Source organism: Micromonospora sp. NPDC048898 (assembly GCF_043198035.1).
Classification (GTDB): domain Bacteria; phylum Actinomycetota; class Actinomycetes; order Mycobacteriales; family Micromonosporaceae; genus Micromonospora.
Genome location: NZ_JBICUF010000009.1, coordinates 265,464 through 318,866 on the forward strand (window position 1 = coordinate 265,464; position 53,403 = coordinate 318,866).

Genomic DNA, 53,403 nt, shown 5'->3' on the forward strand with positions numbered 1-53,403 from the left:
GCCGGCGGCGGTCGGGGTCTGCACGAACTGCGGGAGGAACGCGTACACGGAGAACATCGACGCGCCGTAGAGCAGGGCGACCAGGTTGGTGGTCCACACGCCGGGCAGGCGCATCATCCGCATGTCGATGAGTGGGTTGCTGGAGCGCAGTTCGGCGACCAGCCAGCCGACCAGCAGCACCACGGCGAGCGCCAGCAGGGCGAGCACCCGGGTGGAGGTCCAGCCCCAGGCCGCGCCCTGGCTGATCGGCAGCAGCAGCGCCACCAACCAGCCGGAGAGCAGCACTGTGGCGCGCCAGTCGATGCGCCCGGGGGTGCGGACCGGCGACTCGGGCACGAACAGGTAGGCGGCCACGGCGGTCAGCCCGACCACGACCATGGGGATCCAGAACAGCCAGCGGTAGTCCAGCGTGGTGACGATCGGGCCGGCCAGCACGATGCCCAGGCCACCGCCGACGGCGACGATCGCCGAGATGGCGGCCACGGCGGTGGAGACCCGCGCGGCCGGGAACTCGTCGCGGATGATGCCGAACGACAGCGGGAAGACCGCCCCGCCGATGCCCTGCACGACCCGGGCGAGGATGAGGACGCCGATGTTCGGCGCGATGGCGGCCAGCAGGCAGCCGAGCGCGAGCGCGGCGAGCGAGACGACGAGCGTCCGTTCCTTGCCGACCATGTCGCCGACCCGGCCGAGGATCGGCGTGAAGATCGACGCGGAGAGCAGGTAGGCGGTCAGGACCCAGGTCACGGTGTTCTGGGAGGTGTGCAGATCCTGCTGGATGGTCGGTAGCACGGGGGTGATCAGCGACTGGAGCATCGCGAAGAACCCGGCACCGGCCGCGAGCACGGTGAAGGTGAGCCGGCGCGAGCTGCGTCGGGAGGTTACTGCCACGAGAGAGGACTCCCCTGATGACGTACTGAGCCCGTCTGTGACGGGCCGGGCTGTCGGGTCCGGGCGATCGGGTGGCCAGGCGGCGATCGGGCGGGTACCGAGGTAAGCTAAGCGGAGGCAGGCCTCCGGGATTCCGGAGGGGTGCCTCCACTAAACTAGCGGAGGGTTACCTCCGGATGCAACCGGGGTGAGGTGACGCACGTCATGACCAGCGCGGGGCAGGCGCCCGAGGTCTTCGCCCAGCGGCCCAGGCGGGCCGACGCACGGCGTAACTACGACGCCCTGATCGGGGCGGCGCGCGAGGCGTTCGCCGAGAACGGCGCCGCCGCCTCCCTGGAGGACGTGGCCCGGCGGGCCGGGGTGGGCATCGGCACGCTCTACCGCAACTTCCCCAGCCGGCGGCACCTGTTCGAGGCCGTCTACGTCGAGGAGGTCCGGGCGCTGAGCCGCTCCGCCGAGGACCTGGCCGAGCTGCCCCCGTGGGACGCGCTCGTCGCCTGGCTGCACCGGTTCGTCGCGTACGTCGCCACCAAGCGGGCGCTCGCCGAGCAGCTGCTGCACGACTCGGAGATCTTCGCGAGCTGCCGGACGGAGATCTACGCCGCCGGTGAGCCGCTGATGCGCCGCGCCCAGGGTGCCGGCGCGGTCCGCGCCGACGTCAGCTTCGACGACGTGATCCGCCTGATCAGCGGCCTCACCATGGCCCAGTTCCCGTCACCGGAGCAACGCGACCGGGTGCTCGGCGTGGCCCTGGACGGCCTGCGCGCTCCGACCCGCTGACCCGCGTCAGCGGTCGACAAGCAGCAGCCACTCGTCGTCGAGCCGTTCCACCACGGTGCCCGCCGGCCAGCGGTGACCGAGATCGACCATCGCCCGGGCCTGATCGACCTGCGGTGGCCGGCTGAACTGTGCGTCGCGGAAGCTGGCCATGCGGTGGAACCGGGCCCGGCCGAAGTTCGCGGCGTCGGTGAAGCGGGCCCGGTCGAACAACGCCTCCGCGCCGAACAACGTCCAGCGGAACAGCGCCATGTGCCGAAAACGGACGGAGTGGAAGTTGGCCGAGCCACCGAACTCGGTGTGCTCCATCGACAGGGCGGCGTCGAAGACGGCCTCCCGGAACGTCGTGGCGTCCTCGAAGCGGGTCGCGTCGAAGCTGCTCGGCTCACCGAAGGTCACTCGGCGAAACGAGGTCAGGCCGGCGAAGCTGGATCGCCGGCAGGACAGTTCACCGGCGAACGTGGCCCCGTCGAAGCTGGCCAGACCGCCGACGCGCACGCCGTCCAGCAGGACCGCACCGTCGGCCGCGAGACCCTCGAAGCTCACGTCGCCGAAGGTGGCCGCCCCGAGCAGGAGCGGCCCCCGCGTCGTCGCACCCGCGAAGGTGGTCGTGCCGGTGAACGTCGCCCCCGTGAAGGTCGCGTCGACGAGCGTGCAGCCCGTGGCGTCGAAGTCGACGAGCGCCGCACCGGTCAGGTCGAGCGTCAGCTCCGGCCAGCGGTTCGCGTCGTCCGCGCGCAGGTGCCGGGTGAGCACACGCTGCGCGGTGCGCCGGACCTCCGTCTCGCGCGGCTCGCCGTCCGGCGCCGGCATTCGCAGGTACGCGCAGAGCACCGCCGCGATCGTCGCGCGCTGCCGCGGATTGTCCTGACCGAGGCGCTCCAGCGCGTGCAGGCCGCCGAGGCGTACCGCCGCGCTGTCGTTGCCGAGCAACTCGACCGCCCGGGTGTACAGCTCGGTCAGCCGGCGTTCCGCCGCGTCGTGCTCGGCGGCTGCGGACTGCCGGTCCTGGTGGCGCTGTGCGGCCTCGGCCACCGCCTCGGCGTGCGCCTGCACCCGGTCCCGGTGCGCCTGGTCCCGGGCGGCGACGCTCTCCTGGTGCCGCTGGGCACGCTCGGTGATCCACTGACGGCGGGCGGCCAGCAGCAGGGCCAGCCCTCCGCCGGTGCCGGCGACCACGGTCAGGCCGGTGCGGATCGCGTCGATGCGCAGTGTGGCGCGGGTGTCCGGCTGGCCGGCCCGGTCGGCCTCGGCGAGCAGCAGGCCCAGCACCAGCCAGCCCAGCGCGGCGGCGACCACCAGGCCGACGAGCACCAGCCACCACGGCATCACCCGCAACTGGCGCTCGGGAGGTTCCTCGGCGGCCACGGCCACAGCATGCCACTCGCGTGCCCGCGCCACGGTGAATGTCGGGTGGGCGACGTTCCTGGGAAAGGGGGTGTGCGCCATCGGACGCACTCGATAGCCTGCTGCCGCTGTCCAATCGCGACAGACGTGACGTCCCAGAGGAGCAGCGCGCATGACCGAGCCGCACACCGTGCCGCCGGAGGGCACCCCGCCGACCGTGCCGCAGCTCGACGTCCGGGCGGCCGAACCACCGACCGCCGAAGCCCCACCATCCACCGGCGGGTTCGCCGATCGGCCACCCGGCTATCCGAGTGCGCTGGTCTGGCTGCGCGCCGGGATCCTGCGGGACTGGCGCGGCGTGCTCGGCGCGTTCGTCGCCACCTGGTTCTACCTGCCGGTCGCGCTGCTCCTGGCGTTTTGGGGCGGTCTTGCCTTCGCCGTCACCGGGCTCTTCGCCGGCGGGATGGGCGCCGACGACCAGGTGCCCCAGGTGCTGCGCGACGCCCCGCTGATCGGCTCCCTGCTGGACGCGTTCCTGACCCGCTCCGGCGGGGTGCTCGGCGGTGTGGCCGGCTTCGTCGCCGGGTTCCTGATCGGTTTCCTCGCCGTGCTGGTGGTGCCCTGGCTGGGTGCCGACAACGGGGTGTTCACGGTGGTCACCGGTCTCGTTGGCACGGTCGCCGCGGCGGCGCTGATCGGGGTGCTCTACACCCTCTACCGGGTGCTGCTGGAACCACGTCTGCTGGTGGTCTCCGGTGCCCGCCAGCCCAGCCGCCGGGAGTCCGCGCGGCTGCGCCCCGTGCTGGACGAGTGCGCCCGGCGGCTCGGCCTGGACAGCGTGCCCCGGCTGCTGATGGAGGACGACCCGGTTCTGAGCAACGCCCGCACGTACGCCCGGCACGTGGTGGTCACCACCGCCGTGCTGACCGAGCCGGACGACGAGGTCGCCGCGCTGCTCAGCCACGAGCTGGTGCACTGGCGCACCGGAGACGAGATCACCAGCGCCTTCGTCCGTGGTGTGGGCCTGCCGCTGACCCTCGCGCACGCGCTGCCGACCTGGCTGATGCGAACGTTCCCGCACCCGGGCACCAACTTCGTGGTCTTCCTGTTCTTCTGGCCGGTGCTGCTCACCATGCGCTACGTGGTGCTGCCGCTGCACGCCCGCGACGTGCGGGCGGCCGAGTACCGGGCCGACCTCGGCGCTGTGCTCACCGGGCACGTCGACGGGATGCGACGCGTCCTGGAGCGGCGGCTGTCCTTCGAGACCGGCCGCAGCGGCTGGGACGAGGCGGTCTGCGCCACCCACCCGCCGCACGAGCTGCGGCTCGACGCGCTGGAGCGGGCGTCGGTGGCCGGTGTGCCCGCCGGAGCCGGTGTGCCCGCCGGAGCGGACGAGCCCGTCACCGCCGAGCGGCTGTTCGGCCACTCCGGCCCGGTCGGCACCCGTCGCACCTGGCTGCTGGTCGGCGCCCTCATGCTGGCGGCCTGCGTCGGCACCGGCGGGCTCGGCGTGGTGCAGTGGGCGTTCTTCCGCCCGCAGGCCGCGGTCGACGGCTATTTCTCCGCGCTCGCCGACCGCGACAGCGACGCCGCGCTCGGCTTCCTGACCGACCGGGGCAGCGACACCGACACCAAGCTGCTCGCCCAACTCCTGCGCGGCGAGGGTTACCAGCCACCGACCGACATCGACATCACCAAGCTGGACCGGGACGGCGACACCGCCACCGCCACCGTGGCGTACCGGCTGGGTGACGCGCGGGAGACCGCCACCCTCACCCTGCACCGCGAGGAGGAGACCACCGCCGGGCTGTTCCACGGCTGGCGGGTGAGCGGTGGGCCGACACCGCTCAACACCTTGATCGCCGACCCCGGGGTGCGGCTCAACGGGGTGGAGTTGCCGGTCGCCACCGAGGGCCCCCCGCTGGTGCTGCTGCCCGGCGTCTACACCGCGACCGGCCCGTCCAGCGCGCTCAGCGAGACGCCGGCGCAGACCGTGGTGGTCGGCCCGGGGGAGAGCGCCGCCGTGCTGCAACTGACCCCGGTGCTCAAGCCGGCGGCCGGCGAGGCCGTCGAGGCCCGCGTCCGCGCCTGGTTGGACGAGTGCGCCAAGCAGACGGTCGCCGCACCGCCGGGCTGCCCGTTCCGCTACTACGGCGGCTCCGCGCAGAAGGTGACCTGGAAGATCCTGGAATACCCGAAGATCACCGTCGAACTGACCGGCCCGGCCAGCGCACAGGTCACCACGCCGTCCGAGACCCGGGGCAGGGTGCAGGTCAGCGGCACCACCACGTACTTCGGCACCGCCTCGCCGTTCACCGACGAGGACACGTTGACCGTGACGGGCGTCGCCACCGCCGACGGGGACACCGTCGAATTCCGCCCCGCCACCAACTGACCGGGAGCAACCGTGACCGACAGTGACACCGCCGCGCGGCAGCCCGTCCGGCTGACCATCAGTCCGCGGCACCGGCAGGCGCCACCTGTCGCCCTGCTCGACTGGATCCACCGCAACCCGCAGTACCGACCGCTGGTCCGCCAGGGCGGCGGCGGGGGACGGGGAGGCTTCAGCGACGCGGTGATCATCGCGGTGCTGGCCCAGGCGCTGCTCCCCGGGTTGTTCAACCTGTTGCAGTCCTGGGTCGACCAGCAGCGCACCGAGGCCAGCATCCGGATCCAGGCCGGGGACACCGAGGTGGAGTTGCAGGTGAGTGGCCGCACCGATTCGGCTCGCCTGCTGGCCCAGGCGACCGAGGCGCTGCGGGCCGCCCGGGAGCCCGGCCCGGACGCCGCCGACTGACCGGCGGCGTCCGCACCGGCGGGTCAGCTCGCCTTGGCCAGCGACTCGAACTCGTCGTCGGTCAGCCGCACGTCGGCCGCGCCCACGTTCTCCTCCAGGTGCGCCACCGAGGACGTACCGGGGATCGGCAGCATCACCGGCGAGCGGCGCAGCAGCCAGGCCAGCGCGAGCTGCGCGGGCGACGCGCCGTGCGCGGTGGAGATCGCGTCCAACGGCCCGCCCGGGCGGGCCAGCTCGCCGGTGGCGATCGGGAACCACGGGATGAACGCGAGGTCGTTGCGCTCGCAGTACTCCAGCACGTCCTCCGCGCTGCGGTTGGCGAGGTTGTACAGGTTCTGTACGGAGGCGATCGTGGTGATCTTGCGGGACTCCTCGATCTGCGCGACGCTCACCTCGGACAGCCCGATGTGTCGGATCTTGCCCTCCTGTCGCAACAGCGCCAGCTCACCCAACTGGTCGGCAAGCGGCACCTTCGAGTCGATCCGGTGCAACTGGTACAGCGGAATCGTGTCCAGGCCGAGGTGGCGCAGGCTCAGCTCACACTGCTGACGCAGATACTCCGGGCGGCCCACCGCACGCCAGTCGCCCGGGCCGGAGCGGGTGAGCCCGGCCTTGGTCGCGATGACCAGGTCGTCGGCGTACGGGTGCAGGGCCTCGCGGATCAGCAGCTCCGAGACGAACGGCCCGTACGAGTCGGCGGTGTCGATGAACGTCACGCCCAGCTCCACGGCCCGGCGCAGCACCCGGACCGCCTCCGCCGGGTCCTTCGGGTCGCCCCAGACGCCCGGGCCGGTGATCTGCATCGCCCCGTAACCGAGCCGGTTGACGGTGACGTCCCCGCCGATCCGGTACGTGCCGGACGCCTTCGCGGGCTGCTCACTGATGTTTGTCGCCATGGCTAGATCATCCCCCGGAAGTCGACGGGCATGCCGCTCGTCGGCCGACTGTGTGCGTGGACACGCCCTGTGCGGTTCGAGGCGGATTGCCGGGAAGCACCCGGTACGACCGGGGTGTCCGTGCGACGCTGGCGGGGGCCGGTGCCGTCCGGCGCGACGGCGGAGGGAGCACCGATGGGAGTGCCGCAGGTCAACTTCGCGCTCGACACGTACGAGTGCATCGTGATCTATCCCGGCGCGGCCGGTCGGGCCCTGCCCGCCGAGACCGTGCAGCGGTTGCAGTCGGAGCACGCCGAGCACATGCAGGCGTTGCAGCGTGGCGGGATCATCCTGGTCGCCGGCTCGGTCGACGGGCCGGCCCGCGAGCCGGAACCGCCGATCGGCTTCGGACTGGCCCGTACCGGCAGCGTCGACGACGTCCGCAGCGTGCTGGAGGCCGACCCGGCGGTGCAGGCCGGGCTCTACCGGGTGGACGTGCTCACCTTCCTCTGCCCGGCCGGGTCCCTGGAGTTCCCACTGGTCAAGACCGAGAGCTGAGCTGTCGGTCAGTCGAGGCGCTGTCGTGATGGCGACGGCGCCCGGCGGCGTGCCGGTGCTACGGTCGCGCCCAGTGCGGGCCGCCGCCGGGGCGCACCCGGAAGCGTCAGGTCGGCCCGGTCGAGGAGTCGCCATGCTCTCCGCCGCCACCGCCGATGTCGCGACGGCCACCGCCCGCCTGCGGGCCCTGCTCGGTGACCGGCTGCACGAGCCGGGCGATCCCGCTTTCGTCGCCACCACAAGGCTCTGGAACGGCGCCGTGGACCGCGCGCCCGTCCTGGTCGCCAGCTGCCGGGACACCGACGAGGTGGCCGGCGCGGTACGCATCGCCGCCCGCTGCCACCTGCCCCTGTCGGTCCGCTCCGGCGGGCACGACTGGGCCGGCCGGGCACTGCGCGACGGCGGCCTGGTGCTCGACCTGACCGCGCTGCGTGCCGTCCGGGTCGACCCGGACGCGGCCACGGTGACCGTCGGCGGTGGTGCCACGACGGCCGAGCTGCTCGCCGCCACCCGGCCGTACGACCTGGTGGTGCCCACCGGCGTGGTCGGTGACGTGGGCGTGGCCGGGCTCACCCTCGCCGGCGGGTACGGCCCGCTGTGCGGCCGGTTCGGACTGACCCTGGACAACCTGCTCGGTGCGGAGGTGGTCCTCGCCGACGGCCGTCGGGTCACCGCCGATCCCCACCACGACGCCGAGCTGTACTGGGCGCTGCGCGGCGGCGGGGGCAACCTCGGCGTGGTCACCGAACTGCGCCTGCGCGCGCACCGGCTGCCCGGCGTGCTGGCCGGCATGATCATGTTCGCGCTGGCCGAGGCGCCCGCCGTGCTGCGCGGCTACGGCACGCTCATCGCCGAGGCCCCGGACGAGCTGACCGTGATGACCGGATTCCTGCCCGGCCCGGCCGGTGAGCCGATGGTCTTCGTCTGCCCGTTCTACAGCGGGCCGGACCTGGACGCCGGGCTGCCGTGGATGGACCGGCTGCGCGCGTTGGGCACCCCGCTCGTCGACCAGATCGCCCCGATGCCGTACGCGGACGCGCTGCGGATGTTCGACGGCGGGATGGTCGACGGCAACCACTACCTGCTGCGTACCCGCTGGCTGCCCGCGCTCACCGACGGCGTGGCGGACGCGCTCGTCGACGCGGCCCGGCAGGTCAGCTCGCCGTTCTCGGCGCTGGCCGTGCACCACTTCCACGGTGCGGCCACCCGGGTCCGGCTCGCCGACACGGCCTTCGGTCTGCGCCGCGACCACCTGCTGACCGAGATCATCGCGGTCTGGGCGCCCGGCGAGCAGGCCGGGCCGCACCGGAAGTGGGCCGAGCGCACCTCGACGGCGCTCGCCGGGCACGCCCTGCCCGGCGGCTATCCCAACCTGCTCGCCCCGGAGGAGACCGACCGGGTCCGGCTCGCCTACGGCGCGAACTGGGCGCGACTGCGCCGGGCCAAGCGCCGCTACGACCCCCGTGACCTGCTGACCGCGGTGCCCACCCTGCCCCCGTCGGTGCACCCACGGTGAACCTTCCTCGGGAGCACCCCGACAGCGCACACCGACGGAGGCGTACGATTCCCGGCGCGCGGTCGCCGTTGCCCGTCGCCACAACGTTCCCGGTGCGGTTCCGCCCGCCGGCCCGACGCGCACCGCGCGTCGTTCGACACATGTTCCGCTGCCTGCAATGGGTCGGCCCCGAGTCCGACCTGAAGGAGAGACTAGCCTGATGGGCGTGACACGCCGCGCGAAGATCGTCTGCACCCTTGGTCCCGCCACCTCGTCCCCGGAGCGCATCCGGGGTCTCGTCGAGGCCGGCATGAACGTGGCGAGGCTCAACTTCAGCCACGGCAGCCACGCCGACCACGAGTCGGTCTATCGACTCGTCCGGGAGGCGTCCGAGGCGGCAGGTAAGCCGGTGGCCGTCCTCGCCGACCTGCAGGGCCCCAAGATCCGGCTCGGTAAGTTCGCCGACGGCCCGCACGAGTGGCGCACCGGCGACTCGGTCGTGATCACCGGCGACGACATCCTGGGCACCAAGGAGCGGGTCTCCTGCACCTACGAGAAGCTGCCGCACGAGGTGAAGCCCGGTGACCGCCTGCTGATCGACGACGGTCGCGTCGCGGTGGAGGTCACCGACGTCACCGGCAACGACATCCGCTGCCTGGTCACCGAGGGTGGCCCGGTCTCCAACAACAAGGGCGTCTCGCTGCCCAACGTGGCGGTCAGCGTGCCCGCCATGTCCGAGAAGGACGCCGAGGACCTGCGCTTCTCGCTGGGTCTCGGCGTCGACCTGGTCGCGCTGTCCTTCGTCCGCTCGGCCGAGGACATCAAGCTCGTCCACAACATCATGGCCGAGGAGGGCGTCTTCCGCCCGGTGCTGGCCAAGGTCGAGAAGCCGGAGGCGGTGGAGCACCTCGAGGCCATCGTGCTGGCCTTCGACGGCGTCATGGTCGCCCGCGGTGACCTCGGTGTCGAGATGCCACTGGACCAGGTCCCCCTGGTGCAGAAGCGCGCCGTGCAGCTCTGCCGGGAAAATGCCAAGCCGGTCATCGTGGCCACCCAGATGCTCGACTCCATGATCGAAAACTCCCGGCCCACCCGGGCGGAGGCCTCCGACGTCGCCAACGCGGTGCTCGACGGCGCGGACGCGGTGATGCTCTCCGGCGAGACCAGCGTCGGCAAGTACCCGGTGCTGACCGTGAGCACCATGGCCAAGATCGTGACGACCACCGAGGCCGGCTCGATCGGCGTGCCGCGGTTGCAGCACGACCCGCGTACCCACGGCGGCGCGCTCACCGTCGCCGCCTCGTCGATCGCCCGGGCCATCAACGCCAAGGCCCTGGTCGCCTTCTCGCAGACCGGTGACACCGTCCGACGGCTGTCCCGCCTGCACTGCGACCTGCCGCTGCTGGCCTTCACGCCGGTCCCCGAGGTGCGCGACCAGCTCGCCCTCACCTGGGGCGTGGAGACCTTCCTGATGCCGTTCGTGCAGCACACCGACGACATGTTCCGCCAGGTCGACCAGGCGCTGCTCGGCCTCGACCGGGCCAACCCCGGCGACTACGTGGTGATCGTGGCGGGCAGCCCGCCCGGCACCCCCGGCTCGACCAACACGCTGCGCGTACACCAGCTCGGCTCGCTTGTCGACGCGGCGTCGGCGCGGGCGCTGCAGTGAGCGACGGTCGGGTCGCGGTCGGCCAGGCGGCTGTCGACCAGCTGCTGGAAGTGCTGGACCTCGACCCGACCGGGGAGATGGCCTTCCGGGGGATGAGCCCCCCGGTCGGCCCACAACGGGTGTACGGCGGCCAGGTCGCCGGTCAGGCGCTTGTCGCCGCCGGCCGCACCGTCGACCCGGAGCGGTTCGTGCACTCGCTGCACGGTTACTTCGTCCGCCCCGGCGACCCGGTCGAACCGATCGCCTTCCAGGTGGAGAACATCCGCGACGGCCGGTCCTTCTCGGTCCGCCGCGCGGTCGCGCTCCAACACGACAAGCCGATCTTCTTCATGTCGGCGTCGTTCCAACGGGCCGAGGAGGGTCTGGACCACCAGGCCCCGACTCCGCTGGACGTGCCGCCGCCGCAGGACGTCCCGACGATGAGCGACAGGCTCTCCCGATACCCGGAGCGGCTCGGCATGTGGGGTCAGATCCCGCGGCCGATCGACGTGCGCTACGTCGGCGAGCCCGGCTGGGTCCGTCCCGGCGACCGGCCGGCCGACCCGCACCAGCGCGTCTGGATGCGTATCGACGGCAAACTGCCCGACGATCCGCTGCTGCACGCCTGCGCGCTCACCTACGCCTCGGACCTCACCCTGCTGGACTCGGTGCTCTCCGTGCACGGCGAGGTGTGGGGGCCGGGCGGGCTGGTCGGCGCGAGCCTCGACCACGCGCTGTGGTTCCACCGGCCGTTCCGCGCCGACGAGTGGTTCCTCTACGACTGTCTGAGCCCGTCGGCGTCCGGCGCGCGTGGGCTGGCCACCGGCCGGATGTTCACCACGGACGGCCAGCAGATCGCCAGCGCCGTCCAGGAGGGTCTCCTGCGCCGCGTCGGCGCCTGACGCTCTCGACACGTCCCCGCCAGGACCTGGCGGGGATGGCCTCGGTCAGGCCTGGTGGATCGCCTCGCCCGCGATCTCGATCTGCACCGTCTTGCCGACCAGGACCCCGCCGCTCTCCAGCATGACATTCCAGAGCAGGCCATAATCCTCGCGGTTGATCTCGGCCGTCGCGCTGAACCCGAAGATGTTCTGCCCGTACGGATCACGACGGGCGCCGCCGAAATTCACCTCCAGGTCGACAGCCCGGGTGATTCCTTTCACGGTCAACTCACCGGTCAGCACGAATCGACCCGGCGCGCCGTCGGACTGCGGCGGAACAATCGGACTCCGGCCACGTCCACCGAGCCGATGGCTGCGCAGCCGGGCCCATTGAAAGATGGGGTCCTCGTTGCCCTGCCACCTGATGCCGGTGCTTCGATATTCGAGCGCGGGATAGCGTTCCACATCGAGGAAGTCGGCACTCTTCAGATGCGTGTCCCGGTCGCTGCTGCCGGTGGTGATGCTGGCCGACGCGATGGTCGCCGTCACCGAGGAGAGCAGCGGGTCCTCCGCCACGAAGATCTGTGCCGTGGCCTCGGCGAACTCGCCGCGCACCGGGCTCACCATCATGTGCCGGGACAGGAAACCGATCCGCTTGTGCGCCTGATCGAGAAGATAGGTGCCGGCGACCGGGATGGTCATGCCATCCCAGGTGCGTGTGGCGATATCGGTCATCGTGTTGCCTTCCCCCGATGTTTGTCGATCTGCGGACCGGCACCGCCGCAACGGTCTGGCGGTCGTACCCCCCGCCCAGCATAAGGACGCTCCATACCGGCATTTCGGCCCCCACCTTACGGTGGATCATGGCGTGCTTTGACTGGTCCTCGACGACAGTCGGAACGGGCGTGAATGACGCGAATTCCATCGATGCGTGTCCGATCGGCCGAGGGTCGCCCGCCCGGCCGGTTGACCGGGGGCTAACCTTGCCGGCATGCGCCTCTCCGCCCGGGTCGACTACGCCCTCCGCGCGGCCGCCGAGCTTGCCGCGACGGCCAGTGGTCCTGGGCGCGGCCGGCCCGTCACGGCCGACCAGATCGCCCGTGCCCAGGAAATCCCGCCGAAGTTCCTGGAGAGCATCCTGCTGCAACTGCGCCGGGGCGGCATCGTGCACGCCCAGCGCGGCCCGGAGGGCGGCTACTGGCTGGCCCGCCCCGCCGCGGAGATCTCGCTCGCCGAGGTGATCCGGGTGATCGACGGGCCGCTGGCCCACGTCCGCGGGCAACGCCCCGAGCAGCTCGGCTACCACGGCCCGGCCCGCGCGCTCCAGGAGGTCTGGATCGCACTGCGGGCCAGCGAACGGGAGATCCTGGAACTGGTAAGCGTCGCCGACGTGGCCGCGGGCACCCTGCCCCCGCGTATCACCGAACTGGTCGCCGACCCGCGCGCCTGGATCTGAGCACCGGCCCCGTCCCGGGCCCCGCGCCACCCGCCCCTCGCGCCCGCCACGCCGATCCTCCACTCGCGGTGGTTGCCGGTCGGCATCGACAGCGGTGCGTCGCACGGTGGGCGTCCCATCCACCGATCAGAGGCTTGACCCCGGCCGCCCCGTGCCGCATTGTCGACCAAGTCGATAGGAGATACCGAAAAGTCAGGGGGCGCTCGTGCGCAAGCTGCTGGTACTCGCTCTGGTCGGGCTCGTCGCGCAGCTGATCGACGGCTCGCTCGGCATGGCGTACGGGCTGACCTCGTCCACTCTGCTGCTGGTCGCCGGGGTCGCCCCGGCCGCCGCCTCGGCCTCGGTGCACCTGGCCGAGATCGGCACCACCCTCGCCGCCGGGGTCGCGCACTGGCGCTTCGGCAACGTCGACTGGCGGGTGGTGACCCGCATCGCCCTGCCCGGCGCCATCGGTGCCTTCGCCGGTGCCACCCTGCTCAGCTCGATCTCCACCGAGGTGGCCGCGCCGTGGATGGCCGGCATCCTCTTCACCCTCGGCGCGTACCTGCTGGTCCGCTTCGCCCGACCGCTGCGCACCGATCGGGTCGGCGGGCGACTGCGCGGACGTTTCCTCGGCCCCCTGGGCCTGGTCGCCGGCTTCGTCGACGCCACCGGTGGCGGCGGGTGGGGTCCGGTGGCCACCCCGGCGCTGCTGGTCTCCGGCCGCATGGAGCCCCGCAAGGTGATCGGCTCGGTGGACACCGCCGAGTTCGTCGTGGCCGGTGCGGCGAGTGTCGGCTTCCTGATCGGGCTGGGCTCCGAAGGGTTCCTGCTCCCCACCGTCGCCGCGCTGCTGATCGGCGGGCTCATCGCCGCCCCGCTGGCCGCCTGGCTGGTGCGCATCGTGCCCGCCCAACTGCTCGGTGCGGCGATCGGCGGCGTGATCGTGCTGACCAACGCCCGCACGCTGATCCGCTCCGCCGACCTCGACGGCCCGGTCCGCCCGGTCGTGTACGTCCTGCTGGCCGCCGGCTGGCTGGCCGCCCTGGTGCTGGCCGTGCGGGCACTCCGCCGCACCCGACGCGCCCGCGCCGAAGCCGCGAGCGCTCCCTCCGCCGCGACCGTTCCCGCCGAGCTGCCCGACGTTGCTACCACCGGTGCGGTAGCGGCCGATCTGGCCGCCACGGGTACGCCCACGCCACGCTGAACCCCGTTCCGCTTCCGGCCTTGCCCCGTGGTCCGGCCTTGCCCCGACGGTGAGGTACCACAACTCCATGATCGACGGCGGGTGCTGTGCGGGGGTGGGGTGCGCGGTGGGACCCGGTTGGCGCCGCGACTGTCAGGGTTGGGTCACCAAGATCGTGCACTATCCAGGATGTAGTGGCCTTCTCGACGCTTCGTGGCCACTACATCCTGGATCGAGCGTGACCTTGGCGCCGCGTGCGCCCCACACCCCGCCCCCGGTCTTTCGGTGATGGTGTTCGTCGTCAAGATCCGCGCAAGATCGGGGATATTGCTGTCTCCCGCGGTGTCTGAGGCAGCAACATCCCCGAAGTTGCGACGATCTTGGCGCGGGGCGCGGGGCGCGGGGCGCGAGTAAAGGGCGCGCGTGGCGACGGGCGACGGGGCGACAGAAGTCAGGGGGAACGCAGGTTGTCGGCCGTCTCGGCGAGCAGTGTCCAGGCCTCGTCGACGTGCGCCTCGGTGGTCTGGGGCGAGCCGACCGCCAGCCGTAGCGTGTAGCGGCCGGCGACGCGGGTGTGCGTCAGGTGCACCCGTCCGGTGGCGTTGACCGCGGCCAGCAGTGCCGCGTTGGCGTTGTCGTCGGCGCGCAGTCGGAAGCAGACGAGCGAGAAGGGGTGCGCCGCCGTCACCTCGAACCGGTCGTCGGCGCGGACCCGCTGGGCGAACCGGTCGGCAAGCGCCACGCCGGAGCGGATGTGTGCCCGCAGCCCTTCGGCGCCGTACCAGCGGATGACGAACCACAGTTTCAGGGCGCGGAACCGTCGGCCCAGCGGCACCTGCCAGTCCCGGTAGTCGATCACCGCGCCGGACTCGGAGGCCGCGTTGCGCAGGAACTCCGGCAGTACGGTCAGCGCGTCGACCAGCTCGGCGCGGTCGGCCACCCAGAACGCGTCGCAGTCGAACCCGGTGAGCAGCCACTTGTGCGGGTCGAAGCAGTACGAGTCGGCGTACTCCAGGCCGGCGTGCGACCACCGCAGTTCGGGACAGACGGCGGCGGCGCCCGCGTACGCGGCGTCCACGTGCAGCCAGATCCCGTACTCGGCGCAGATGGCACCGATCTCCGGCAGCGGGTCGATGGCGGTGGTGGAGGTGGTGCCGATTGTCGCCACCACGATGGCGGGTACGTCCCCGGCGGCCAGGTCGGCCTCGATCGCCGCGCGGAGCGCGCCCGGCAGCAGTGCCTGGCTGTCCGGGTCGACGTCGATCGGCCGGATGCCGTCGGTGCCCAGTCCGGCGATCCGGGCGGCCTTCTCGATGGAGGAGTGCCCGTGTACGGAGGTGTACGCGCGGTAGCGCCGGTCGATGCCGGTGTCGCGCCAGCGGCCTCCGCTGGCCCGGTGCAGCGCGGCGAGGGTGGCCACCAGCGTCGCCGAGGACGCCGAGTCCTGGATGACCCCACCGCCGGTGCCGGTGGAGCGGAACCGGTGCGGCAGGTCCATCAGTTGGGCCAGCCAGTCCATGAGCACCGTCTCCACCTCGGTGCAGGCGGGGCTGGTGGCCCAGAGCATGCCCTGGACACCGAGCCCGGAGCTGACCAGGTCACCGAGCACGCTCGGGCCCGATGTGTTGGCGGGGAAGTAGCCGTAGAAGCCCGGGTGCTGCCAGTGGGTCAGCCCCGGCAGGACGATCGAGTCCAGGTCGGCGAGGACCGCCTCGACCGGTTCGCCGCCGGCGGTGGGTGGTGCGGTGGGGAGGGCGGCGGCCACCGTGCCGGGCGGGTCGGCCGAGGTGACCGGTCGTTGCGCCAGCGTCGTCCAGTAGTCGGCGATCCAGTCGACGACCGCGTGGCCGGCGCGACGGAACTCGGCGGGGTCCATGTGCGGAGTGCTCACCCGTACGAGTTGATCAGCCCTCGATGGCGGAGGCAAGGCGGGCCGGAGCGGCAGCCAGCAACGGTCATCGATGTTGCACGGCGGAAAGCGCTTGCCCTACGATGCGCGGTGAGTCGGATCCGCGAGTTCCAGGGCGTTCACCCCCGATCAGATCGCCGTCCGCCGCCGTAGCGGCGCGACGGGTCCACCGCGCGTCCCGGGCCGGGCGGGTGGGCCGCCGCGATCATCCGCGGATCCTCGGAGGCAGTCCATGCACCCGTCCAGACATCGGCTGATCCTGCTCGCCGGCACGACGGCGGCCGCCGTCGTGGCCGGCACCCTCGGCACGGTGGTCGCCTCGGCCGCCGCCGTCGGCTGCCGGGTCGACTATCAGATCACCAACCAGTGGCAGGGCGGCTTCGGCGCCAACGTCACAGTCACCAACCTCGGCGACCCGGTCAACGGGTGGGCCCTCACCTGGTCGTACGCGGCCGGACAGCAGGTCACCCAGGCGTGGAACGCCGTCGTCACCCAGGCCGGTGCCCAGGTCACCGCCCGCAACGTCGACCACAACGCCGGCATCGCCGCCAACGGCACCGCCGCGTTCGGCTTCAACGGTTCGTGGACCGGCAGCAATCCGGTGCCGGCCAGCTTCGCGCTCAACGGCACCACCTGCACCGGCACCCCGGCCACCGACGGGCCGACCACCCCGCCACCCACCACGGCACCACCCACGACGCCGCCTCCGACCACCCCGCCTCCGACCACCACACCGCCGGCCGGGGCGAAACAGCTGGAGAACCTGGACCGGGGGCTGATCAGCGTCCGTTCCGGCAGCGGCAACCTGGTGTCCTGGCGACTGCTCGGCACCGAGACCTCCGGGGTGGCGTTCAACCTGTACCGGGGGTCGACCAGGGTCAACGCCAGCCCGATCACCGGGGCCACCACCTATCTGGACAGCGGCGCGGCGGCCGGCTCGGCGTACACCGTGCGGGCCGTGGTCGGCGGCGCCGAGCAGGCGGCGTCGGCACCGGCGCTGCAGTTCGCCAACGGCTACCTGGACGTGCCGTTGCAGGTCCCAGCCGGCGGCACCACCCCCAGCGGGGAGAACTACACCTACAGCGCCAACGACGCCTCGGTCGGGGACCTCAACGGCGACGGCACCTACGAGATCGTGCTCAAGTGGGACCCGTCGAACGCCAAGGACAACTCCCAGTCCGGCTACACCGGCAACGTCTACGTCGACGCGTACACCCTGACCGGCAGCCGGCTGTGGCGGATCGACCTGGGCCGCAACATCCGGGCCGGCGCCCACTACACCCAGTTCCAGGTGTACGACTACGACGGTGACGGCCGCGCGGAGGTGGCCATGAAGACCGCCGACGGCACCCGTTCCGGCACCGGCCAGCTCATCGGCTCGTCGTCGGCGGACCACCGCAACTCCAGCGGCTACGTGCTGGCCGGTCCGGAGTACCTGACCATGTTCAACGGCCAGACCGGCGCGGTGCTCTCCACCGTCAGCTACGACCCGCCGCGCGGCACCGTGTCGTCCTGGGGCGACTCGTACGGCAACCGGGTGGACCGGTTCCTCGCCGGCACCGCGTACCTGGACGGGCAACGCCCGTCGCTGGTCATGGCCCGGGGCTACTACACCCGCGCGGTCATCGCCGCGTGGGACTTCCGCAACGGCACGCTGACCAGGCGCTGGACGTTCGACTCGAACTCCTCCGGCAACGGCGCAGCCGCCGGCCAGGGCAACCACCAGCTCTCCGTCGCCGACGTCGACGCCGACGGCCGTCAGGAGATCGTCTACGGCGCCGCCACCATCGACGACAACGGCCGGCTGCTCTACTCGACCGGCAACGGGCACGGCGACGCCATGCACGTCGGTGACCTCGACCCGGGCCGCGCCGGCCTGGAGGTCTTCAAGGTCGACGAGGACGCCAGCAAGCCCAGCTCCTGGTTCGCCGACGCGCGTACCGGTCAGATCCTCTGGTCCACGCCGGCCTCCGGCGACAACGGCCGGGGCGTCTCCGCGGACATCTGGGCCGGCAGCCCCGGCGCGGAGTCGTGGTCGTCAGCGGTTGCCGGCCTGGCCAACACCAGAGGTCAGAACATCGGCCGCAAGCCGTCGTCGGCGAACTTCCTCGCCTGGTGGGACGGTGATCCGGTACGCGAACTGCTCGACGGCACGAAGATCGACAAGTACGGCACCGGTGGCGAGACCCGACTGCTCGACGGCAGCGGGGTGGCGTCCAACAACGGCACCAAGTCCACACCGGCGCTCTCCGGTGACATCCTCGGCGACTGGCGGGAGGAGGTGATCTGGCGAACCAGCGACAGCCGGGCCCTGCGCATCTACAGCACGCCCACGCCGACCAGCACCCGGATCCACACCCTGATGCACGACCCGCAGTATCGGGTGGCGATCGCGTGGCAGAACACCGCCTACAACCAGCCGCCACACCCGGGGTTCTTCATCGGCGACCAGATGGCCAGCCCACCCACCCCGAACATCTACCTACGTTGATTTGACCCCTGGCGGTCCCGAACGGGGTCGCCTAGGGTGGCAGGCACCGGGCCGCAGCCGCGGAATCCGCTCAGCTCCGGCCCGGTGCGCCACACCGCGGCATTCCCGACCCGTCCCGACCGGGGATGCCGTACCACCACCGGAACCAACATTAGGCAGCGTCGGGGTCGGCGGGGTGACGCTGACGTGAAGATCGTGTTTCATGCGTCCCGGTGCAGACCGCCCGCCACCTGCTCGGCGATCAACTCGTACGACCGCACCCGGTCGGCGACGTCGTACACCAGGGTGGTCAGCATCAGCTCGTCCGCGCCGGTGCGTTCCACCAGCTCGGTGAGCTGCCGGCGCACCGTCTCCGGCGAACCCATCGCCTGACCGTCGCGGCGCTGCAGGATGAACTCCCGCTCGATCTCGGAGTACGGGTAGGCGGCCGCCTCGTCCGGCGTCGACAACGGCTCCGGCCGGCCGGAGCGCAACTTCAGAAACGACAGCGCGCTCGGCCCCGCCAGCCACTCGGCCCGCTCGTCGGTCTCCGCGCACACCGCGTTGACCGCCACCATCGCGTACGGCTCGTCCAGCCACTGCGACGGCCGGAAGTGCTGCCGGTACAGGGCCAGCGCCGGCAGGGTGTTCGCCGAGCTGAAGTGGTGCGCGAAGGAGAACGGCAGACCCAGCAGGCCGGCGAGCTGGGCGCTGAAACCGCTGGAACCCAGCAGCCACACGGCCGGCTGCTCACCGCGACCCGGCGTGGCGATGATCTGCCCCGGCTTCTCGCCGCTGAAGTAGTTCATCAGGTCGGCCAGCTCGCGCGGGAAACCCTCCGCGGACAGGCCCTCCATGGTGCGCCGCAACGCCAGCGCGGTCACCTGGTCGGTGCCCGGCGCCCGGCCGATGCCCAGGTCGATCCGACCGGGGTGCAGCGCCTCCAGGGTGCCGAACTGCTCGGCCACCACCAGCGGCGCGTGGTTGGGCAGCATCACTCCGCCCGACCCGAGGCGGATCGTCGACGTGTTCGCCGCCAGGTGCGCCAGCAGCACCGCGGGGGCGGAGCTGGCGATCGCCGGCATGTTGTGGTGCTCGGCCACCCAGAACCGGTGGTAGCCCAACTCCTCGGTACGACGGGCCAACTCGGTGGTCGCCGCCAGGGCCGCGCCAGCGGTGGTGCCCCTGGCGACCGGGGCAAGATCAAGAACAGACAACGGTACGGTGATCACACGCAGTGCCAACTCCCCGGCCCGCCCGTTCATTCCACCGCCGCTCACCCCATCCCACGTGCCTGTTCGAAGATCAGACTGGTCTGGGTGTGCTGCACCACCGGGTCGACCGCCAGGTGGTCCAGCACGAAGTCGCGCAACGCGTCACCGGACGCCGCCCGCACGTGCAGCACGTAATCCTCCGCACCCGCCACGTGGAACACCGACACCACCCCCGGCAGCCGCACCGACCGGGCCCGGAAGGCGTCCACGGCCGCCCGCTCGTGCGCGGTCAACCGCACCGACACCAACGCCTGCAACGGCAGACCGAGCGCGGCCGGGTCCACCTCGGCGTGGAAACCGCGGATCGCGCCCCGGTCCCGCAGCGCCCGCGTCCGGGTCAGGCACGTCGACGGCGCCACCCCCACCCGCTCGGCGAGGGCATTGTTGGGCAGACGCCCATCCGCGGCCAGCTCGGCCAGGATCGCGCGGTCCACCTCGTCCAGGGCCGGATACGGCCGCACATCGTTCGGCACAGGAGGCATCCAGCCATCCTCGCCCGAATCCACGGACGAAACCAGGGTGCTCACCAGAATCATCTGCCGACCCATTGCCTCCGAACAGGTGGATGTTCGACGCTACCCGCCATGACAACGATGGACACCCGGGCCGTACACGCCGGTCGCGACGACCTGCGCACCCTCGGCGTGCACGTACCACCCATCGACCTGTCCACCACCAACCCACTGCCCTCGGTCGACGACGGCGGCGCCGCGTACGAACAACTCGCCACCGGCGGCACCCTCCCCACCGAGGGTGGCGCCGTCTACCAACGGCTCTGGAACCCCACAGTCGCCCGCTTCGAAACCGCCCTCGCCGAGCTGGAAGGCACCGCCCAGGCCGTCGCCTTCGCCAGCGGCATGGCCGCCCTCACCGCCACCCTGCTCGCCGCCGCCCGCGACGACCGCCGGCACGTCGTCGCCGTCCGACCCCTCTACGGCGGAACCGACCACGTCCTCGCCACCGGCCTGCTCGGCACCACCGTCACCTGGGCCCGCCCCGACGAGGTCGCCGCCGCCATCCGCCCCGACACCGCACTCGTCATCGCCGAGACACCCGCCAACCCCACCCTCGACCTGGTCGACATCGCCGCCCTCGCCACCGCGGCCGGCGACATCCCGCTGCTCGTCGACAACACCGTCGCCACCCCCGTCCTGCAACAACCCGCCCGACACGGCGCCACCCTCGTCCTGCACAGCGCCACCAAGAGCATCGGTGGGCACGGCGACGTGCTGGCCGGCGTCGTCGCCTGCGACGACGACTGGGCCGTGCGACTACGCCAGGTCCGCGCCGTCACCGGCGCGATCCTGCACCCGCTCGGCGGCTACCTGCTGCACCGCGGCCTGCAAACCCTGCCGCTGCGCGTGCGCGCCCAGCAGGCCACCGCCGAGAAACTCGCCGGCTGGCTCGCCGGCCACCCCGCCGTACACCGGGTGCACCACCCCTCGACGCACGACCCGGCGGCGCTCGTCGGCCGCCAGCTGGCCGGACCCGGCAGCCTGCTCGCCTTCGAGGTACGCGGCGGCGCACCGGCCGCGGCCGCCGTCGCCGGCGCCTGCCAGCTCATCACCCACGCGGTGTCCCTCGGCGGCGTCGACACCCTGATCCAGCACCCCGCCTCGCTCACCCACCGCCCCGTCGAGGGCGACGCGAAACCCGCGGCCGGCCTGCTGCGCCTCTCGGTCGGTCTGGAAGACCCCGAGGACCTACGAGCCGACCTCGCCGCCGCTCTCGACACGATCGCTTGATCAGCGCAGCTCGCGGTTGCCCAACACCCGGGTCGGCGAGCCCTCCCGGGTCACCCGCAGCATCGCCCGACCGATCCCGTCGGTGGTGGTGACCTGGTGCGGAAACAGCCGACGCAGCACCGGAAACAGCGGACGCGTGACCGCGTACCCCAGCCGGTACCACCGTGTCCTCGACACCGCCCCGTACGTCGGCTGGATGAAACCCGGTCGCGCCGCGTAGCCGTTGGGCAGCAGCTCGATGATCGCGTTCTCGGCGCGACCCTTGACCCGCGCCCACATCACCCGGCCCCGACCCGACGAGTCGGTCCCCTGACCCGAAACGTAGACGAACGTGACCTGCGGGCTCACCTCCGCCAACAGCCGCGCCGCCGCGAGCGGATAGTCGTAGCTGACCCGCGTGTACGCCGTCTCGTCCAGACCCAACGAGGAGACCCCCAGGCAGTAGAAACAGGCGTCCACACCGGTCAGGTCGGCCCGCACCGGGTCCAACTCGCCCACGTCCGCGACGGTCAGCTCCCGCAGCTTCGGATCCTGCCGACCGGTCGCCCGGCGGCCCACCGTCACCACCTCCCGCACGTCGTCGGCGAGCAGGCACTCCCGCAACACGCCCTGGCCGACCATACCGGTCGCGCCGAAGACAACAACCCGCATCAGTTCCCACCCCTGTCGTCGCCGCTGTCACCGACCATCCGCCCGCGTGCCAGCCAGACTGCCACGGTGGGCGTGATCCGCGCGGCGCCAGGTCAGGACTTGGGGCCGACGTGCCGGTCCAGCGTCGCGACCGCGGCGCGTCGCGCCACCGAGAGCGAGTTGCGCCGGTTCATCCGCCAGGCGACGCCCAGCAGGTCGAGACTCCACTGACAGAGCGCCATGATGTCGGTCGACTCGTTGACGAACATGTAGCGCGGGTAGACGTACGCCTTGCCCCGCACTGTGACCCGGTTGGCGACGCGGCAGCCGTCGGAGTGGAACAGGCCCCGCAGGAAGTCACCGGGGTGTCGTTCGAGGATCGGTCTTTGCCAGTCGGCGAGGACGATCGGTCGCTCGTGCTTCTTGGCGGGACCGTGCTGCGGGAGCAGGCAGGGCCAGTGGAGGCCGTAACTCTGCACGCCCACGCAACCCTGCTTCTGGACCCGTTGCACCTTCGAGGCCAACACGGCTCGCATGGCCACATCGCACGCCTCGATCAGCCCGGGCCAGGCATTGGAACAGTAGATGCGCAACACCGGAACACGCGCCGCCGTCACCAGGTGGCCGTCGCCCAGGTAGAGACCGAGCAGGTAGGCGTAGGCCGCGGGGTCGGTCGGATTGTCGACATCCGGCCGACATCGGAAGCAGCGCAGCTCCGTGCCGCGCCGCACCGGTTCGGGTCGATCGACGCACCAGTGCCAGACCGTGGTGTAGGGCAGCGAGAGGCTGCGGGCGACTGCGTGGATGGTGTGTCCGTGAGCGCGGAGAGCGCGGGCCTGTGCCCGCATCTGCGGTGGGTGCACACCCACATCATCGAACAGGCGTATGACAGAGTGCCGGGAGCGGGATTCGAACCCGCAAGCCCTTTCGGGCAGAAGTGTTTGAGACTTCCGTGTATGCCGTTCCACCATCCCGGCGGGTGGCGCTTACTGTACCCGACTACTCTCATGCGGGAGCATGGGTGGTAGCCGTGCAGTGATCGATGGTGGGAGTGGCTGGTGGCTGAGACGCCGACGGATGCCGAGCGCAGGCGCGTACTGATCGCCGAGGATGAGGCGCTGATCCGGCTGGACCTCGCCGAGATGCTTGTCGAAGAGGGTTACGAGGTGGTGGGGGAGGCCGGTGACGGTGAGACAGCCGTCCGCCTCGCCGAGGAGTTGAAGCCCGACCTGGTCATCCTCGACATCAAGATGCCGATCATGGATGGGCTGGCCGCCGCCGAGCGGATCGCCGGTGCCCGGATCGCCCCGGTGATCATCCTGACCGCGTTCAGCCAGCGTGACCTGGTGGAGCGGGCGCGGGCGGCGGGCGCGATGGCGTACCTCGTGAAGCCTTTCCAGAAGAGCGACCTGGTCCCGGCGGTGGAGATCGCGCTGTCGCGCTACTCGGAGGTCGCGGCCCTGGAGGCGGAGGTCGCGAGCCTGACCGACCGCCTGGAGATCCGCAAGGCGGTGGAGCGCGCGAAGGGTGCGCTGATGACGACGTACGGGATGACCGAGCCGCAGGCGTTCAAGTGGATCCAGCGCACGGCGATGGACCACCGGATGACCATGAAGGAGGTTGCCGAGCGGATCCTCGCGGAGACCGCCGGCGGCGAGGTGCCCCAGCAACCGACTGTCTGAGCCCCCGATCCGTGTGATCCGGGCCACCGCGCGCGAGCGCCGGTGGTTAGCATCGACGGGTGTCCGTCCGACGGGTGATCGCGGTGTTCGGCCTCTTCGCGCTGCTGCTTGCCGGCTGCGACGGGCCGAGGGAGCCGGGCCGCGCCGGTTCGACGCCGGCCGCCGCGCCGGCGCTGCGGCCGGGTTGGCAACCCCTGGCGCTGCCGCCGCCGCCGGGCGGTGCGGGCCGCCTTCTGGTGCGCGACGCGACGGCGTGTGCGGGTCGGTGGTTCCTGGTCGGTGGCGTGCTCGACGCGCAGGGCGGCACCCGTCCGGCGGCCTGGACCAGCGTGGACGGTGCGACGTGGACGGTCCAACCGGTGCGTGCCGATTCCTTCTACGGTCGGCAGAACGTGTTCCTGTCGGTGGCCTGCCGTGACGGTAGGGCGGCGTTGATCGGCGCCAAGGTCGGCGGTGCGCACGGCTATCCGCGGGTGAGCACGTGGCGGCAGGTGGCCGATGGCGCGCTGGTCGAGGTGCAGGCGAAGTTCGAGACGTACGGCGGGCCGACGGCGGTGAACGTGTCCCGGCTGACGGCGGGTGCGCCGGGCTGGTTGATCGTGGGTAACCGTTCGGCGGGCGCGGCCTCCTGGGTGTCGGCACCGGACGCGGCGGAGTTCGCGCTCGTCGAGGGTGCACCGGAGTTGGCCAGTGACCCGGCGGGGGTGACCTGGGCGTTCGACGCGGTGGCGACGCCGCCGGGTTGGCTGGCGGTGGGTGGTTTGCTGCCGGCTGGCCGGATCGACCGTGACCCGGCGGTGTGGTCGTCGCCGGACGGGCGCTCGTGGCGGCGCACGGTGTTGCCGGGCGGTTCGGAGTACGAGGAGTTGCAGCGGGTGACGCTTGTCGGCGGGGTGCCGGTGGCGGTCGGGCTGCGCGGGGCGACGTTCGGCGCGTGGCGGCAGGAGGCCGGGGGCTGGGTGGCCGGTGGGACGTTCGGGCGGTGGGCCGGGGCCGGGGTGCAGGCGGTGGCGTCGCTGGTGTCGTCCGGGGAACGCCTGTTCGCCGCGGTGACCGATGGCGCACGGCACTCGGTGTGGGTGTCGACGGATCTGGGTGGGTCGTGGCGGGAGGTCGCGATGCCGCTGGATGTGTCGGCGGGCGTCGATCGGGACGTGACGCTGGTGGCGGTGGGCGACAGGTGGTGGTTGGCGGCGGACGACGGCTCGCGGGCCGGGCTGTGGTGGGCGTCCGGTCCGGGAGTCTGAAAGCCGACGCTTCGCCCTCCGCTGTGCCTCGTCTGGCTGTTTTCGCTGTTCAGCGTGGTCTCTGTCGGGTTGTGGTGGCCTCCGTGAGCGTGACCGGAGGCTGCCCCGACCCGGGCCTAAGGACCAACTGGCGGATTCGCCTGTTACGGGCATCGACATGATTGCCCACGTCTTCGTAACGGTTTCGCAGACCCCGCCTTCAGGCCTTCCGGGACGGTATGTCGTGTCGGTACGCTCCGCCATCACGAGCCGTAACGCAGGGGGAGTCCCTGCGGGGTGGGTGGAATTGCGGTCTGCTGCTGTCGCCGTCGCAACGGGTCAGTCGCGTCCGCATCTGGAGGAGGTCAGTAGCCGTGAGGCGAAGCTATGTACGGGCGCTGGGTACCGTTGCGCTCGCCGCGACCCTGGTGGTCGCGGCTGGTTGCCAGGATTCCGGTGGTGGCGACGATAAGGCCGCGTCCGGTAGTTGCGGTGGCAAGATCGCGATCTTCGGCGCGTTCACGGGTGACAACGCGGGTCTGGTGATCCCGTCGCTCAACGGCGCGGAGCTCGCCCTGGAGCAGTTCAACGCGGCCAACCCGAACTGCAAGGTCACCATGCAGCGGTTCGACACCCAGGGTGACCCTGCGGTGGCGACCCCGTTCGCGAACCAGATCGCGGGGGACAACTCGTTCCTCGGTGTCATCGGTGGTCACTTCTCCGGTGAGTCGGACGCGACGATGCCGATCTACCAGGCCGCTGGCCTGGCGATGGTCAGCCCGTCGGCGACCCGGACGGACCTGACCCAGAAGGGCAACAAGTCCTTCTACCGTGTGGTCGGCAACGACGGCACGCAGGCCAGCGCGGTGGCGAGCTACCTGAAGACGCAGAACGCGCAGAAGGTCTTCCTCGTCGATGACGCCAGCGCGTACGGCGCGGGCATCACCGAGGAGCTGGGCAAGCAGCTCGGCCCGCTGGCCGTGAACAAGGACAAGATCCAGGAGCGGCAGGCGCAGTTCGACGCCACCATCTCCAAGATCAAGGCCGCGCAGGCGGACTTCGTCTTCTACGGCGGTTACACCCGTGAGGCCGCTCCGCTGGTGAAGCAGATGCGTGCCGCCGGTGTCCAGGCCAAGTTCGTCGGCCCGGACGGTCTGTACGACCCGGCGTTCCCGGCGGGTGCCTCCGGCGGTGCCGAGGGCGCGATCATCACCTGCCCGTGCCTCCCGGCTGACAAGGCCGGCGGCACCTTCTCGGGCGACTACCAGAAGAAGTACGGCATCCCGCCGGGCTCCTACGGTGCCGAGGGCTTCGACGGCGCGACGATCTTCCTGGACGCCTTCAAGGCTGGCAAGAAGACCCGGGCCGAGATCCTGGAGTTCGTCAAGGCGTACGACAAGCAGGGCGTGTCGAAGTACATCAAGTTCGACGCCAACGGTGACGTGGACAAGGCGAAGGTCGTCATCTGGGCCTACCAGATCAAGGGCACTGCCATCGAGGCGCTGCAGGAGCTCAAGCTCAGCTGACGCCCACGCAATGGAGTGCGGCCGGGGTGTTTCACCCCGGCCGCACTCGATTCAAGGAGACCCCCGGTGCATTTCGATGAACTGATCGGCCATCTCGGCCAGCACACGGTCGACGGCCTGTCCAAGGGCGCCATCTACGCCCTGATCGCCCTTGGCTACACCCTCGTCTACGGCGTCCTTCGTCTGATCAACTTTGCGCACTCCGAGGTGTTCATGGTCGGTACCTTCGCGGTGCTGATCCTGTGGACCCAGCTCGGGGTGCAAAATAACCCGCCTATCGGCCAGGCGATCCTGTTCCTGGTGCTCGGTCTGATCGTCGCGGCGGTCGCCTCGGGCGGCACCGCTCTCGCGCTCGAACGGATCGCGTACCGGCCGTTGCGGCGCAAGAACGCGCCGCCGCTGATCTTCCTGATCACCGCGATCGGTCTGTCGCTGGTCTTCGTGGAACTCTTCGGGCAGGTGCTGCCGAAGCTGCTCGGCAGCGCGTTGCCGGAGGCGTTCGGTCGGCCTCGGCAGATCGTCGGTATGCCGACGATCATCCAGCAGGAGACCCTGTTCACCATCGGCAACACGGCCATCACGAACATCCAGCTGATCGTCTTCGTCGCGGCGGTGGCGATGATGGCCCTGCTGGACTGGTTCATCAACCGCACCCGCTACGGCCGGGGTGTGCGAGCGGTGGCCCAGAACCCGGAGACCGCCGCGCTGATGGGCGTCAACCAGGAACGCGTGATCATGCTGATCTTCGTGCTGGGTGGCATCATGGCCGGCGCCGCCGCGCTGTTGTGGAGCATGCGGTTCGGCTTCACGCAGAACAGCATCGGCTTCGTGCTGGGTCTGAAGGCGTTCACCGCCGCGGTGCTCGGCGGCATCGGCAACCTGCGCGGCGCGCTGCTGGGTGGCCTCTTCCTCGGCATCGTCGAGGTGTACGGCGCCACGCTCTTCGCGTCCAACTGGGAGGACGTCATCGCCTTCGTGGTCCTGATCGTGGTGCTGATGTTCCGGCCCACCGGCCTGTTGGGTGAGTCGCTCGGGAGGGCCCGCGCATGATCGACAAGATTCGCTCCGCAGACCGTCGCCGGGTCGGCGTGCTGACCTCGGTCGGCGACCGCTGGCGGGCGCTGCCGAAGTGGCAGCAGGCAATCGGCCTGGCCGCCTTCGTGGCGATCCTCTACTACCTGCCGCTGCTCGGCGTCCCGGGTCTGACCTGGTTGCGTACCGACTCGATCGAGGGCGGCAACAACTGGGCGGGCGTGCTCTTCGTCTGCGCCATCTACGTGCTCGTCGCGATCGGGCTGAACGTGGTGGTCGGCCTCGCCGGCCTGCTCGACCTGGGCTACATCGGCTTCTTCGCCATCGGGGCGTACAGCGTGGCGCTGTTCGGTTCGGTGAACTCGCCGGTGGTCAAGTGGATCCAGCAGGAGTTCAACCTGCCGCCGACCTGGGCGGTGACCTGGGCGATCTGCCTGTTCATCGCGATCGTGCTGACGATGATCTCCGGGGTGCTGCTGGGCTGGCCGACGCTGCGGTTGCGTGGTGACTACCTGGCCATCGTGACGCTGGGCTTCGGCGAGATCATCCGGATCGTGGCCCGCAACGCCACCGGGCTGACCAACGGCCCGGTCGGTATCTCGGCCATCCCCGGTCCGGAGGGTGCGCCGTCGGCGGACAACAAGGTCTTCGGTCTGATCGACGCGAAGCCCTGGTACTGGTTGGCGATCACCTTCGTGCTGGTCATGGTGTTCCTGGTTCGTCGGCTGGAGCACAGCAGGGTCGGCCGGGCGTGGTTGGCCGTCCGCGAGGACGAGGACGCCGCCGCGGTGATGGGTGTGTACCCGTTCAAGTTCAAGCTCTGGGCGTTCGCCATCGGTGCGGCGCTCGGCGGCCTGTCCGGCTTCCTGTTCGGCAGCCGGAACGCGTTCATCGACCCGACCCAGTTCAACGCGAACCTGTCCATCCTGTTCGTCGCCATGGTCGTGGTCGGTGGTTCCGGCAACATGATCGGCGTCTCGCTCGGCGCGGTGCTGCTGGCGTACCTGCCGGAGCGGTTCCGCGACTTCGCCGACTACCGGTGGCTGGTCTTCGGCCTGGCCATGGTCCTGGTGATGATCCTGCGTCCGCAGGGCCTGGTCCCGAGTCGGCGGCGTGCCCGCGAGTTGAAAGACCGCGCGGCAGAGGCAGAGGAGGTGCCCGCTCGTGTCTGATCCGACCACCAGCACCGCGACGCCGAAGATCCCGACTCAGGCGGGGCCTCGGTCGGTGCTGCTCGAAGTCGACGACGTCACGCTCCGCTTCGGCGGCGTGGTCGCCCTCGACAAGATCAATTTCCAGATCTACGAGGGCGAGATCCTCGGCCTCATCGGGCCGAACGGCGCCGGCAAGACCACCAGCTTCAACGTGATGACCGGGGTCTACAAGCCGACCTCGGGGGCGGTCCGGTTCCGCGGTCAGCGCGTGACCGGCCGCAAACCGCACCAGATCAGCCAGTTGGGCATCTCCCGGACGTTCCAGAACATCCGGCTCTTCCCGGAGATGACCGCCCTCGAGAACGTGATGGTCGGCACCGACTCCCGGCACAAGACGAGCGTGCCCGGGGCGCTGTTCCGGCTCTACCGGGTGCGTCCGAAGCCGGAGGAGTTGCCGCAGGTCACCGCCGCGTCCGGGATCGTCCGGAGCTGGCAGCAGGTGCGCCTGTCGGCGGCGAAGATCTTCGGTCTGTCCCGGCACGTCCTGGAGGAGCGGGCGGCCGAGGCCAAGGCGCTCGAGTTGTTGCGTTTCGTCGGGATCGCCGATCGGGCCAACGACGAGGCGCGCAACCTGCCGTACGGCTACCAGCGCCGCCTGGAGATCGCCCGCGCGTTGGCCACCGAGCCGAAGCTGATCTGCCTGGACGAGCCGGCCGCCGGCTTCAACCCGGCGGAGAAGGAGGAGCTCCTCACCCTGATTCGCCAGATCCGTGACATGGGCCTGACCGTCCTGCTCATCGAGCACGACATGCGGCTGGTCATGGGTGTGACCGACCGGATCGTGGTGCTGGAGTTCGGCCGCAAGATCGCCGAGGGTGCGCCCGCGGAGGTCAGCCGCGATCCGAAGGTGATCGCCGCGTACCTGGGGGAGCCCGCCGATGACGCTGCTTGAGCTGGAGAACGTCGCCGTCGCGTACGGCCGGATCGAGGCGCTGCACGGGATCAACCTCACCGTCAACGAGGGTGAGGTGGTGGCCCTGATCGGCGCGAACGGCGCCGGGAAGACCACCACCATGCGGGCCATCTCCGGGACCAGGTCACTGGCCGAGGGGAAGATCACGTTCAACGGCGAGGACATCAGCAAGCTCCGGGCCGACCTGCGGGTGGTCCGGGGGCTGTGTCAGTCGCCCGAGGGACGGCAGATCTTCCCGGGTATGACGGTCATGGAGAACCTGGACATGGGGGCGTACACCCGGCGGGACTCCGCCGGCATCGCCGCCGACCTGGACCGGGTGTTGACCCTCTTCCCGCGGCTGGCCGAGCGGCGCAAGCAGGCCGGTGGCACCCTCTCCGGCGGTGAGCAGCAGATGCTCGCGGTCGGGCGGGCGCTGATGAGCCGACCGAAGCTGCTGCTGCTCGACGAGCCGTCGATGGGTCTGGCCCCGTTGGTGATCCGGCAGATCTTCGACATCATCACGGAGATCAACCAGCAGGGCATGACGATCCTGCTCGTGGAACAGAACGCCCAGCAGGCGTTGTCGCGGGCACACCGCGGCTACGTGCTGGAGACCGGTCAGATCGTGAAGGAGGGGTCCGGTCAGGACCTGCTGCACGATCCGTCGGTCAAGGAGGCGTACCTCGGCGTGGCCTGAGCCATCCGAGCGGCGGCCGGTCGTCCCCTGCGGGGGGTGGCCGGCCGTCGGCGTTCGGGCCGGCGGCCGTCTTCGCGTCGGGTCACCCGTTTTCGCATCGGGTCACCCGGTGCCGCCGGCCAGGGATGTCGGTGTGACGGGCTAGAGTCGCTGCCGTGACAGCTACGACGCCGCGCCTGCTCCTCGTCGACGGACATTCCCTGGCATACCGGGCTTTCTTCGCCCTGCCTGTGGAAAACTTCTCCACCACGACGGGTCAGCCGACCAACGCGGTGTACGGCTTCACCTCGATGCTGATCAACGTGCTGCGTGACGAGCAGCCCACCCACATCGTCGTGGCCTTCGACGTCTCCCGCCGGTCCTTCCGCACCGAAAAGTACGCGGAGTACAAGGCCGGCCGCAGCGAGACCCCGACCGACTTCAAGGGCCAGGTCAGCCTGGTCAAGGAGGTCCTGGCCGCGCTCCAGATCCCGGTGGTGGAGATGGAGGGCTACGAGGCCGACGACGTCATCGCCACGCTCGCCTGCCAGGCCCGCGACCAGGGCATGTCGGTGCTCATCAGCAGCGGCGACCGCGACGCGTTCCAGCTGGTCGACGACCAGATCACCGTCCTCTACCCGCGCAAGGGCGTCTCCGACCTGGCCCGGATGGACCCGGCGGCGATCGAGGCGAAGTACGGCGTCGGCCCCCAGCAGTACCGGGACCTCGCCGCGCTGGTCGGCGAGACCAGTGACAACCTGCCCGGCATCCCCGGCGTCGGCCCGAAGACCGCGGCCAAATGGATCACCACGTACGGCGGGGTGGAGGGCGTGATCGCCCGCGCCGACGAGATCAAGGGCAAGGCCGGCGACAGTCTGCGGGAGCGGCTCGCCGACGTGATCCGCAACTACGAGATCAACAGGCTCGTCTCCGACCTGGAGCTGCCGCTGCGCCCGGAGGACACCCGCTGGGCCGGCTGGGACCGGGAGGCGGTGCACCAGGTCTTCGACACCCTGGAGTTCCGCATCCTGCGCGACCGTCTCTACCAATACCTGGAGGCGGTCGAGCCGGAGGCCGAGTCCGGCTTCGACCTCACCGGCGAGGTGCTCACCGAGCCGGGCGCGCTCGCGGGGTGGCTGACCGCGCACGCCCCGACCGGCACCCCGGTCGGGTTGGCGGTCAAGCTCGACACCGGTCCCAACCGCCGGCACACCGCCGCCATCCTCGGGTTGGCGCTGGCCACCGCCGGCGGTGCGGCGGCCTGGGTCGACCCCACGCGGCTCGACGCCACCGACGAGGGCGCCCTGGCCGGCTGGTTGGCCGACGCGCAGCGACCCAAGGTGCTGCACGACAGCAAACCGGCCGTGCTGGCCTGCGCCGCGCACGGCTGGCAGCTCGCCGGCATCGTCCGCGACACCCAGATCGCCGCGTACCTGGCCCGCCCCGACCAGCGGTCCTACGACCTGACCGACCTGGCGCTGCGCTACCTGCACCGGGAGCTGCGGGTGGACGTCCCGGAGTCCGGTCAGCTCACCCTCGACGGGCTCGGCGACGAGGGCGTGGCCGAGCAGAACCTGATGCTCCAGGCCCGGGCCACCCTCGACCTGGCCGACGCGATCGACGCCGAGCTGTCCCGCGACGGCGAGCAGTCCGCCCGCCTGATGGCCGGCGTGGAGCTGCCGCTGATGCGGGTGCTGGCCGGCATGGAGAGCACCGGCATCGCCGCCGACACGCACTACCTGTCCGAGTTGGAGGCGCACTTCGCCGCGGAGGTGAAGGCCGCCGCGCAGGGCGCGTACGAGGCGGTGGGTCGGGAGTTCAACCTCGGCTCGCCCAAGCAGTTGCAGGAGATCCTCTTCACCGAGCTGGGCCTGCCCAAGACCAAGAAGATCAAGACGGGCTACACCACCGACGCCGACGCCCTGCAGTGGCTCTATGCGCAGCAGCCGCACCCGGTGCTGGCCCACCTGCTGCGCCACCGGGACGTGGCCAAGCTCAAGTCGACAGTCGACGGGCTACTCAAGTCGGTCTCCGACGACGGCCGGATCCACACCACCTTCAACCAGACGGTGGCGGCCACCGGTCGGCTCTCCTCCACCGAGCCCAACCTGCAGAACATCCCGATCCGCACCGAGGAGGGCCGGCGGATCCGGCGCGCCTTCGTGGTGGGTGAGGGGTACGAGTGCCTGCTCACCGCCGACTACAGCCAGATCGAGATGCGCATCATGGCGCACCTGTCCTCGGACGACGCGCTGATCGAGGCGTTCAACTCCGGCGCCGACTTCCACGCCGCCACCGCCTCGTCGGTCTTCGGGGTGCCACTGGAGGAGGTCAGCGCCGACCAGCGCCGCAAGATCAAGGCCATGAACTACGGCCTGGCGTACGGACTGAGCGCGTTCGGCCTGTCCCAGCAGCTCAACATCAGCACCGAAGAGGCGCGCGGGCTGATGGAAAACTACTTCGCCGGCTTCGGCGGGGTGCGCGACTACCTGCACCAGGTCGTCGCCAAGGCCCGCCAGGACGGCTACACCTCCACCATCCTGGGTCGCCGTCGCTACCTGCCCGACCTGGTCAGCGACAACCGGCAACGCCGCGACATCGCCGAACGGATGGCCCTCAACGCCCCGATCCAGGGCTCCGCCGCCGACATCATCAAGGTGGCGATGCTGCACGTCGACACCGCGCTGGGCGAGGCCGGGCTGCGCTCGCGGATGCTGTTGCAGGTGCACGACGAGCTGGTCTTCGAGGTCGCCCCCAGTGAGCGGGAGGCGCTGGAGGCACTGGTCCGGCGGGAGATGGGCGAGGCGTACCCGCTGTCGGTGCCGTTGTCGGTGTCGGTCGGCGACGGGCTCGACTGGAACAGCGCTGATCACTGATTGTTGGTTGCGGTGTGGGGGTTCCGGGGCAGCCCGACCCACTCCGGGCGGTCAGGCTTGATCCCTGCGTGGGTCGGGCTGCCCCGGAACCCCTGACCGGGTCGCCCTGGTCGCGGCCCGCCCGGCGGGCACCGAACTGTCCGGCGCTGGCCCGGCCTACGTCGTACCAAGATCTGCGCAACTTCGGGAAAAGTGCTGGGTCGTGTCGTTGTGAGGCACCAACTTCACCGAAGTTGCGCGGATCTTGCGCGAAGCACCGGCTACTTCGTCGGGTCGTGGCCCCAGTTCATGAGGGACCAGCGCCACCTCGTGTCGCGAACGTTGCCGGAGGGGCGCTGCGCCATGTGCCGGCGTACGTACCCGACGACCTTGCGCATGTGTTTGTAGTCGCCCTCGGACAGATCGCCACGTTTGCGCCGGAGCAGGTTGATGATCTTCCGGCCGGATTCGTGTCCGACGGACTCGCCGCCACCGGAGCGACCGCCCTTGTGCCAGCCAACCTGCTTCGACTCGTCGGTCTCCAGCCAGGTGGACAGCTCGCCGGGCTTCATGTTCACCGCCTCGGTGAACTCCCGGTAGGTGTCCCGGCCCTGGTCGTCAGCCTTGCTCATGACGCAGCGCCTCGGGTCGGTGGGCCACGTCGCGGCCCGTTCCGTCACTGCGAACCCGGTACTGCGGGTCGTCGGGGGCCGCGTTCACGGCCCGTCCGCGGATCCGCGTCCGCTCGGTGATCGTCTCCTGCACCACGCCGTACGCGCGGCTGCCGTGGGCCGACCAGGAAACCTGGTCGCCCGCGCGGAATCGCTGTTCGGCCATGCTCCTCGGCTACCCGACAGCGGTGCGGCGAAACGGCAGGTCCGGGGACGCGCTACGGGGTGATCTCGGCGATCGGCAGCTTGATGTCGAACGGCTCGACCAGCTCGATCACGTCGGCGCCGTCGGCGACCAGCTCGTACTGTCGCTCACCGCCGGGGCCCACCCGGTCGCCGATCCGGTACGCGTAGACGTGCACCGGATCCTGCTCGATGCGCCAGTAGAACGGGATGCCGGCGGCGGCGTACTCGCCGGGCTTCGCGAACCTGTCGATCCGTCGCGTCCCGGGCGAGACGATCTCCACGGCGAGGAGCACGTCCGCCGGACGGAGCAAGGACCGGTCGGACGGCACCTCGGCTCGGCACAGCAGGACGTCCGGTTGTCGGCTGGTGTTGAAGCTGAGCCCGACTCCGACGGCCTGAGCGATGCGAAGGTGAGCCGGCACACGCGAGTGCAGCCACATGCGCAGGAGAAATGAGATGTCTTGATGGCCCAGGGTGGGGGAGGGTGTCACCTGGATAACTCCGTCGACGAGTTCGACGCGGGGGGCGTCGTCCGGCAGGGTGAGCAGGTCCTCCAGCGTGTAGTCGGCACGCTGCTGCCGCATCGGGTCCGGACACCAGGGGCCAGGTGATGTCGGGATGGGCTCGGCGCTCATGGGACGAGCCTACCGGCGATCGATGCGACGCAGGGCGGACTACGGGTGCGACGCGCTCACTCCGCGGGCTTCTCGGTGACGAAGATGGCGGTGCCGGGGAAGAGCCGACCGCGCAACGGGCTCCACTGCCCCCAGATGCCCTCGTGCCCCTGCGGCCATTCCGGCTCCACCAGGTCCAGCAGCCGGAAGCCGGCACCGACCAGCTCCCGGATCCGGTCGCCGAGGGTGCGGTGCTGCTCGACGTACGTGGCGACGCCGGCCTCGTCCTGCTCGACGTAGGGGGAGCGGTCGAAGTACGAGTGCACGGCGGTGAGCCCGCCCTCGCCGGGGTCGTCGAGAAAGATCCACCGCATCGGGTGGGTCACCGAGAACACCCACCGGCCGCCGGGGCGCAGCACCCGGTGCACCTCGGCGAGCAGCGCCGCCGAGTCGTCCACGAACGGAATCGCGCCGAAGGCGGTGCAGGCGAGGTCGAACGACCGGTCGGCGAACGGCAGGGCGAGCGCGTCGGCCTGCACCAGCGGTACGCGTACCCCGGTGCGGTCGGCGGCCTTGGCGGCGTGCCGCAACATGCCGGCGGACAGGTCGAAGGCGACCGGCCGGGCACCCTGGGTGGCCAACCAGCGGGCGGCGGAGGCCGCGCCGCAGCCGACCTCCAGCACCTGGCGACCGGGTAGGTCGCCGAGCAGCCGGGCATCGGCCTCGCGCAGGCCCTCCGGGCACCAGACGAAGTCCACGTCGCCGAGGAACGCGCCGTGCTCAGCCTGGTAGTCGTCGGCGTCGGTGTCCCACCAGCGGCGGTTGGCCCGCCGGGCCTCGGCGTCACCCACCCGGCGCCGGGTGACCCGGCTGTCGTCATCCACGCGCTCACGCTAGGCCCCATCCGCCAGGTTGGGTGCGGCGGCGCGTCCACGATCCGCGCGGCTTCGCGCGTGCCGCTGCCTGATCGACTCGGTTTCGGTGACGTCGCGGTGTCCAGCCGGGTGGGACACGCCGATTCTCAGGAAACCGAGTCGATCAGGCGGGGCGGAGGGCGACGCTGGGGCTACTGTGACGCACGAGACAGCAGAGGTGCTTTCCGGGCGATTGTTCGTCTTTCGCAGGTCGTCACACGGAGAGAAGCCGGGAGGGCTTGCACGCTGTGGTAATGCGCACGGTAGGCTAGACGATGCGCTCGCGGATCGCGTTGCCTCGGCAGGGAGCAGGTGCGCGGTCGACGGAGCCACATCATGATCTCACTAGGCGATCGTTCGGTGTGCCCGGCGACGGATCCGCTGGCGCGAACAGGTCACTGCGACACCAGCCTGCTGTGACAACCCACCGACCGGAGCAACCGCCCACATGACGAGCAGCATCGAGGCCCCCTCGAGCGCCACCCGGGTCACCCACGACGATCTCGGTTCCGAGGAGGCATTCCTCGCCGCGATCGACGAGACCATCAAGTACTTCAACGACGGCGACATTGTCGAAGGCACCGTCGTCAAGGTCGATCGGGACGAGGTCCTGCTCGACATCGGCTACAAGACCGAGGGCGTCATCCCCTCTCGTGAGTTGTCGATCAAGCACGACGTGGACCCCGCCGAGGTTGTGACGGTTGGCGACCACATCGAGGCCCTTGTCCTCCAGAAGGAGGACAAGGAGGGTCGTCTGATCCTCTCCAAGAAGCGGGCACAGTACGAGCGGGCCTGGGGCACGATCGAGAAGATCAAGGACGAGGACGGCGTCGTTCGCGGTTCGGTCATCGAGGTGGTCAAGGGCGGCCTCATCCTCGACATCGGGCTGCGCGGCTTCCTGCCCGCGTCCCTGGTCGAGATGCGTCGTGTGCGTGACCTGCAGCCGTACGTCGGGCGGGAGCTCGAAGCCAAGATCATCGAGCTGGACAAGAACCGCAACAACGTGGTTCTGTCCCGCCGGGCCTGGCTGGAGCAGACGCAGTCCGAGGTGCGCACCGAGTTCCTCAACAAGCTGCAGAAGGGCCAGGTCCGCAAGGGCGTCGTGTCCTCGATCGTCAACTTCGGCGCGTTCGTGGACCTCGGCGGCGTCGACGGTCTGGTGCACGTCTCCGAGCTGTCCTGGAAGCACATCGACCACCCGTCCGAGGTCGTCGAGGTGGGCCAGGAGGTCGAGGTCGAGGTCCTGGACGTCGACCTGGACCGCGAGCGGGTCTCGTTGTCGCTGAAGGCGACCCAGGAGGACCCGTGGCGGCAGTTCGCCCGCACCCACGCGATCCAGCAGATCGTGCCGGGTAAGGTCACCAAGCTGGTTCCGTTCGGTGCGTTCGTCCGCGTGGACGACGGCATCGAGGGCCTGGTCCACATCTCCGAGCTGGCCGAGCGCCACGTGGAGATCCCGGAGCAGGTCGTCCAGGTCGGTTCCGAGGTCATGGTCAAGGTCATCGACATCGACCTGGAGCGCCGCCGGATCTCGCTGTCGCTCAAGCAGGCCAACGAGGGCTTCGTCGAGGGCGAGGAGCACTTCGACCCGACCCTCTACGGCATGGCCGCGACGTACGACACCGAGGGCAACTACATCTACCCCGAGGGCTTCGACCCGGAGACGGGCGAGTGGCTCGAGGGGTACGACAAGCAGCGCGAGACCTGGGAGAACCAGTACGCCGAGGCTCGTCAGCGCTGGGAGGCCCACACCAAGCAGGTGCAGACCTCTCGGGCCGCCGACGCCGAGGCCGCTGCCAACCCGACTCCGGTCGTCCCGGCCGCTGCCGGCACCGGTGGCGGTGGCACCACCTCTTCGTCCAGCCCGGCGCCGAGCCGGCAGGCCGAGGAGCCGGCCGGCACGCTGGCCACCGACGAGGCGCTCGCCGCTCTGCGGGAGAAGCTCGCCGGCGGCAAGTGACCCGCTGAACGTCTGAACGACGACGGGCCCCGCCCCCGCGCGATCTCCGGATCGCCGGGGGCGGGGCCTTCGCCGTACCCGGACGTGCCGGGCGATGGTGTCCTCCGGGGCTGGCGCTTGTCGACAAGATCGTGCTCGATCCAGGATGTAGGGGCCTCCCGGACCTTGCATACCACTACATCCTGGATCGAGCACGATCTTCCGGGCCGGGCCGGGCCGGGGGCCGGGCCGGGGGCCGGGGGCCGGGGTCCGGGGGCGGATCGGAAGGTGAGTGGGGTGGGACCTCGCCGAGCCGGCGGTGGGTTTGGCGGCGGGGCTCGTGATCCGGTTGACTGGTCGGGTGCTGAGAGTGGGGTTGACCGGCGGGATCGGGTCGGGCAAGAGCGCGGTGGCGGCACGGCTCGTCGAGCGGGGCGCGGTGCTCATCGACGCCGACCAGGTGGCCCGCGAGGTCGTCGCCCCCGGCAGCGCTGGGCTGGCCGAGATCGTTGCCGCCTTCTCCGACACGGTGCTGGATGCCGATGGCGCCCTGGACCGTGCCGCGCTGGGCACGGTGGTGTTCGCCGACGAGACCGCCCGCCGTCGGCTGGAGTCGATCACCCACCCCCGGGTGCGGGCCCGCACCGCGGAGTTGGCCGCCGCGGCACCACCCGACGCGATCGTCGTCAACGACGTACCGCTGCTGGTGGAGGTGGGTCTCGCGCCCACGTACCACCTGGTGGTCGTGGTGCAGACGGCCGTGACGACCCGACTGGAACGGCTGGTGCGCGACCGGGGGATGGGTCGCGCGGAGGCCGAGCGGCGGATCGCCGCCCAGACCGACGACGCGCGTCGCCGCGCGGCCGCCGACGTGGTGCTCGGCAACGACGGGAGCCTGGCGGCGTTGCACGACGCCGTCGACGCGCTCTGGTCGCAGCGGCTGCTGCCCTACGAGGACAACCTGCGTCAGCGGCGGGTGGTCCCGCCGGGTGGCGGCGACCCGGTGGAGTCCGACGCGAGCTGGCCCGAGCAGTACGCACGGCTGGCCGCCCGAATCCGGCACACGCTGGCCTCGGACGCCCTGCGGATCGACCACATCGGCTCGACCGCGGTGCCCGGCCTCACCGCCCAGGACGTCATCGACGTGCAGGTGGCCGTGCCCAGCCTCGTCGACGCCGACGGGGCGCTGGCTGACCGGCTGGCGAACGCCGGGTTCCCGCGGGTGCCGGGGCAGTGGTGGGACGATCCGCGCCCGGCCGGCCGTGGTCGGTGGGAGAAGCGCCTGCACGGCAGCGCGGACCCGGCTCGTCCGGTGCGCCTGCACGTGCGGTTGGAGGGGTCGCCGGGCTGGCGGTACGCGTTGCTGATGCGCGACCACCTGCGGGCCGACCCGGATCACCGGGCCGCGTACCTGCAGCTCAAGCGGGAGCTGGTCGATGCGGCTCCAGCCGCCAGCGACTCCGGCACGGCGCGCGACCCGTGGTTCGACGAGGAGTACCTGCGGGCCGAGCAGTGGGCCGCGCAGACCGGCTGGCGGCCCTGAGGGTCACGGGTCAGCGGGGCCGAGGGGCGGGGGGCCGAGGCTTGGCAGCCGGTCGGGGCACCGGTGCCAGTCGCGGCACCACGGCGCGGTGGAGATCCAGTTGGGCCCATGCGTTGCCGTGGGTGCGCAGCTCCAGCCGCCGCAGCGACCCGTCGCGGTCGATCCAGTAGCGCAGCCGTGCGGCCGCCGGGCCCACCTCGACGACGTCCACGGTCCGTCCGGCGGTGACGTCCTCGCGTACCCGCACGGCCGCGCCGCGTGGCCCGACCGACCCGGCCGCCACCGCGGCGTCGACGAGCAGGCTCACGTCGTCCCCGGCGGATCGGGAGACCCGCCACGCTCCGGCCGGGGGCGGCAGGGGTGGCCGGCCCGGCGCCTCCGCCGTGCCGCCGCCAGCGGCAGCCGCCGGCAGGTCCGCCCGGGCCTGACCAGCGGTGTCGCGGCGCAGCAGGGTCCGCCGGTCCGGAACGGCCAGGTCGGCAACCGTGAGGTACGCGGTACGCGCGGTCCAGCTCAACCAGCCGGCGCCCCGCAGGTTGGTGTCGGTGCCCGTCGGCGCGGTCAGCGTGACCGCCGCGCCGCCCTGGGCGCGTAACCGGGCCGGCAGCCGATCCAGTCGACGCTGCTCGGCGTCGGTCAGTGCGCGGGGCAGGCCGGGCCGGCCGCCGAGGGCGTCCACCGGCCGGAGTGTCGGGCGGTCCGCCCGGTGCAGGGTCACCGTGACCGGCCCGACGCCGGGCAGCCGGGTGACGAGCTTGTGCAGTCGAGCGTCCTGGTCGAGCCAGTACCGGGTCTGCCCGTCCGGCCCGGCGCCCGTCGGCTCGACCTGCGGCGTGGGCGTCGCGGTGCTGCCCGCGGGTGGTGTCCTGGCGAGCAGCGGTGCCTGGAGGACGTCCACCGGGCCGGCCGCCACGGTGTCCCGGGCGATCCAGCGCGCCGCGCCCGGCACCGTCGGGGTCGCGTCCGGGCGGTCGGCGGCCAGGCCGAGGAGCAGGTCGAGCACCACTGCGAGGCTCACCCCGGACGGCAGGCGGTGCAGCCGCCAACGGTCTGCCGGCGGCACCAACGGAGGTGCGGCGGGGGTGGGCACCGCCGCCGCGTCGGGCCGGATCACCAGCACCGGGCCGGCCCTCTGCACCAGCCCGCGCTCAGCACCCGCGCCGGGCCCGCCCACGTCGAGGTAGAGCAGCGACCGCGACCAGTCCACCCAGCCGACCAGCTCGATCCGGGCCGCGTCGACGCCGGCGGTGACGCGGACCCCGGCGCGCAGGTCCCGCAGGTTGGTGACCCGCACGGCGGCCAGCCGCTCACCCTCCGCGTGCGTCAGTGGCCGGGCGGGCTCGGGCGGGTCCGGCGCCCAGCTCAACAGCCCGAACACCAACGCCGTCGCGGATGTCACAGCGGTCAGAGCGAGCACGAACAGCACGGTACGTCTGCGGCGGCTGGCCGAGGCCGGACCGGCGGTGTCGGCGGCTGGGTCGGTCGTGTCGTCGGCGCGGCTGGTCACCGGGGTCCTGCCGGCGCCCCTGCCGGCGCCCCTGCCGGCGCCCCTGCCGGCGCCCCGGCCGGTGGCCGTTCGGCGGTCGGCGGCGGACTGAGCGGTGGTGGGCTCGGTGGCGGCGGGCTGAGCGGTGGTGGGCCCGGTAGTGGCGGACCGGGTGGTGGGCTCGGCGGCGGCGGACTGGGTGGTGGGTTTGGTGGTGGCGGACCGGGTGGTGGTGGCGGACCGGGTGGTGGCTCGGGTGGTGGGTTTGGTGGCGCTGCGCTGGGGAGCGGCGGGTCGGCCGGTAGCGGGCTGGGATGTGGCGGCAGGCGGGTCGGTGGCGGGCCGGTCGTTGTCGGTCGGTCCGGTGGTGGTGGGCTGGTCGGTTTCGGTGGGTCGCCCGCTGCCTTTGGGCCTTCCGGTGCCGGTGGGTCGTTCGGTGTCGGGCTGTGTGGTGTCGGTGGACCGTTCGGTGTCGGTCGGGCTGGCGGTGGACCCGCTGCGGCTCCCGGTGGGCCGGTTGGCCGCGTTGGCGTCGGCCGAGCTGGTGCGGTGCCGGCCGGCGCGGCGCCGGCCGGCGGCCGGGGTGCCGGGCTTACCCGCCGCGGAAGCGCTCCGCCGGTGGGTGCTGTCCGGCTGGGGCGTGCCCGTGGGGGTGGTGGTGTCGGGCGGCGGGGTCGCAGAGGTGTCCACGGGAGGTGAAACGGGCGGGAGGCGCCGGGGTGACGAGCAGGGGCGCTCGCGGCGGCCGGTCTGCGCCTCGAGCGCGACCACACGGGTGCGCACGCCGGACGAGCCGGGTGCAGCGACCGCAGTGCCGGGGGTGGCCGGCCATGATGTTGGCCTGGCCACCGGCCCGGTCGGCCGCCGCGAGCGGCCTACATGGAGAGGGTAGTCCGGGTGACATCGGCCACACAATGGGAATATTGAAGCTGATCACGTACCTGGCGTGACGGCCTTTCCTGTCGGACCTCCGGCGTACCGTTGACGGCATGGCGCTCGACATTCCCCGGCTCGACAGCCGCTTCCAGGTCGTCAGTGAGTTTCAGCCGGCCGGTGACCAACCGGCAGCCATCGATGATCTTGCGCGCCGGGTTCGGCGTGGCGACCGCAACACGGTGCTGCTCGGCGCGACCGGCACCGGCAAGAGCGCCACCACGGCGTGGCTGATCGAGCGGTTGCAGCGCCCGACCCTGGTGCTCGCCCCGAACAAGACGCTCTGCGCCCAGCTGGCCAAGGAGTTCAGCGAGCTGCTGCCGCACAATGCGGTCGAATACTTCGTCTCGTACTACGACTACTACCAGCCCGAGGCGTACATCCCGCAGACCGACACCTACATCGAGAAGGACTCCTCGATCAACGAGGAGGTGGAGCGGTTGCGGCACTCGGCGACGATGTCGCTGCTCACCCGCCGCGACGTGATCGTGGTGGCGACCGTCTCGGCGATCTACGGCCTCGGCACCCCGGAGGAATACCTGGACCGGGCGGTGAAGGTGCAGACCGGCCAGGAGCTCGACCGTGACCAGTTGCTCCGCCGGCTTGTCGACATCCAGTACACCCGCAACGACATGGCCTTCCAGCGCGGCACGTTCCGGGTCCGCGGCGACACGCTGGAGATCATTCCGGCGTACGAGGAGTTGGCGGTCCGCATCGAGCTGTTCGGCGACGAGGTGGAGAAGCTCTACTACCTCAACCCGTTGACAGGTGACGTGGTCCGCGAGGTGGACCAGCTGGTGATCTTCCCGGCGACGCACTACGCGGCCGGTCCGGAGCGGATGGAGCGGGCGATCCGCGACATCGAGGTGGAGCTGGCCGAGCGCCTCGCCGAGTTGGAGCGGCAGGGCAAACTGCTGGAGGCGCAGCGGCTGCGCATGCGCACCACCTACGACATCGAGATGATGCGGCAGGTGGGCTTCTGCTCCGGCATCGAGAACTACTCGATGCACATGGACGGGCGGCTGCCCGGCAGCCCGCCGCACTGCCTGCTCGACTACTTCCCGGACGACTTCCTCACCGTGGTCGACGAGTCACACGTGACCATCCCGCAGATCGGCGGCATGTACGAGGGTGACGCGTCCCGCAAGCGGATGCTCATCGACCACGGTTTCCGGCTGCCCAGCGCGGCCGACAACCGGCCGCTGCGCTTCGACGAGTTCCTGGAGCGGGTCGGCCAGATGGTCTACCTGTCCGCCACTCCCGGCACGTGGGAGATGGAGCAGGCGCAGGGCGAGTTCGTCGAGCAGGTCATCCGGCCCACCGGTCTGGTCGACCCGCAGGTCGTGATCAAGCCGACCAAGGGTCAGATCGACGACCTGATGCACGAGATCAAGCTGCGGACCGACCGGGACGAGCGGGTGTTGGTCACCACGCTGACCAAGAAGATGGCCGAGGACCTGTCCGACTACCTCCTGGAAAATGGCATCCGGGTGCGTTACCTGCACTCGGAGGTCGACACGTTGCGCCGGGTGGAGCTGCTGCGCGAGCTGCGCAAGGGCGACTACGACGTGTTGGTCGGCATCAACCTGCTCCGCGAAGGTCTGGACCTGCCCGAGGTGTCGCTGGTGGCGATCCTCGATGCCGACAAGGAGGGCTTCCTGCGCAGTGGCCGGTCACTGATCCAGACCATCGGGCGGGCCGCCCGTAACGTCTCCGGTCAGGTGCACATGTACGCCGACAAGATCACTCCGTCGATGGCGGCGGCGATCGACGAGACCGATCGGCGTCGGGCCAAGCAGATCGCGCACAACGAGGCGCACGGGATCAGCCCGGAGCCGTTGCGTAAGAAGATCCACGACATCCTGGACGACATCTACCGCGAGGCGGAGGACACCGAAAACTCCCGGGTCGGCGGCGCGGTGCGCCAGCTCTCCCGAGGCAAGGCACCGGTCAAGGAGACCCGCAGCCGGAGCCGGGGCGCCACCACCACCTCGCGGGAGGGGATGGCCCGTGCCGACCTCGCCCAGCTCATTCAGGAGCTCAACGACCAGATGCTGGCCGCAGCCCGCGAGTTGCAGTTCGAGCTGGCGGCCCGGATCCGCGACGAGGTCTCCGACCTGAAGAAGGAGCTGCGCGGCATGGACGCCGCCGGCGTGAAGTGACGACCAGCCGCCGGGCGTGACCAGCGAGCCGCTGGGTCGCCGCCGGCGTACGGAGGGCGGGCGCGGGTGACGGCGGTGGCACCGGTGGGGGAGATGGTCCTCGGGCTACCCGAGGTCAGCCTGCGTCCGTTCGTCGACCGGTACGTCGGCTACCGGGAACATGCGGACCTCCCGCTGGTCCGCCGTGAGTCGGCAGGCGTCTTCGTGGTGCTGATCCTGGGCTGGGGTGCTCCGCTGGACGTGACCGACCTGCGCAGCGCGGAGCGCGGGGCCGGATCGGCTGCGCGGCAGGCCCGCGCGGCCGGGGCCGAGATCACCAGAGAACCGTTCGACACCGACTACGGGTCCCGCGACTACGCCGCCCGGGACCTGGCGGGCACGGTGTGGGCGTTCGGCACCTACCGACCCTGAGGCGGTCCGGCGGGCCGACCGCGCCGAATGACCTGATTGCGGTGAGCGAGCGAGCTATTGCACTGGGTGATCGTCCTGCGTACGCTCCCTCGATGGGGAGGCCGGGATGCCGCTGCCAACGAGTCCTGTCATTCGACGTGCACGTCTGGGCGCAGAACTGCGCCAACTGCGTCGGCGCGAGGCGCTGACCCTGGAGCAGGTCTGCGACCGGCTGGGTTGGGCCTCGACGTCGAAGTTGTCCCGCATCGAGCTGGGCCAGAGCCGCCCGGACCTCGCCGACGTGCTCGATCTGCTGGACATCTACAAGGTGCCCACTCCTACCCGGGACGCGCTGATCGTGATCGCCCGGGACGCGGCGACCAGCCGAGGCTGGTGGAAGACGCTTGGCGAGATGAGCGAACGGCAGCGCACCTACGCCGAGTTGGAGGCGGGCGCGGCCGACATCGTCGAGTACCAGCCGACGGTCGTGCCGGGGCTGCTCCAGACACCCGCGTACACCCGGGTGTTGGTGGAGGCCGGCGCCCAGCTCACGCCGGAGATCGACGTGGAGGCCGAGGTGCGCGCCCGCGCCCTGCGGCAGGAGGTGTTGCGGCGGGCCTATCCGCCGCGTTACACGGCGGTGCTCGCCGCGGCCGTCTGCGATCCGGGTGACCTGCCGGTGGCGGTCTGGCGTGAGCAGCTGCGGCACCTGGTCACCGTGACCGGGCTGTCCCATGTCACGGTGCGGCTGCTGCCCCGTGGGGCGGCCGGTGGCGGGCTGCACCCGCTCACGCCGTACTCCTGCTATGCCTTTCCCGACCCGGCGGACCCGCGGACGGTGATGATCGAGGCGTTGACCACCGACGTCCGGTTGGCCACCGTGCTCGACGTCGGCCGCTACGAGCGGATGACCGAGGCGTTGCTGGAGGCCGCGCTGTCACCGGAGGAGACGGTCACCGCGCTGGCCCGTCGCGCCGGGGAGTAGGGCACGCCGCGCGGCCACCGGGCCCGGCGCCCCCGAGCCCGTCGGGACCGGCGGCCGGCGCGTGCGCAGGCACGGTAATCGCCGGGTACGACAGTGTCGCGCGGGCTGGTGCGTCGAATCAGGCGGGTACGTCGCAACAGGCGGGTACGTCGCAACAGGCGGGTACGTCGCAACAGGCGGGTACGTCTCGTCAGGCGGGTACGTCGAGGAAGTGCTCGACCAGGGGCGGCCCGGCGAAGTGGGGCCCGATCAACGCTCGCCACCTGTCGAACCGCTCGGTGGCCCGGAAGTTTTCCTCGTGCGCCTCGACCGAGTCCCATTCGACGAGCAGTACGAAGCGCGTGGGCGACTCGATTCCCCGGGTCATCCGCACCGACCGGCAGCCGGTTGCACCGGCGAGCACGGGGTGACCCTCGGCGTACGCGGCGGCGAACGCGTCCTCGTGTCCGGGCAGTACGTCGATCAGCGCGACCTCAAGCACCATGGCGGGAAGTTTCCCACGGCGGGCCGGACCGGCGGCGTCGCGGGGTCTGTTCCGGTGTCGACGCTGCCCCTAGGGTGGCACCGTGATCATTGACTGGCTCACCGGCACCGCGTTCTCGGTGGCCGGCACGGCCACGACCCGGGCGGAACTGCTGGGGTTCGCGACAGGTGTGCTCAACGTGTGGTTGGTGGCCCGGCAGAGGATCGCCAACTGGCCGATCGGCATCGCCAACGTGCTGCTGCTCATGCTGGTGTTCTGGATCGCGGGGCTGTACGCCGACGCGGGGCTCCAGGTCGTCTACGTCGCGCTCGGCTGCTACGGCTGGTGGCAGTGGATGTTCGGTGGCGAGCGGCGGAGCCGACTCACGGTGAGCCAGACCGGGCGGCGGGAGTGGCTCACGCTGGCGGCCGTCGGGGTGCTGCTCACCGGCGGGCTGTGGGTGCTGCTGGACCGGGCCACCGACTCGACAGTGCCGCTGCCGGACGCGTTGACCACGGCGCTGTCCCTGCTGGCCACGTACGGGCAGACCCGCAAGCGGGTGGAGAGCTGGTGGCTCTGGATCGCCGCCGACCTGATCTACATCCCGTTGTACGCGTACAAGGGGCTGCACCTGACCGCCGTCCTCTACCTGGTCTTCCTCGCCCTGTGCGTGCTCGGGCTGCGTGCCTGGCGGGCGGACCTGCGTCGGGTCGACCGACCGACCACGATCTCGCCCGGCCCGGCACCGGTCACCCCGTGAGCGCCGACCCGCCGGCCCCGGTTCGTCCACCAGCAGCGGATGGCACCCCGACACCACCCCGTCGCGTGCCGACACCGCGCCCGGCCCCGACAGCCGTCCGGCCGGTGCGCGCCCCAGAGTTCGGGCACGGGTTGGTGGTGGGCAAGTTCTACCCACCGCACGCCGGGCACCACGCGTTGATCGCGGCCGCCGCGGCCCGTTGCGCCGAGGTCACCGTCGTCGTGGCACCGTCGCGTCGGGAGTCGATCCCGCTCACGCTGCGGCTCGACTGGTTGCGTGAGGTGCACGCGGACACCCCGTGGGTCCGCTTCGTCGGCCGCTACGACGACCACCCGGTCGACTACGACGACCCGGCCGTCTGGGACGCGCACTGCGCGGTGTTCCGCGACGCGGTCGGTTCCCGGAAGGTGGACGTGGTCGTCTCGTCCGAGGCGTACGGCGCGGAGTTGGCTCGCCGCTTCGACGCCGTGCCCGTGTTGGTGGATCCGGATCGGCGGACCGTGCCGGTGTCCGGCACGGCCGTCCGCGCGGATCCGGTCGGTCACTGGCGGTGGTTGAGCCCGCCGGTGCGCGCCTGGTTCGTCCGGCGGGTGGTGGTGGTCGGCGCGGAGTCGACAGGCACCACCACGATGGCCGCGGCGCTCGCGGCGCACTACGGCACGACCTGGGTGCCGGAGTACGGCCGGGAGTTGACCGCCCGCAAGCTGGCCCGGTTGCGTGAGCGCGTCTCACAGGCGAGCGTCTTCGACGTCACGTGGGACCGGAGCGACTTCCGCACGGTGGTGCGCGAGCAGCAGTCGGCCGAGGACGCGGCGGCCCGGACGAGCGGGCCGCTGCTCGTCTGCGACACCGACGCGCGGGCCACGGCGGTGTGGGAGGAGCGTTATCTGGGCAGCGCGTCGCCGCAGGTGCGGGCGGCGGCCCGCCGGCCGGCCCTGTACCTGCTGACGGATCACCGGGACGTGCCCTTCACCGACGACGGGCTTCGCGACGGCGAGCACCTGCGGGCCTGGATGACCGAGCGGTTTCGGAGCGAGTTGACCGGGTGCGGAGTGCCGGTGGTGGAGTTGACCGGCACGCACGCCGAGCGGCTGGCACGCGCGGTCCGCGCCTGCGACGACCTGTTGGCCGCCGGCTGGTCGCTCACCGACCCGCTGGCCGCACCCGACCTACACTAGCCTCCTAGGAAGCGCCGCCGGGTGTGCGGCCGTGCCTCTCCCCGTACCGACGCACCGCACCTGAGGTGCCCGTTCGGCGCCACCGGCTGCCCGGGGTGTGATCACGGGGCGTGGTGGGCAACAATGGTCTCCGAGGAGGGGAGTATTCCCCCGCGACGGAGTCGTCAGCACGGTCGATCGCCGGAACCACGGCGACGCGACCCGGCCCCGTGGGTCGTCGCCCTGTTCGCAGGGCGGCGGCGGAAGAGACCTCCGACAGCCACCAGAGTGAGCGACAGCGGCACGCCGGCCCCCGCGGGGGCGTACGGTGTGCCCGACGCCGCGTGTCTGCCGGAGGAATGAACGTTGGACGTGTCCGGATTGGTGTGGGCGGGGACGCTTGTCGCACTGACTGCGGTCCTGCTCGTCGACCTGTTGATCATTGGTCGGCGCCCGCATGAGCCGAGTGTGCGGGAGTCGAGCCTCTGGGTCGCCTTCTACGTGGGGCTTGCCCTGCTCTTCGGCGCGGGTGTCTGGCTGACCTCCGGCGCCAGCGCGGCCGGGCAGTTTTACACCGGCTGGCTCACCGAGTACAGCCTCTCGGTGGACAACCTCTTCGTCTTCGTGATCATCATGGCCCGCTTCGGGGTGCCCCGGCAGTACCAGCAGAAGGTGCTGCTCGTCGGCATCGTGCTGGCACTGGTGATGCGCGGCGGGTTCATCGCCGCCGGTGCGGCGCTGATCTCGCAGTTCTCCTGGGTCTTCTACATCTTCGGCGCGTTCCTGATCTACACCGCCGTCAACCTGGCCCGACAGGGTGAGCCGGACGAGGACGAGTTCTCCGAGAACGTGCTGATCCGGTGGAGCCGCAAGGCGCTGCCGATCTCCAAGGACTACGACGGCGCGAAGCTCACCACCCACGCGAACGGCAAGCGGCTGTTCACCCCGATGCTGATCGTGATGATCGCGATCGGCACCACCGACCTGATCTTCGCTCTGGACTCGATCCCGGCGATCTTCGGCATCACCCAGGAGCCGTACCTGGTCTTCACCGCGAACGTCTTCGCGCTGATGGGCCTGCGTCAGCTCTACTTCCTGCTCGGTGGCCTGCTCGACCGGCTGATCTACCTGAGCTACGGCCTGGCCGTCGTGCTCGGGTTCATCGGGGTCAAGTTGGTGTTGGAGGCGTTGGCCGACAACAACCTGCCGTTCATCAACGGTGGTGAGCACGTCGGCTGGGCGCCGCACATCCCGATCTGGCTGTCGCTGTTGGTGATCATCGGCACCCTGGGCATCGCCACCGCCGCCAGCCTGATCAAGTCCTCCCGGGATCGACGCCGCGAGTTGGCCGACGCCCGCCGCTGACCGCACACCGGCCGGGCGCCCCCACGCGCCCGGCCGGCCTGGGGCCCGACGTAGCCGGAAGGCTCAGGGGCCCGAGGCCGCCCGGCCGGCTATGGGCCCGACGCATCCGGAAGGCTCAGGTCCGAGGCGCCCGGCCGGCTGAGGCCCGACTTGCCCAGCCGGTCAGACCCGGTGCGCGCCGACCAGCGTGGCGGTCCGATCGGCTGGCAGCGGCTCCTCGATGACCCGCCGCCGCCGGTAGCAGGCGTGCAGCATCCGCCGCTCGCCGTCGTCGCCGGGTGTGGCGGTGACGATGCCGATGTGGTGGATGCCGCGGCCGGGGCGGGCGAAGAAGTAGAGATCGCCGGGGCGTTCCGTGCCCAGCGGCAGCGGGGTGGTGGCCGCGGCCTGGTCGTCGGCGTCGCGGGGGAGCAGCACCCCGAACCGCCGCCAGGCCAGGTGCACCAACCCCGAGCAGTCGATGCCGTGCGCGGAGAGCCCACCCCAGATGTAGAGCACGTCCAGCAGCCGCTGCGCCACCGCGAGCGGCTGCTCGGCGTGCGGTGACGCGGCCGGTGCCGGGACCAGGTGGCTGTCGGGTAGCCAGAGCGGCGTGGCCTGCCCGGGGACGCGCACCGGCCGCCAGTCGTCGCGTGCGGGGCCGGCCGGGACCAGACGGGTGCCGACGACGACGCCGGGCAACACCATCGCGCCGTCCGGGGCGGCGCGCAGCCCGGTGACCGTGGCGTCCACCACCAGCGGGTGGTCGGTGCCGGTGGCCGGGTCGACAGTGGTCAGTTGGTCGGTGGGGAGCCAGCCGGGGTAGCCACGCGGGTCCAGCTTGGCGGCTGGCTGTTCGACGGCGACGACCCGGGCCCAGCCGTCCGGGCGCAGTTCGTTGACGAGGACCCGCTCGCCGAGCAGGAGTTGGCTCAGCACACAGTCGCCGACCTGCTGGTCGGTGGTGAGACCGGAGACCCAGGCGGGGATGTCGGCTCCGGCGCTCAGCGCCGGGCGGTCGGCCGGTCGGACCGCCTCGGGGGAGGTCCACAGTGTTGCCACCGCGACCCGGACGACGGCCTCGCGGCCCGGTTGCAGCTCCACGTCAACCCCCAGATCGAGTCGGTTGTCCAGGGGAACCCTATGAAAGAAACCAACGGTCATCAAGCGCGGGACTGCACCTTTGCTTCAGTCAGACCGGAGATGCCCAGGCCAGGGGCATTCGGCAGCACCACGGAAGCCCCGTCGTAACGTATGCCGCCCTGCACCGGCGACCAGGCCAGCCACCAGGCGGCGTCCAGGTCGGCGACCGCGGTGGTGCCGTACGCGGCGACCAGGCTCGCCGCCGCACCGACGCCGACCTGGCTCTCCATCATCGAGCCGACCACCGTGCCGAGCCCGTGGGCGGTGGCCAGTTCGAGGAGGGTACGGGCCGGGTGCAGGCCGCCACACTTGGCCAGCTTGACGTTGACCAGGTCGGCGGCCCGACGGCGGATCACCTCCACCAGGTCACGGACCCCGAAGACCGCCTCGTCGGCGAGGATCGGCACGGACACCCGGTCGCTGACCCAGGCCAGCCCGTCCAGGTCCCAGCGGGCCACCGGCTGCTCGACCAGCTCCACGTCGAGCCCGGCGTCCTCGATGCTACGAATCACCCGGACCGCCTCCCGGGGCGTCCAACCCTGGTTGGCGTCGAGCCGGATCCCCACCCCGGGGCCGACGGCCGCGCGGACGGCGCGTACCCGGTCCAGGTCGCCTGTCGCGTCGGTGCCGACCTTCAACTTGAGCACGCCGAAGCCGTCGGACTGCCGCTGCCGCGCCGCCGCCGCCAGGTCCACCGCGTCGCCCGCGGCCAGCGTGACGTCCGTCGGCACCCGCAGCGTGGTGCCACCGAGCAACCGCACCAGGGGTACGCCCAGCCGCCGGGCGGCGAGGTCGTGCAGGGCGACGTCCACCGCCGCCTTCGCCGCCTCGTTGCCTGCCACGGCGCGCTGCACCTCGGCGCAACGGGTCACCAGGTCGTCCGGATCGCGACCGATCAACCGTGGGCCGAGCACCTCGCGTACGCACGCCCGTGCGCCGGCGACCGACGCGCCGGTGACCTGCCAGACCTGGGGTGCTTCGCCGAAGCCGGACCGGCCGTCGGCGTCGACGAGTTCGACGACCAGGGTGTCCACTGTGGTGGTACGACGCAGCGCGGTGACGAACGGGGTGTGCAGGGGCGCGGATACCCGGTGGGTGCGTACCTCCGAGATCGTCATGTCAGGCACCCTATACGCAGGCACACGGTGGGATGGGGGACCGGATGACCGGGCAGAGCTGGGAACTGGTGGGCGCACCGAACGCGCGTGACCTGGGCGGGCTGGTCGGTGCCGACGGGCGGCGGATCCGGGTGGGACAGCTGATCCGCACTCCCGCGCTGGGTCGGTTGACCGACGAGGACCTGCCGGTGCTCGCGAAGGTGGGGCCGGCCTGCGTGCTCGACCTGCGGGCCCCCGCCGAGATCGCGGTCGCCCCGGCGGATCGGCTGGCCGGTGAGCCACGGGTGGTGCGCCAACCGGTGCACGACCCGGAGCACCCGGTCTTCACGTACGTCTCGGCGGTGCTGCTCGGCCACGACCTGGACGCGTACGCGGAGTTGGCCCGGCAGGGCACGGCGGGGGCGATGGCGGCCATCTACCGGTGGTTCGTGACCGGCGAGTCGGCGCGGGTCGGCTTCGCCGAGGCGGTGCGGCTGGCCGCCCAGGCGGAGAACCTGCCGTTGGTCTACCACTGCTCCGCCGGCAAGGACCGCACGGGTTGGCTGACTGTCATCCTGTTGACGGCGCTCGGGGTGGACGAGGCGGCGATCCGCGCCGACTACCTGCGCAACAACGAGCTGACCGAGAGCCTGCGCGCGGTGATCGTCGAGGCGATGCGTCGGCGGCAGCCGGAGCTGGACGTCGACGCGGTGCTGCCGGTGCTGGAGGTCCGCGCCGAGTACCTCGACGCCGGCTACGACGAGGTACGCCGGGTGCACGGCTCGTTCGACGCGTACCTGCGCGACGGGTTGGGGTTGACCGACGAGACGCTCAGTGCGTTGCGGGCGCGACTGTTGGAGTGACCGGCGTGCCGACGCGGGCGGCGCGGCCGGTGACGATCAGTGCCTGGCCGGCTGCGTAGCTCGTCATGACCAGTACCGGCGCGCCGGGTGGTTCGGCAACGCCTGCCACTCCGGCGGCGATCAGCAGGTCGGACCCGAGGAACAGGGCGGCACCGAGACCGACCCGCCAGCCCTGGGTGGCTGCCGTGCTGGCCATCGCGGCCAGGGCGAGCGCGTAGCCGGCCACCGGCACGGCCAGGCCGGCGTCGGTCAGCCCCGCCCACATCCAGTTCAGGGCGACGACGGTCAGCACCGCGTACCCCAGGGGGACCGCGACCAGCGGCGCACGGCGCAGCGTGGTCGCGGCGCGGTGGCGGGTGAACGCCGCGATGTAGCAGAGGTGCGTGCCGAGGAAACAGGCCATGCCGGCGAGGAACCAGCCGGTGTCGTCGATCATCAGGGCGATGTCGCCGCCGGTGGCGAAGGCCAGCCCGGCGAGGACCAGCCGGTCCGGCCGGGCTGCCTGTTCGGTGCTGGCCCGCCACAGGTACGCGGCGAGCAGCGGCATCAGCAGCGGTTTGGTGAGGAAGAAGGCCACGCCGCCTCCGGTGGCGTTGGCCAGCAGGTTCGCTGCCGTCACGACGAGGAAGGCGAGCAGCAGGGTGCGACTGCGGGGCATCGGCGGCTCCGGGGTGGGGGTCCGAGCAGCCTAGCCGCAGTCGGGCCGGTCAGAGCTGGTGGCGGGCGGCCCAGACCTGCGCGGAGATGTGCGCGATCAGCAGGCAGGCGTCGTCCTTGGTCTCGTCGCCGCTGGCGTTGCCGTCGGTCGGGTCGGTGGTGGTGCAGACGGCGATCAGGTAGGGCGGGGCGTCGGCGGGCAGCACGACGCCCGCGCCGTGGCGCACACCGCGTACCCAGCCGCTCTTGTGCGCGATGCGGGTGCCCGCGGGCAGGCCGGCGGCCAGGTCCTCCCGGTGTTCCTGCGCGAGCAGGACGTCCAGCATGGCCGAGCAGGCGGCCGGCGCGGCGAGTCGGCCGGGAGTGCTGGCCCCGTTGGCCAACGCGTCGAGCAGCGCGGCCAGGTCGGCGGCGGTGACCGTGTTGGTGATGCCGGCCGCGCGGGCCGCGAAGTCCTCGATGCCCCGGCCGGTCACGCTGGTGCGGGCACCGGCCAGCGTCCACACCTCGGCCACCGCGGGCAGCCCGACGTGCCCGATGACCAGGTTGGTGGCCAGGTTGCTGGATCGCACGATCATCCGGTCGGCCAGCCAGCGCAGCGGTGCCGTGTCGCCCAGCCGGTCCCAGACCGCGTCGTCGTTGTCGTAGTGCTGCGCGCAGGAGAACCGGGGCGCGCCGGGTTGGGCGGAGTCGAACTCGTTGACCACGGGGACCGGGGCGTCCAGGTCCAGTGCGCCCGCCTCGGCGGCACGGTGGAGCGCGGCGAGCACCGCCACCTTCATGGTGCTCGCCGCGTAGTGGGCGGCGTCCGGGTGGCGGGTCCAGGTCGGTGGTGCGTCCAGCCGGCCCACGTACGCCGAGACGGTGCCGGGCACCCGGTCCAGGTGCGCGTCGAGATCATCCCAGGTCATGCCGGTGACCGTAGCCGATCGGCGACGGCCGCCCGGGGCGGCCCGCGTACCTCCGCCGAAACGCGCGGGGGGGGGGGGGGGGGGGGGGGGGGGGGGGGGGGGGGGGGGGGGGGGGGGGGGGGGGGGGGGGGGGGGGGGGGGGGGGGGGGGGGGGGGGGGGG

The 53,403-nt window shown here is 71.4% G+C and carries 46 protein-coding genes, 1 tRNA gene and 1 pseudogene (1 of these 48 cut by a window edge); 28 read left to right on the top strand and 20 right to left on the bottom strand.

The features are described 5' to 3' along the window. Positions 1 to 891: the 5' portion of an MFS transporter gene (locus tag ACGFIQ_RS23570; RefSeq protein ID WP_393246883.1), read on the bottom strand. Its footprint begins 576 nt before the window's first position; the window shows 891 of its 1,467 coding nt (coding positions 1-891); it begins with the start codon at positions 889 to 891; its stop codon lies off the left edge, out of view. Between the two features lie 204 nt (positions 892 to 1,095). Between ACGFIQ_RS23570 and ACGFIQ_RS23575 the strand changes: the two genes are divergently transcribed. Further along, the gene (locus tag ACGFIQ_RS23575; protein WP_393246885.1) at positions 1,096 to 1,671 is read left to right on the top strand and encodes a TetR/AcrR family transcriptional regulator; all 576 of its coding nucleotides are present in this window, start codon (positions 1,096 to 1,098) and stop codon (positions 1,669 to 1,671) included. 6 nt (positions 1,672 to 1,677) lie between these two features. On the opposite strand, the gene ACGFIQ_RS23580 is transcribed toward ACGFIQ_RS23575, so the two are convergent. Continuing rightward, a complete protein-coding gene (locus ACGFIQ_RS23580; protein ID WP_393246887.1) occupies positions 1,678 to 3,117 on the bottom strand; it encodes a pentapeptide repeat-containing protein in 1,440 nt (479 codons plus the stop codon). A gap of 70 nt (positions 3,118 to 3,187) precedes the next feature. Here ACGFIQ_RS23580 and ACGFIQ_RS23585 point away from each other — a divergent pair, with 70 nt between their 5' ends. Continuing rightward, positions 3,188 to 5,410 carry a M48 family metalloprotease gene (locus ACGFIQ_RS23585; protein ID WP_393246889.1) on the top strand — a complete coding sequence of 741 codons (2,223 nt, stop codon included), beginning with the start codon at positions 3,188 to 3,190 and terminating at the stop codon, positions 5,408 to 5,410. 12 nt (positions 5,411 to 5,422) lie between these two features. After that, on the top strand, positions 5,423 to 5,812 hold the full coding sequence (locus tag ACGFIQ_RS23590; RefSeq protein ID WP_393246891.1) for a hypothetical protein: 390 nt from the start codon (positions 5,423 to 5,425) through the stop codon (positions 5,810 to 5,812). 23 nt (positions 5,813 to 5,835) lie between these two features. On the opposite strand, the gene ACGFIQ_RS23595 is transcribed toward ACGFIQ_RS23590, so the two are convergent. Next, positions 5,836 to 6,708 (bottom strand): aldo/keto reductase, encoded by an 873-nt coding sequence (locus ACGFIQ_RS23595; RefSeq protein ID WP_393246893.1) that lies wholly within the window; start codon positions 6,706 to 6,708, stop codon positions 5,836 to 5,838. Positions 6,709 to 6,882: 174 nt separating this feature from the next. On the opposite strand from ACGFIQ_RS23595, the gene ACGFIQ_RS23600 reads away from it, so the two are divergent. The 4 genes from ACGFIQ_RS23600 to ACGFIQ_RS23615 all read left to right on the top strand — a co-directional run bounded on the left by ACGFIQ_RS23600 (position 6,883) and on the right by ACGFIQ_RS23615 (position 11,290). Next, positions 6,883 to 7,245, top strand: coding sequence for a YciI family protein (locus ACGFIQ_RS23600; RefSeq protein ID WP_357069683.1), 363 nt, complete (start codon positions 6,883 to 6,885; stop codon positions 7,243 to 7,245). A gap of 133 nt (positions 7,246 to 7,378) precedes the next feature. Beyond that, positions 7,379 to 8,761, top strand: coding sequence for an FAD-binding oxidoreductase (locus ACGFIQ_RS23605; protein ID WP_393246895.1), 1,383 nt, complete (start codon positions 7,379 to 7,381; stop codon positions 8,759 to 8,761). 199 nt (positions 8,762 to 8,960) lie between these two features. Continuing rightward, entirely contained in the window at positions 8,961 to 10,409 is a 1,449-nt protein-coding gene (pyk, locus tag ACGFIQ_RS23610; RefSeq protein ID WP_393246897.1) for a pyruvate kinase, read from the top strand. Beyond that, positions 10,406 to 11,290: an acyl-CoA thioesterase II gene (locus ACGFIQ_RS23615; protein ID WP_357069689.1), complete on the top strand. Its 885-nt coding sequence runs from the start codon at positions 10,406 to 10,408 to the stop codon at positions 11,288 to 11,290. Before pyk ends, ACGFIQ_RS23615 begins: the two co-directional genes overlap by 4 nt. 45 nt (positions 11,291 to 11,335) lie before the next feature. Here ACGFIQ_RS23615 and ACGFIQ_RS23620 read toward each other — a convergent pair whose 3' ends face one another. Next, entirely contained in the window at positions 11,336 to 12,004 is a 669-nt protein-coding gene (locus ACGFIQ_RS23620; protein ID WP_393246899.1) for a YceI family protein, read from the bottom strand. Positions 12,005 to 12,260: 256 nt separating this feature from the next. On the opposite strand from ACGFIQ_RS23620, the gene ACGFIQ_RS23625 reads away from it, so the two are divergent. Both ACGFIQ_RS23625 and ACGFIQ_RS23630 read left to right on the top strand, forming a co-directional pair. Continuing rightward, entirely contained in the window at positions 12,261 to 12,725 is a 465-nt protein-coding gene (locus ACGFIQ_RS23625; RefSeq protein ID WP_393246901.1) for an RrF2 family transcriptional regulator, read from the top strand. 205 nt (positions 12,726 to 12,930) lie between these two features. Next, positions 12,931 to 13,911, top strand: coding sequence for a sulfite exporter TauE/SafE family protein (locus ACGFIQ_RS23630; RefSeq protein ID WP_393246903.1), 981 nt, complete (start codon positions 12,931 to 12,933; stop codon positions 13,909 to 13,911). Positions 13,912 to 14,341: 430 nt separating this feature from the next. Here the strand turns inward: ACGFIQ_RS23630 and ACGFIQ_RS23635 are convergent, their stop codons facing one another. Continuing rightward, a complete protein-coding gene (locus ACGFIQ_RS23635) occupies positions 14,342 to 15,781 on the bottom strand; it encodes a pyridoxal-dependent decarboxylase (RefSeq protein ID WP_393246905.1) in 1,440 nt (479 codons plus the stop codon). Positions 15,782 to 16,031: 250 nt separating this feature from the next. Between ACGFIQ_RS23635 and ACGFIQ_RS23640 the strand changes: the two genes are divergently transcribed. Further along, complete coding sequence (locus ACGFIQ_RS23640; RefSeq protein WP_393246907.1) at positions 16,032 to 18,290, top strand: cellulose binding domain-containing protein; 2,259 nt, start codon at positions 16,032 to 16,034, stop codon at positions 18,288 to 18,290. Between the two features lie 200 nt (positions 18,291 to 18,490). On the opposite strand, the gene ACGFIQ_RS23645 is transcribed toward ACGFIQ_RS23640, so the two are convergent. Both ACGFIQ_RS23645 and ACGFIQ_RS23650 read right to left on the bottom strand, forming a co-directional pair. Continuing rightward, positions 18,491 to 19,534, bottom strand: a complete 1,044-nt coding sequence (locus ACGFIQ_RS23645) for an LLM class flavin-dependent oxidoreductase (RefSeq protein ID WP_393246997.1) — start codon at positions 19,532 to 19,534, stop codon at positions 18,491 to 18,493. An 11-nt stretch (positions 19,535 to 19,545) separates the two neighbouring features. Next, on the bottom strand, positions 19,546 to 20,025 hold the full coding sequence (locus ACGFIQ_RS23650; protein WP_393246909.1) for an Lrp/AsnC family transcriptional regulator: 480 nt from the start codon (positions 20,023 to 20,025) through the stop codon (positions 19,546 to 19,548). A gap of 102 nt (positions 20,026 to 20,127) precedes the next feature. Between ACGFIQ_RS23650 and ACGFIQ_RS23655 the strand changes: the two genes are divergently transcribed. Beyond that, the gene (locus tag ACGFIQ_RS23655; RefSeq protein WP_393246911.1) at positions 20,128 to 21,288 is read left to right on the top strand and encodes a trans-sulfuration enzyme family protein; all 1,161 of its coding nucleotides are present in this window, start codon (positions 20,128 to 20,130) and stop codon (positions 21,286 to 21,288) included. Here ACGFIQ_RS23655 and ACGFIQ_RS23660 read toward each other — a convergent pair whose 3' ends face one another. The 3 genes from ACGFIQ_RS23660 to ACGFIQ_RS23670 form a co-directional block, all read right to left on the bottom strand. After that, positions 21,289 to 21,939 (bottom strand): NAD-dependent epimerase/dehydratase family protein, encoded by a 651-nt coding sequence (locus ACGFIQ_RS23660; RefSeq protein WP_393246913.1) that lies wholly within the window; start codon positions 21,937 to 21,939, stop codon positions 21,289 to 21,291. A gap of 92 nt (positions 21,940 to 22,031) precedes the next feature. Continuing rightward, on the bottom strand, positions 22,032 to 22,781 hold the full coding sequence (locus ACGFIQ_RS23665) for a transcriptional regulator (RefSeq protein ID WP_393246915.1): 750 nt from the start codon (positions 22,779 to 22,781) through the stop codon (positions 22,032 to 22,034). Between the two features lie 31 nt (positions 22,782 to 22,812). Then, positions 22,813 to 22,895 (bottom strand) — tRNA-Leu (locus ACGFIQ_RS23670). Between the two features lie 81 nt (positions 22,896 to 22,976). Between ACGFIQ_RS23670 and ACGFIQ_RS23675 the strand changes: the two genes are divergently transcribed. The 8 genes from ACGFIQ_RS23675 (at position 22,977) to polA (ending at position 33,045) form a co-directional block, all read left to right on the top strand. Continuing rightward, positions 22,977 to 23,600 (top strand): ANTAR domain-containing response regulator, encoded by a 624-nt coding sequence (locus tag ACGFIQ_RS23675; protein ID WP_393246917.1) that lies wholly within the window; start codon positions 22,977 to 22,979, stop codon positions 23,598 to 23,600. A gap of 59 nt (positions 23,601 to 23,659) precedes the next feature. Further along, positions 23,660 to 24,847 (top strand): hypothetical protein, encoded by a 1,188-nt coding sequence (locus ACGFIQ_RS23680; protein WP_393246919.1) that lies wholly within the window; start codon positions 23,660 to 23,662, stop codon positions 24,845 to 24,847. Positions 24,848 to 25,200: 353 nt separating this feature from the next. Next, entirely contained in the window at positions 25,201 to 26,352 is a 1,152-nt protein-coding gene (locus ACGFIQ_RS23685; RefSeq protein WP_393246921.1) for a branched-chain amino acid ABC transporter substrate-binding protein, read from the top strand. A 66-nt stretch (positions 26,353 to 26,418) separates the two neighbouring features. Beyond that, complete coding sequence (locus tag ACGFIQ_RS23690) at positions 26,419 to 27,402, top strand: branched-chain amino acid ABC transporter permease (protein ID WP_393246923.1); 984 nt, start codon at positions 26,419 to 26,421, stop codon at positions 27,400 to 27,402. Further along, positions 27,399 to 28,556 carry a branched-chain amino acid ABC transporter permease gene (locus ACGFIQ_RS23695; protein ID WP_393246925.1) on the top strand — a complete coding sequence of 386 codons (1,158 nt, stop codon included), beginning with the start codon at positions 27,399 to 27,401 and terminating at the stop codon, positions 28,554 to 28,556. The genes ACGFIQ_RS23690 and ACGFIQ_RS23695 overlap by 4 nt, the downstream gene beginning before the upstream one ends. Before the next feature lie 28 nt (positions 28,557 to 28,584). Beyond that, positions 28,585 to 29,490 (top strand): ABC transporter ATP-binding protein, encoded by a 906-nt coding sequence (locus ACGFIQ_RS23700; RefSeq protein ID WP_393246999.1) that lies wholly within the window; start codon positions 28,585 to 28,587, stop codon positions 29,488 to 29,490. Then, positions 29,477 to 30,190 carry an ABC transporter ATP-binding protein gene (locus ACGFIQ_RS23705; RefSeq protein ID WP_393246927.1) on the top strand — a complete coding sequence of 238 codons (714 nt, stop codon included), beginning with the start codon at positions 29,477 to 29,479 and terminating at the stop codon, positions 30,188 to 30,190. Before ACGFIQ_RS23700 ends, ACGFIQ_RS23705 begins: the two co-directional genes overlap by 14 nt. A gap of 155 nt (positions 30,191 to 30,345) precedes the next feature. Next, a complete protein-coding gene (gene polA / locus ACGFIQ_RS23710; protein WP_393246929.1) occupies positions 30,346 to 33,045 on the top strand; it encodes a DNA polymerase I in 2,700 nt (899 codons plus the stop codon). Positions 33,046 to 33,308: 263 nt separating this feature from the next. Here polA and ACGFIQ_RS23715 read toward each other — a convergent pair. The 4 genes and pseudogenes from ACGFIQ_RS23715 to ACGFIQ_RS23730 form a co-directional block, all read right to left on the bottom strand. Continuing rightward, positions 33,309 to 33,656, bottom strand: a pseudogene (locus tag ACGFIQ_RS23715) (DUF3140 domain-containing protein); the annotation flags it as partial. Then, on the bottom strand, positions 33,643 to 33,861 hold the full coding sequence (locus ACGFIQ_RS23720) for a DUF2945 domain-containing protein (RefSeq protein WP_393246931.1): 219 nt from the start codon (positions 33,859 to 33,861) through the stop codon (positions 33,643 to 33,645). The gene ACGFIQ_RS23720 and the pseudogene ACGFIQ_RS23715, both read right to left, overlap by 14 nt. Positions 33,862 to 33,913: 52 nt before the next feature. Further along, entirely contained in the window at positions 33,914 to 34,516 is a 603-nt protein-coding gene (locus ACGFIQ_RS23725; RefSeq protein WP_393246933.1) for a Uma2 family endonuclease, read from the bottom strand. Positions 34,517 to 34,572: 56 nt separating this feature from the next. Further along, positions 34,573 to 35,379 (bottom strand): class I SAM-dependent methyltransferase, encoded by an 807-nt coding sequence (locus tag ACGFIQ_RS23730; protein WP_393246935.1) that lies wholly within the window; start codon positions 35,377 to 35,379, stop codon positions 34,573 to 34,575. Between the two features lie 478 nt (positions 35,380 to 35,857). Between ACGFIQ_RS23730 and rpsA the strand changes: the two genes are divergently transcribed. Further along, positions 35,858 to 37,369 (top strand): 30S ribosomal protein S1, encoded by a 1,512-nt coding sequence (rpsA, locus tag ACGFIQ_RS23735; protein WP_393246937.1) that lies wholly within the window; start codon positions 35,858 to 35,860, stop codon positions 37,367 to 37,369. Positions 37,370 to 37,709: 340 nt separating this feature from the next. Further along, on the top strand, positions 37,710 to 38,891 hold the full coding sequence (gene coaE / locus ACGFIQ_RS23740; RefSeq protein ID WP_393246940.1) for a dephospho-CoA kinase: 1,182 nt from the start codon (positions 37,710 to 37,712) through the stop codon (positions 38,889 to 38,891). Between the two features lie 10 nt (positions 38,892 to 38,901). Here coaE and ACGFIQ_RS23745 read toward each other — a convergent pair whose 3' ends face one another. After that, the gene (locus ACGFIQ_RS23745; RefSeq protein WP_393246942.1) at positions 38,902 to 41,067 is read right to left on the bottom strand and encodes a hypothetical protein; all 2,166 of its coding nucleotides are present in this window, start codon (positions 41,065 to 41,067) and stop codon (positions 38,902 to 38,904) included. A 299-nt stretch (positions 41,068 to 41,366) separates the two neighbouring features. Here ACGFIQ_RS23745 and uvrB point away from each other — a divergent pair, with 299 nt between their 5' ends. The 3 genes from uvrB to ACGFIQ_RS23760 all read left to right on the top strand — a co-directional run bounded on the left by uvrB (position 41,367) and on the right by ACGFIQ_RS23760 (position 44,847). Next, positions 41,367 to 43,472, top strand: a complete 2,106-nt coding sequence (gene uvrB, locus ACGFIQ_RS23750; protein WP_393246944.1) for an excinuclease ABC subunit UvrB — start codon at positions 41,367 to 41,369, stop codon at positions 43,470 to 43,472. Between the two features lie 66 nt (positions 43,473 to 43,538). Continuing rightward, positions 43,539 to 43,883: a hypothetical protein gene (locus ACGFIQ_RS23755; protein WP_393246946.1), complete on the top strand. Its 345-nt coding sequence runs from the start codon at positions 43,539 to 43,541 to the stop codon at positions 43,881 to 43,883. A 106-nt stretch (positions 43,884 to 43,989) separates the two neighbouring features. Further along, positions 43,990 to 44,847, top strand: a complete 858-nt coding sequence (locus tag ACGFIQ_RS23760; RefSeq protein ID WP_357524159.1) for a helix-turn-helix transcriptional regulator — start codon at positions 43,990 to 43,992, stop codon at positions 44,845 to 44,847. Positions 44,848 to 45,037: 190 nt separating this feature from the next. On the opposite strand, the gene ACGFIQ_RS23765 is transcribed toward ACGFIQ_RS23760, so the two are convergent. Next, positions 45,038 to 45,331 (bottom strand): antibiotic biosynthesis monooxygenase family protein, encoded by a 294-nt coding sequence (locus ACGFIQ_RS23765; protein WP_393246949.1) that lies wholly within the window; start codon positions 45,329 to 45,331, stop codon positions 45,038 to 45,040. A gap of 82 nt (positions 45,332 to 45,413) precedes the next feature. On the opposite strand from ACGFIQ_RS23765, the gene pnuC reads away from it, so the two are divergent. The 3 genes from pnuC to ACGFIQ_RS23780 all read left to right on the top strand — a co-directional run bounded on the left by pnuC (position 45,414) and on the right by ACGFIQ_RS23780 (position 48,592). After that, positions 45,414 to 46,070 carry a nicotinamide riboside transporter PnuC gene (pnuC, locus tag ACGFIQ_RS23770; RefSeq protein WP_393246951.1) on the top strand — a complete coding sequence of 219 codons (657 nt, stop codon included), beginning with the start codon at positions 45,414 to 45,416 and terminating at the stop codon, positions 46,068 to 46,070. A gap of 104 nt (positions 46,071 to 46,174) precedes the next feature. Continuing rightward, complete coding sequence (locus ACGFIQ_RS23775; RefSeq protein WP_393246953.1) at positions 46,175 to 47,248, top strand: AAA family ATPase; 1,074 nt, start codon at positions 46,175 to 46,177, stop codon at positions 47,246 to 47,248. Positions 47,249 to 47,593: 345 nt separating this feature from the next. Beyond that, a complete protein-coding gene (locus tag ACGFIQ_RS23780; RefSeq protein WP_393246955.1) occupies positions 47,594 to 48,592 on the top strand; it encodes a TerC family protein in 999 nt (332 codons plus the stop codon). 162 nt (positions 48,593 to 48,754) lie between these two features. Here ACGFIQ_RS23780 and ACGFIQ_RS23785 read toward each other — a convergent pair whose 3' ends face one another. Beyond that, positions 48,755 to 49,675, bottom strand: a complete 921-nt coding sequence (locus ACGFIQ_RS23785; protein ID WP_393246957.1) for an NlpC/P60 family protein — start codon at positions 49,673 to 49,675, stop codon at positions 48,755 to 48,757. 59 nt (positions 49,676 to 49,734) lie between these two features. Next, entirely contained in the window at positions 49,735 to 50,832 is a 1,098-nt protein-coding gene (locus tag ACGFIQ_RS23790) for a mandelate racemase/muconate lactonizing enzyme family protein (RefSeq protein WP_393246959.1), read from the bottom strand. Between the two features lie 44 nt (positions 50,833 to 50,876). On the opposite strand from ACGFIQ_RS23790, the gene ACGFIQ_RS23795 reads away from it, so the two are divergent. After that, a complete protein-coding gene (locus tag ACGFIQ_RS23795) occupies positions 50,877 to 51,674 on the top strand; it encodes a tyrosine-protein phosphatase (protein WP_393246961.1) in 798 nt (265 codons plus the stop codon). Here the strand turns inward: ACGFIQ_RS23795 and ACGFIQ_RS23800 are convergent. Next, complete coding sequence (locus ACGFIQ_RS23800) at positions 51,643 to 52,332, bottom strand: lysoplasmalogenase (RefSeq protein ID WP_393246963.1); 690 nt, start codon at positions 52,330 to 52,332, stop codon at positions 51,643 to 51,645. The two genes, ACGFIQ_RS23795 and ACGFIQ_RS23800, sit on opposite strands and share 32 nt — an antisense overlap. 49 nt (positions 52,333 to 52,381) lie before the next feature. Beyond that, complete coding sequence (locus ACGFIQ_RS23805) at positions 52,382 to 53,242, bottom strand: serine hydrolase (RefSeq protein ID WP_393246965.1); 861 nt, start codon at positions 53,240 to 53,242, stop codon at positions 52,382 to 52,384. Between the last annotated feature and the right edge of the window lie 161 nt (positions 53,243 to 53,403).

Bases quoted from the DNA above. Each gene is read 5' to 3' on its own strand.
- ACGFIQ_RS23795 (WP_393246961.1), top strand. From the start codon at position 50,877: ATGACCGGGCAGAGCTGGGAACTGGTGGGCGCACCGAACGCGCGTGAC.
- ACGFIQ_RS23760 (WP_357524159.1), top strand. From the start codon at position 43,990: ATGCCGCTGCCAACGAGTCCTGTCATTCGACGTGCACGTCTGGGCGCA.
- ACGFIQ_RS23720 (WP_393246931.1), bottom strand. From the start codon at position 33,861: ATGGCCGAACAGCGATTCCGCGCGGGCGACCAGGTTTCCTGGTCGGCC.
- ACGFIQ_RS23605 (WP_393246895.1), top strand. From the start codon at position 7,379: ATGCTCTCCGCCGCCACCGCCGATGTCGCGACGGCCACCGCCCGCCTG.
- ACGFIQ_RS23705 (WP_393246927.1), top strand. From the start codon at position 29,477: ATGACGCTGCTTGAGCTGGAGAACGTCGCCGTCGCGTACGGCCGGATC.
- ACGFIQ_RS23585 (WP_393246889.1), top strand. From the start codon at position 3,188: ATGACCGAGCCGCACACCGTGCCGCCGGAGGGCACCCCGCCGACCGTG.
- ACGFIQ_RS23805 (WP_393246965.1), bottom strand. From the start codon at position 53,242: ATGACCTGGGATGATCTCGACGCGCACCTGGACCGGGTGCCCGGCACC.
- ACGFIQ_RS23575 (WP_393246885.1), top strand. From the start codon at position 1,096: ATGACCAGCGCGGGGCAGGCGCCCGAGGTCTTCGCCCAGCGGCCCAGG.
- ACGFIQ_RS23660 (WP_393246913.1), bottom strand. From the start codon at position 21,939: ATGCGGGTTGTTGTCTTCGGCGCGACCGGTATGGTCGGCCAGGGCGTG.
- ACGFIQ_RS23595 (WP_393246893.1), bottom strand. From the start codon at position 6,708: ATGGCGACAAACATCAGTGAGCAGCCCGCGAAGGCGTCCGGCACGTAC.
- ACGFIQ_RS23650 (WP_393246909.1), bottom strand. From the start codon at position 20,025: ATGCCTCCTGTGCCGAACGATGTGCGGCCGTATCCGGCCCTGGACGAG.
- uvrB (WP_393246944.1), top strand. From the start codon at position 41,367: ATGGCGCTCGACATTCCCCGGCTCGACAGCCGCTTCCAGGTCGTCAGT.
- ACGFIQ_RS23725 (WP_393246933.1), bottom strand. From the start codon at position 34,516: ATGAGCGCCGAGCCCATCCCGACATCACCTGGCCCCTGGTGTCCGGAC.
- ACGFIQ_RS23790 (WP_393246959.1), bottom strand. From the start codon at position 50,832: ATGACGATCTCGGAGGTACGCACCCACCGGGTATCCGCGCCCCTGCAC.
- rpsA (WP_393246937.1), top strand. From the start codon at position 35,858: ATGACGAGCAGCATCGAGGCCCCCTCGAGCGCCACCCGGGTCACCCAC.
- ACGFIQ_RS23600 (WP_357069683.1), top strand. From the start codon at position 6,883: ATGGGAGTGCCGCAGGTCAACTTCGCGCTCGACACGTACGAGTGCATC.
- ACGFIQ_RS23800 (WP_393246963.1), bottom strand. From the start codon at position 52,332: ATGCCCCGCAGTCGCACCCTGCTGCTCGCCTTCCTCGTCGTGACGGCA.
- ACGFIQ_RS23695 (WP_393246925.1), top strand. From the start codon at position 27,399: ATGATCGACAAGATTCGCTCCGCAGACCGTCGCCGGGTCGGCGTGCTG.
- ACGFIQ_RS23580 (WP_393246887.1), bottom strand. From the start codon at position 3,117: ATGGCGCACACCCCCTTTCCCAGGAACGTCGCCCACCCGACATTCACC.
- pyk (WP_393246897.1), top strand. From the start codon at position 8,961: ATGGGCGTGACACGCCGCGCGAAGATCGTCTGCACCCTTGGTCCCGCC.
- ACGFIQ_RS23625 (WP_393246901.1), top strand. From the start codon at position 12,261: ATGCGCCTCTCCGCCCGGGTCGACTACGCCCTCCGCGCGGCCGCCGAG.
- ACGFIQ_RS23765 (WP_393246949.1), bottom strand. From the start codon at position 45,331: ATGGTGCTTGAGGTCGCGCTGATCGACGTACTGCCCGGACACGAGGAC.
- ACGFIQ_RS23655 (WP_393246911.1), top strand. From the start codon at position 20,128: ATGACAACGATGGACACCCGGGCCGTACACGCCGGTCGCGACGACCTG.
- ACGFIQ_RS23645 (WP_393246997.1), bottom strand. From the start codon at position 19,534: ATGAACGGGCGGGCCGGGGAGTTGGCACTGCGTGTGATCACCGTACCG.
- ACGFIQ_RS23620 (WP_393246899.1), bottom strand. From the start codon at position 12,004: ATGACCGATATCGCCACACGCACCTGGGATGGCATGACCATCCCGGTC.
- ACGFIQ_RS23640 (WP_393246907.1), top strand. From the start codon at position 16,032: ATGCACCCGTCCAGACATCGGCTGATCCTGCTCGCCGGCACGACGGCG.